The 57,671-nt window shown below is 64.6% G+C and carries 48 protein-coding genes, 1 pseudogene and 1 riboswitch (2 of these 50 running past the window's edge); of the genes and pseudogenes, 17 read left to right on the top strand and 32 right to left on the bottom strand.

The window, feature by feature from the left end; genetic code table 11:
• The 4 genes from BBG20_RS19160 to BBG20_RS19145 all read left to right on the top strand — a co-directional run.
• Window positions 1-298 carry the end of a diiron oxygenase gene (locus BBG20_RS19160; RefSeq protein WP_065905981.1) on the top strand. The gene continues 662 nt to the left of window position 1, outside the view, so only the last 298 of its 960 coding nucleotides appear in the window; its start codon lies off the left edge, out of view; the stop codon is at window positions 296-298.
• A gap of 46 nt (window positions 299-344) precedes the next feature.
• Window positions 345-2,249, top strand: coding sequence for an asparagine synthase (glutamine-hydrolyzing) (asnB, locus tag BBG20_RS19155; protein WP_065905979.1), 1,905 nt, complete (start codon window positions 345-347; stop codon window positions 2,247-2,249).
• Window positions 2,250-2,302: 53 nt separating this feature from the next.
• The gene (locus BBG20_RS19150; RefSeq protein WP_065905977.1) at window positions 2,303-3,205 is read left to right on the top strand and encodes an EamA family transporter; all 903 of its coding nucleotides are present in this window, start codon (window positions 2,303-2,305) and stop codon (window positions 3,203-3,205) included.
• An 82-nt stretch (window positions 3,206-3,287) separates the two neighbouring features.
• Entirely contained in the window at window positions 3,288-3,689 is a 402-nt protein-coding gene (locus BBG20_RS19145; RefSeq protein ID WP_065905975.1) for a RidA family protein, read from the top strand.
• On the opposite strand, the gene BBG20_RS19140 is transcribed toward BBG20_RS19145, so the two are convergent.
• From BBG20_RS19140 to BBG20_RS19130, 3 genes and pseudogenes are all read right to left on the bottom strand, one after another.
• The gene (locus BBG20_RS19140; protein WP_226939967.1) at window positions 3,679-4,575 is read right to left on the bottom strand and encodes a LysR family transcriptional regulator; all 897 of its coding nucleotides are present in this window, start codon (window positions 4,573-4,575) and stop codon (window positions 3,679-3,681) included. The genes BBG20_RS19145 and BBG20_RS19140 overlap by 11 nt on opposite strands.
• Before the next feature lie 64 nt (window positions 4,576-4,639).
• A complete protein-coding gene (locus BBG20_RS19135) occupies window positions 4,640-4,945 on the bottom strand; it encodes an XRE family transcriptional regulator (protein ID WP_065905971.1) in 306 nt (101 codons plus the stop codon).
• Window positions 4,938-5,302 (bottom strand): annotated as a pseudogene (locus tag BBG20_RS19130) (type II toxin-antitoxin system RelE/ParE family toxin). The gene BBG20_RS19135 and the pseudogene BBG20_RS19130 overlap by 8 nt, the downstream one beginning before the upstream one ends.
• Window positions 5,303-5,548: 246 nt before the next feature.
• Between BBG20_RS19130 and BBG20_RS19125 the strand changes: the two are divergent.
• Together BBG20_RS19125 and BBG20_RS19120 are read left to right on the top strand one after the other, a co-directional pair.
• Window positions 5,549-7,357, top strand: coding sequence for a monovalent cation:proton antiporter-2 (CPA2) family protein (locus BBG20_RS19125; protein ID WP_065905969.1), 1,809 nt, complete (start codon window positions 5,549-5,551; stop codon window positions 7,355-7,357).
• Window positions 7,358-7,429: 72 nt separating this feature from the next.
• The gene (locus BBG20_RS19120; protein ID WP_065905967.1) at window positions 7,430-7,984 is read left to right on the top strand and encodes a DcrB/PsbP domain-containing protein; all 555 of its coding nucleotides are present in this window, start codon (window positions 7,430-7,432) and stop codon (window positions 7,982-7,984) included.
• A 66-nt stretch (window positions 7,985-8,050) separates the two neighbouring features.
• Here the strand turns inward: BBG20_RS19120 and BBG20_RS19115 are convergent, their stop codons facing one another.
• From BBG20_RS19115 to BBG20_RS19105, 3 genes are read right to left on the bottom strand one after another with little or no spacing between them, the layout of a single operon-like run.
• Entirely contained in the window at window positions 8,051-8,770 is a 720-nt protein-coding gene (locus BBG20_RS19115; protein WP_065905965.1) for an alpha/beta hydrolase, read from the bottom strand.
• Window positions 8,771-8,781: 11 nt separating this feature from the next.
• Window positions 8,782-9,537, bottom strand: coding sequence for a precorrin-6A synthase (deacetylating) (gene cobF / locus BBG20_RS19110; protein WP_065905963.1), 756 nt, complete (start codon window positions 9,535-9,537; stop codon window positions 8,782-8,784).
• Between the two features lie 9 nt (window positions 9,538-9,546).
• Window positions 9,547-10,137 (bottom strand): histidine phosphatase family protein, encoded by a 591-nt coding sequence (locus BBG20_RS19105; RefSeq protein ID WP_065905962.1) that lies wholly within the window; start codon window positions 10,135-10,137, stop codon window positions 9,547-9,549.
• A 36-nt stretch (window positions 10,138-10,173) separates the two neighbouring features.
• Window positions 10,174-10,303: riboswitch (cobalamin riboswitch) on the top strand.
• A 32-nt stretch (window positions 10,304-10,335) separates the two neighbouring features.
• Between BBG20_RS19105 and BBG20_RS19100 the strand changes: the two genes are divergently transcribed.
• Entirely contained in the window at window positions 10,336-10,548 is a 213-nt protein-coding gene (locus BBG20_RS19100; RefSeq protein WP_065905961.1) for a CbtB domain-containing protein, read from the top strand.
• A gap of 19 nt (window positions 10,549-10,567) precedes the next feature.
• Complete coding sequence (locus BBG20_RS19095; RefSeq protein ID WP_065905959.1) at window positions 10,568-11,296, top strand: CbtA family protein; 729 nt, start codon at window positions 10,568-10,570, stop codon at window positions 11,294-11,296.
• Window position 11,297: 1 nt separating this feature from the next.
• On the opposite strand, the gene BBG20_RS19090 is transcribed toward BBG20_RS19095, so the two are convergent.
• Window positions 11,298-11,837, bottom strand: a complete 540-nt coding sequence (locus BBG20_RS19090) for a DUF4865 family protein (RefSeq protein ID WP_065905957.1) — start codon at window positions 11,835-11,837, stop codon at window positions 11,298-11,300.
• Between the two features lie 93 nt (window positions 11,838-11,930).
• On the opposite strand from BBG20_RS19090, the gene BBG20_RS19085 reads away from it, so the two are divergent.
• A complete protein-coding gene (locus tag BBG20_RS19085; protein WP_065905956.1) occupies window positions 11,931-12,797 on the top strand; it encodes a LysR family transcriptional regulator in 867 nt (288 codons plus the stop codon).
• A 113-nt stretch (window positions 12,798-12,910) separates the two neighbouring features.
• Here BBG20_RS19085 and BBG20_RS19080 read toward each other — a convergent pair whose 3' ends face one another.
• From BBG20_RS19080 to BBG20_RS19030, 11 genes are all read right to left on the bottom strand, one after another.
• The gene (locus tag BBG20_RS19080; RefSeq protein WP_065905955.1) at window positions 12,911-13,888 is read right to left on the bottom strand and encodes a LysR family transcriptional regulator; all 978 of its coding nucleotides are present in this window, start codon (window positions 13,886-13,888) and stop codon (window positions 12,911-12,913) included.
• Window positions 13,889-13,938: 50 nt separating this feature from the next.
• The gene (locus BBG20_RS19075; protein WP_065905954.1) at window positions 13,939-14,880 is read right to left on the bottom strand and encodes a peptidylprolyl isomerase; all 942 of its coding nucleotides are present in this window, start codon (window positions 14,878-14,880) and stop codon (window positions 13,939-13,941) included.
• Window positions 14,877-15,344 (bottom strand): YbjN domain-containing protein, encoded by a 468-nt coding sequence (locus tag BBG20_RS19070; protein ID WP_065905952.1) that lies wholly within the window; start codon window positions 15,342-15,344, stop codon window positions 14,877-14,879. Before BBG20_RS19070 ends, BBG20_RS19075 begins: the two co-directional genes overlap by 4 nt.
• A gap of 19 nt (window positions 15,345-15,363) precedes the next feature.
• Window positions 15,364-15,990, bottom strand: a complete 627-nt coding sequence (locus BBG20_RS19065) for a DNA repair protein (protein ID WP_065905950.1) — start codon at window positions 15,988-15,990, stop codon at window positions 15,364-15,366.
• An 18-nt stretch (window positions 15,991-16,008) separates the two neighbouring features.
• Entirely contained in the window at window positions 16,009-17,709 is a 1,701-nt protein-coding gene (locus tag BBG20_RS19060; RefSeq protein ID WP_065905948.1) for a putative porin, read from the bottom strand.
• Window positions 17,710-17,752: 43 nt separating this feature from the next.
• Window positions 17,753-18,454 carry an energy transducer TonB family protein gene (locus tag BBG20_RS19055; RefSeq protein ID WP_065905944.1) on the bottom strand — a complete coding sequence of 234 codons (702 nt, stop codon included), beginning with the start codon at window positions 18,452-18,454 and terminating at the stop codon, window positions 17,753-17,755.
• A gap of 3 nt (window positions 18,455-18,457) precedes the next feature.
• The gene (locus BBG20_RS19050; protein WP_065905942.1) at window positions 18,458-18,883 is read right to left on the bottom strand and encodes an ExbD/TolR family protein; all 426 of its coding nucleotides are present in this window, start codon (window positions 18,881-18,883) and stop codon (window positions 18,458-18,460) included.
• Window positions 18,884-18,894: 11 nt separating this feature from the next.
• Window positions 18,895-20,694, bottom strand: coding sequence for a DUF2341 domain-containing protein (locus BBG20_RS19045; protein ID WP_065905940.1), 1,800 nt, complete (start codon window positions 20,692-20,694; stop codon window positions 18,895-18,897).
• Window positions 20,695-20,718: 24 nt separating this feature from the next.
• On the bottom strand, window positions 20,719-22,308 hold the full coding sequence (locus BBG20_RS19040) for a ShlB/FhaC/HecB family hemolysin secretion/activation protein (RefSeq protein ID WP_107338971.1): 1,590 nt from the start codon (window positions 22,306-22,308) through the stop codon (window positions 20,719-20,721).
• Window positions 22,309-22,367: 59 nt separating this feature from the next.
• A complete protein-coding gene (locus tag BBG20_RS33535; RefSeq protein WP_065905936.1) occupies window positions 22,368-22,961 on the bottom strand; it encodes a transposase in 594 nt (197 codons plus the stop codon).
• Window positions 22,962-23,220: 259 nt separating this feature from the next.
• Complete coding sequence (locus tag BBG20_RS19030; protein WP_065905934.1) at window positions 23,221-23,694, bottom strand: Lrp/AsnC family transcriptional regulator; 474 nt, start codon at window positions 23,692-23,694, stop codon at window positions 23,221-23,223.
• A gap of 157 nt (window positions 23,695-23,851) precedes the next feature.
• Here BBG20_RS19030 and BBG20_RS19025 point away from each other — a divergent pair, with 157 nt between their 5' ends.
• The 3 genes from BBG20_RS19025 (at window position 23,852) to BBG20_RS19015 (ending at window position 29,020) form a co-directional block, all read left to right on the top strand.
• Entirely contained in the window at window positions 23,852-25,639 is a 1,788-nt protein-coding gene (locus BBG20_RS19025) for a tyrosinase family protein (RefSeq protein WP_065905932.1), read from the top strand.
• Complete coding sequence (locus BBG20_RS19020; RefSeq protein WP_065905930.1) at window positions 25,636-27,369, top strand: hypothetical protein; 1,734 nt, start codon at window positions 25,636-25,638, stop codon at window positions 27,367-27,369. The genes BBG20_RS19025 and BBG20_RS19020 overlap by 4 nt, the downstream gene beginning before the upstream one ends.
• Window positions 27,370-27,436: 67 nt before the next feature.
• Window positions 27,437-29,020: a hypothetical protein gene (locus BBG20_RS19015; RefSeq protein ID WP_083221435.1), complete on the top strand. Its 1,584-nt coding sequence runs from the start codon at window positions 27,437-27,439 to the stop codon at window positions 29,018-29,020.
• Window positions 29,021-29,201: 181 nt separating this feature from the next.
• Here the strand turns inward: BBG20_RS19015 and BBG20_RS19010 are convergent, their stop codons facing one another.
• The 9 genes from BBG20_RS19010 to gspG all read right to left on the bottom strand — a co-directional run bounded on the left by BBG20_RS19010 (window position 29,202) and on the right by gspG (window position 51,340).
• Window positions 29,202-41,252 carry a filamentous hemagglutinin family protein gene (locus tag BBG20_RS19010; RefSeq protein WP_065905928.1) on the bottom strand — a complete coding sequence of 4,017 codons (12,051 nt, stop codon included), beginning with the start codon at window positions 41,250-41,252 and terminating at the stop codon, window positions 29,202-29,204.
• A 185-nt stretch (window positions 41,253-41,437) separates the two neighbouring features.
• On the bottom strand, window positions 41,438-42,634 hold the full coding sequence (locus BBG20_RS19005; protein WP_065905927.1) for a substrate-binding domain-containing protein: 1,197 nt from the start codon (window positions 42,632-42,634) through the stop codon (window positions 41,438-41,440).
• A gap of 383 nt (window positions 42,635-43,017) precedes the next feature.
• Window positions 43,018-44,229 carry a type II secretion system inner membrane protein GspF gene (gene gspF, locus BBG20_RS19000; protein ID WP_065905925.1) on the bottom strand — a complete coding sequence of 404 codons (1,212 nt, stop codon included), beginning with the start codon at window positions 44,227-44,229 and terminating at the stop codon, window positions 43,018-43,020.
• Window positions 44,229-45,647, bottom strand: a complete 1,419-nt coding sequence (gene gspE, locus BBG20_RS18995; RefSeq protein ID WP_065905923.1) for a type II secretion system ATPase GspE — start codon at window positions 45,645-45,647, stop codon at window positions 44,229-44,231. The genes gspF and gspE overlap by 1 nt, the downstream gene beginning before the upstream one ends.
• A 457-nt stretch (window positions 45,648-46,104) precedes the next feature.
• Window positions 46,105-48,435 (bottom strand): type II secretion system secretin GspD, encoded by a 2,331-nt coding sequence (gene gspD / locus BBG20_RS18990; protein WP_065905922.1) that lies wholly within the window; start codon window positions 48,433-48,435, stop codon window positions 46,105-46,107.
• Complete coding sequence (gspM, locus tag BBG20_RS18985; protein WP_065905921.1) at window positions 48,432-48,944, bottom strand: type II secretion system protein GspM; 513 nt, start codon at window positions 48,942-48,944, stop codon at window positions 48,432-48,434. The genes gspD and gspM overlap by 4 nt, the downstream gene beginning before the upstream one ends.
• Window positions 48,937-50,007: a type II secretion system protein GspL gene (gene gspL / locus BBG20_RS18980; RefSeq protein ID WP_065905920.1), complete on the bottom strand. Its 1,071-nt coding sequence runs from the start codon at window positions 50,005-50,007 to the stop codon at window positions 48,937-48,939. The genes gspM and gspL overlap by 8 nt, the downstream gene beginning before the upstream one ends.
• Window positions 50,004-50,882, bottom strand: a complete 879-nt coding sequence (gspK, locus tag BBG20_RS18975; RefSeq protein WP_157955089.1) for a type II secretion system minor pseudopilin GspK — start codon at window positions 50,880-50,882, stop codon at window positions 50,004-50,006. The genes gspL and gspK overlap by 4 nt, the downstream gene beginning before the upstream one ends.
• 8 nt (window positions 50,883-50,890) lie before the next feature.
• Entirely contained in the window at window positions 50,891-51,340 is a 450-nt protein-coding gene (gene gspG, locus BBG20_RS18970; RefSeq protein ID WP_065905919.1) for a type II secretion system major pseudopilin GspG, read from the bottom strand.
• 149 nt (window positions 51,341-51,489) lie between these two features.
• Here gspG and gspI point away from each other — a divergent pair, with 149 nt between their 5' ends.
• Entirely contained in the window at window positions 51,490-51,855 is a 366-nt protein-coding gene (gspI, locus tag BBG20_RS18965; protein WP_065905918.1) for a type II secretion system minor pseudopilin GspI, read from the top strand.
• On the opposite strand, the gene BBG20_RS18960 is transcribed toward gspI, so the two are convergent.
• Window positions 51,842-52,273 carry a type II secretion system protein N gene (locus BBG20_RS18960; RefSeq protein ID WP_065905916.1) on the bottom strand — a complete coding sequence of 144 codons (432 nt, stop codon included), beginning with the start codon at window positions 52,271-52,273 and terminating at the stop codon, window positions 51,842-51,844. The genes gspI and BBG20_RS18960 overlap by 14 nt on opposite strands.
• 93 nt (window positions 52,274-52,366) lie before the next feature.
• Between BBG20_RS18960 and BBG20_RS18955 the strand changes: the two genes are divergently transcribed.
• Complete coding sequence (locus tag BBG20_RS18955) at window positions 52,367-52,819, top strand: GspH/FimT family pseudopilin (protein WP_065905915.1); 453 nt, start codon at window positions 52,367-52,369, stop codon at window positions 52,817-52,819.
• Window positions 52,816-53,427, top strand: coding sequence for a type II secretion system protein GspJ (locus BBG20_RS18950; protein WP_065905913.1), 612 nt, complete (start codon window positions 52,816-52,818; stop codon window positions 53,425-53,427). Before BBG20_RS18955 ends, BBG20_RS18950 begins: the two co-directional genes overlap by 4 nt.
• Here BBG20_RS18950 and BBG20_RS18945 read toward each other — a convergent pair whose 3' ends face one another.
• The 3 genes from BBG20_RS18945 to BBG20_RS18935 are packed head-to-tail and all read right to left on the bottom strand — an operon-like array spanning window position 53,428 to window position 55,578.
• Window positions 53,428-54,354, bottom strand: coding sequence for a FecR family protein (locus tag BBG20_RS18945; RefSeq protein WP_065905911.1), 927 nt, complete (start codon window positions 54,352-54,354; stop codon window positions 53,428-53,430).
• A 37-nt stretch (window positions 54,355-54,391) separates the two neighbouring features.
• Window positions 54,392-54,937, bottom strand: coding sequence for an RNA polymerase sigma factor (locus tag BBG20_RS18940; RefSeq protein WP_016980117.1), 546 nt, complete (start codon window positions 54,935-54,937; stop codon window positions 54,392-54,394).
• Complete coding sequence (locus BBG20_RS18935) at window positions 54,934-55,578, bottom strand: secretin and TonB N-terminal domain-containing protein (RefSeq protein ID WP_065905909.1); 645 nt, start codon at window positions 55,576-55,578, stop codon at window positions 54,934-54,936. Before BBG20_RS18935 ends, BBG20_RS18940 begins: the two co-directional genes overlap by 4 nt.
• 215 nt (window positions 55,579-55,793) lie before the next feature.
• On the opposite strand from BBG20_RS18935, the gene BBG20_RS18930 reads away from it, so the two are divergent.
• Window positions 55,794-56,105 carry a hypothetical protein gene (locus BBG20_RS18930; protein WP_065905907.1) on the top strand — a complete coding sequence of 104 codons (312 nt, stop codon included), beginning with the start codon at window positions 55,794-55,796 and terminating at the stop codon, window positions 56,103-56,105.
• Between the two features lie 4 nt (window positions 56,106-56,109).
• Here the strand turns inward: BBG20_RS18930 and BBG20_RS18925 are convergent, their stop codons facing one another.
• Window positions 56,110-56,610: a hypothetical protein gene (locus tag BBG20_RS18925; protein WP_065905905.1), complete on the bottom strand. Its 501-nt coding sequence runs from the start codon at window positions 56,608-56,610 to the stop codon at window positions 56,110-56,112.
• A gap of 178 nt (window positions 56,611-56,788) precedes the next feature.
• Between BBG20_RS18925 and BBG20_RS18920 the strand changes: the two genes are divergently transcribed.
• Window positions 56,789-57,671, top strand: the 5' portion of a protein-coding gene (locus BBG20_RS18920; RefSeq protein ID WP_065905903.1) for an SMEK domain-containing protein. Its footprint extends 722 nt past the window's final position; only the first 883 of its 1,605 coding nucleotides appear in the window; its start codon is at window positions 56,789-56,791; the stop codon falls past the right edge of the window.

Below are 57,671 nucleotides of genomic sequence, written 5' to 3'. Positions count from 1 at the left end.
GCTGTTCGTGCAGCAGGTGGTCGGCGACTTCACCGCGCAACAAACCACCTTGTTTACCCGGGGCATCGCCAACTCGATCCGGATTTTCCCGATGCGCGAGATTTCCGCGTGGCGAATCATCCTGCCGCAACTGCTTGAAGTGTTCGGCGATCGCTCGCTGCTGCTGCCCACCCAATTCATCGAGACCGGTGAAGCGGACTACTCGGCCATGCCCGAGATCCTCAACTCGATTGGCATACACCCAGCCTCGGTGCTGCCTGAGTTGCAGTTGATGCCGGAACCGGCAACCACCGTTTGAACACCAGCGTGCCGCTGACCAATACAAATTCAATAGAGTAAATCTTATGTGTGGATACATTGGCGTCTTTGCCAAACACCCTCGTGCGTTCAACCCGAACATGTTCGATGCAGCCCTGCGCGCCATCCATCATCGTGGCCCGGACAGCTCCAGCCAATGGTTCGACCCCAAGGGCCAGGCCGCTTTCGGGTATGTACGCCTGGGCCTGGTCGGGCTGGGCAATGGCACCCAGCCGATCGTCGCCGATGAAGGCGACCTGGTGATGATGGTCAACGGCGAGTTCTATGACTATCAGCGCATTCGTGCAGAACTGGAGGGCTACGGTTGCCGCTTCAAGACCTCCTCCGACAGCGAAATCGCCATGCACCTGTACCGCCGCCACGGCGTGCGCGGGCTCAAGCAACTGCGCGGCGAGTTCACCATCCTGATCTTCGATCGCCTGCGCAGAAAACTGTTTGCCGTGCGTGACCGGGTCGGCGTCAAGCCGCTGTACTATACCGAGCATGAAGGCGCCTGGTACTTCGCCTCCGAAATCAAGGCGCTGCTGGCAGCCGGTGTGCCGGCGCAGTGGGACCACGAAGCCTACGCCAGCCGTGGCTTTATCCTGCGCGACCGTACGCTGTTCAACAATATTCGCAGCGTCAAGCCGGGTTGCTGGATCATCGCCGACGAAAGCGGCCTGCAGACCGAGCAGTACTGGGACTGGGACTTCCCCGACGCGCAGGCCACCGAGCAGCGCAGTGAAGCCGAGATCATCGACACGCTGCGCAGCACCATCGAGGAGTCCGTACGCCTGCGCCTGCATGCCGACGTACCGGTCGGCGTCTGCCTGAGCGGCGGGCTGGACTCCTCGGCAATGCTGGGCATCGCCACCGAGCTGACCGGCCAGCCCCTGCAGGCCTTCCACTTGTCCTTCGAGGGCGAGCAGGCCTACGACGAACGCCAGTACGCCGAAGTGGCCGCCCGGCATAACCGCGCCCACCTCAACGTGTTGTCCGTGAACTCCTCCGACATGGCGGACAACTTCGAAAACGCGCTGTGGCACGCCGAGATGCCGTTCGCCAACGCCCACAGCGTGGCCAAGTACCTGCTGTGCAAGTTCGTGCAGGGCCAGGGTATGCGCGCGGTGCTGACCGGCGAAGGCGCCGACGAAGTCTTCGGCGGCTATCCGCACTACCGCCGCGACATGCTGCTGTACAACCACGAACACCAGGACCCGGCGGTGATCGCCGAACTCACCCGACGCCTGCATAGCAGCGAAGATCGCTACCTGCCCGGCGGCAAGAATGACGTGAAGTGGGTGCAGGACGAACTCGGCCACGGCGTGTCGTGGCTGCAGACCCAGTCCGCGTTGTTCGGCCCGCTGGCACAGCTGTACACCGATGAGTTCCGCGAGCGCTTCTGCGACGTGGATGTCTATCGCCAGTTCTACGACCGCCTGAGCCCCCGCACGCTCGAAGGCTGGGAGCCGGTCAACCGCTCGCTGTACATGGTCGCCAAATCCAGCCTGCCAAACGTGGTTCTTACCTCGCTGGGCGACCGCATGGAAATGGCCGGCAGCCTCGAAGGCCGCCCGCCGCTGCTGGACCACCAGGTGATCGAAGCCGCCTGCCGCCTGCCGGTGAACATGAAAGTGCGCGGCGCCACCGAGAAATACGCGCTGCGCGAAGCCATGCGCCCGTATGTGCCGCAGGCGGTGCTGGATCGCAAGAAACAGTACTTCCGCGCGCCGCCGGCGTCCGAAAGCCCGCAGTCGAAGCTGTTCGAAATGATCCACGACGTACTGAGCGGCCCGGCCTTGAGCAACGTACCGTTCTTCGATCCGCGTAAAGTGCGCGCCTTGCTGGCTACACTGCCCAGCCTGTCGCCGGCCCAACGTGCTTCGGCCGACAACCTGCTGATGGAAATGGCCGGGCTGTGCCTGATGCAACAACGCTTCGCCCTGAACTGATTTGCACGCGGCGCACCGCGATTGCGGTGCGTCGCCTGACCCAAGGAGGGTCCATGCTGAAAAAACATTTGTCACTCGCCGTTCTCGTCACCCTGGTCTGGGGGGTGAACTTCCCTATCACTAAACTGGGCCTGCGCTCGATCGATCCGTTTGTGCTCACGGGTATCCGCTTCGCCCTCGCCGCCTTGCCGCTGGTGTTCTTCATCAAGCGCCCGGCCGTGAAGTTCAGCTATGTCGCCGCCTACGGCTTTATCTTCGGGCTGGGCATGTGGGGCGTGATCAACTACGGGATCCAAGTGGGCGTGAGCCCCGGCATTGCCTCATTGATCATTCAGCTCAGCGTGTTTTTCACCATGGGTTGGGGCTTTGTGTTGTTCAAGGAAAAAATCCGTGGCGCGCAGATGCTCGGTGCACTCCTGGCCCTGATCGGCCTGGCGGGGATCATCTCCACCCAGGAAGGCAACCACGCGGTACTCGGGGTCATGCTGATCGTGCTCAGCGCGGTGGCCTGGAGCGTGGGCAACGTGATCATCAAGAAATCCGGGGTCAAGGAGATCTTCTCGTTCATGGTGTGGGCCAGCCTGATCCCACCGATCCCGCTGTTTCTCACGGCCTGGCTGATGCACGGCAGTGCGCCGTTCGAAAGCCTGCAGGCGAGCCTCGACCTGACGGCGATCCTGTCCATCCTGTTCCAGGTGTACCTGGCCACGCACTTCGCCTATTGGGGCTGGAACTCGCTGCTCAAGCTGTACCCGGTGTCCACCGTGGCGCCGCTGTCGTTGCTGATTCCGGTGTTCGGGATCACCAGTTCGATGCTGATCATCGGCGAGCGTATTTCCACGCCGAACCTGATTTCGATCGGCATCATCATCGCCGGGCTGGCCGTGGGGCTGTATCGCAAGCCGGCGAACCTGGCACCTGTAGAGCCGCAGCCGATTGTGCATATGGATAGATAGTCATGGCATGAATTCGGGATTTTGTTCGCCCATCCAGTGCTCTAGCCTGGGTCCGGTCTTGTACTGAACCCAAGGAAACACCATGAGCACGCCCGAATTCTTTGTCACCCCAGGCTATGGCGACTACCTGCGCGAGCACCTGCACTACTCGCAAGCGGTAAAGGTCGGCAATCGCGTGGAAACCTCCGGCCAGGGCGGCTGGGACGATGAATTGCAGATCCCCGCCGACCTGGGCGAGGAAATCGCCCAGGCGTTTCATAACCTGGAGCGCACCCTGGCCACCGCCGGCGCCAGTTGGGAGCACGTGATCCACGTCAACTCCTACCACGTCGGCGGTTTCCCGCCCGAAGTCAACGAGGCTATGGTCAAGCACTACCGCCAGTACATGCCCAACCATGCGCCGATCTGGACGCAACTGGGCGTCGAAGCGCTGGGCTTGCCGACCATGCGCGTGGAAATCCGCGTGACCGCGATCATTCCCTGACCCCGAACGTACCCATCACCCAATCGGCGAATACCTTGAGCCGCGCGCTCTGGTGCCGGTTGGGCGGGTAAAGAATATGCAGCGGTGTGGCCGGGCGTGACCAGTGTGGCAACACGCTGACCAGTTGGCCGGTTTCTACGTAGTGCTGCACGATTGCCTTGAAATGCTGCCCGACGCCCAGGCCGGCGAGCAGCATTTCCTTGAGGCCGTTGCCCTCGTTGGTGGAAAACGCGCAGTTTTCCACCTCGATGCGCGTGTCGCCCTGCTCGAAAATCAACGGCTCCGGCTTGCCCGAGCCGGCGAAGAAATAGCCGACGTTATGGTGATGTTGCACCAGGTCCTGCGGGGACACCGGTACACCTCGGCGCTCCAGATAAGCCGGCGCAGCGCAGGTGAGGTACTCAAGGTCCGTGACCTTGCGACCGATCATCGCCATGTCCTCCAGCTTGCCGGCGCGGATCACGCAATCAACCCCCTCCCCCACGATATTCACTGAGCGATCACTGATGCCCAGGGCGACCGTGATATCGGGATACTCGCGGTGAAAATCCACCAGCGCCGGAATCAACAGGCAATTGGCGAACGACGCCGGTGCGTCTACCCGTAAATGGCCGCTGGGCTTGAGGGTTTGCCCGCGCACGGCGCTGTCGACTTCATCCAGCTCTGCCACCAGGCGCCGGGCATGGCGGTAATACTCCAGCCCTTCGGACGTCGGCGCCAGCGCGCGCGTGGTGCGGTGCATCAACTTGATGCCCAGGTGCATTTCCAGGTCGTTGATCAACTTGCTGGCGGTAGAGCGCGGCAATCCCAACTGGTCGGACGCACGGCTGAATGAGCCGGTTTCGACCACACGGACGAAGGCGCGCATGGCGAGAAGCTGATTCACGAGAGCGGCCCTTTAACGACTACCCGGCGCATGGCCTGGCGATTGCCAAACACCCTGCTGGACTTCAGCACGCGAAGTTTTCGATCTTGACCTGGCCGTCGGGAAACGTCGCGATAATTTCCAACTCGCCGCCCATCGCGCGGATGTAGTCACGCAACGTACTGATGTACATGTCGGTACGCCTTTCCATTTTGGAGACGGCGGCCTGGTTGATATTCAATATTTTCGCCAGGCTTTCCTGGCTCAACTGCTGAGCCTTGCGCAATTCGTGCAGCGGCATTTCCTTGAGGTGTTGCTCAAGCAACTGCTCGGCTTCGGCACGCGCCTGCGGCGTCATGCGAGCTTGGAGTTCGGCGAATTTCTTAGCCACGGTTACGGCCCTCTTTACGCAATATTTCTACATGCACGTCGTACAGCTTTTCTGCCACGGCGACGTGCGTTTCATACCATCGATGTTGCCCGGTCTTATCACCGCCCATCAGTAACAACGCACATCGTCGCGGATCAAACGCGTACAACACCCTATAAGCCGCCCCGCGTGCTGGATGCGCAGTTCTCGCAAGTTGCCGTGCCGAGAGCCCCTGATGTCGCTGCTGTGGGGAAAACTCAAACCCGGCCCGAAGAGGCCCAGCAGATCAACGCTGGCCGACACCGAAACCTGCTCTTTTTCACCCAGATGTTCCCACCAGGCTCCGAATTCATCCGTGTATTCAATTTCCCAGCTCATGCAAATATGCCATCCAAGGAATATAAACTCAAGAGCCTGAAAACTAGTAGATAAACCGGATGAGCTGCCACCCGCCAACCTCGGGAAATTGTTTGTACATCCTTCCTGCGTGGCGGCGGAATAGTGCTTACGCAATAGAAATGGCGCCCCATGCACGGTAGCTCGCTGCAAAAACACAATTATCGAAATGTAAAAAGCGCTCTAATACCCGCCTGTTGACTGGTTTTGAAGATCCTGGAGTTCGCAATGCCCCATGAAGGCAACCTGTTACAAGCAGCCGTGGTGTTCCTGCTCGCCGCCGTGCTGACCGTGCCCCTGGCCAAACGCCTGCAACTGGGTGCGGTCCTGGGCTATCTGTTTGCCGGTGTGATCATCGGCCCCTCCGTGCTGGGTTTGGTCGGCAATCCGCAAAGCGTGGCGCAGTTCTCGGAGCTGGGCGTGGTACTGCTGCTGTTTATCATTGGCCTGGAATTGTCGCCCAAGCGTTTGTGGGTGATGCGCAAGGCGGTGTTCGGGGTTGGCCTGGCCCAGGTGCTGTTGACCGGCCTGGTGATGGGGGCCGTGGCGTTGTGGCTGTTTGGCCAGCCCTGGAACAGCGCGATCGTGCTGGGCCTGGGCCTCGCGCTGTCGTCCACCGCGTTTGGCCTGCAGAGCCTGGCCGAGCGCAAGGAGCTGAACCAGCCCCACGGGCGCCTGGCGTTTGCCATCCTGTTGTTCCAGGACATTGCCGCAATCCCGCTGATCGCCATGGTGCCGCTGCTGGCCGGCAGCGATCATCCGACCACCGAGGCCCAGGGCCTGCAACATGTGCTGCAGATCCTCGGCAGCATCGCCGTGGTCATCATCGGCGGCCGCTACCTGTTGCGGCCGGTGTTTCGCATCGTCGCCAAGACCGGCCTGCGTGAAGTCTCCACCGCCACCGCGTTGCTGGTGGTGATCGGCACCGCCTGGTTGATGGAACTGGTGGGCGTGTCCATGGCCCTCGGCGCCTTCCTCGCCGGCCTGCTGCTGGCGGACTCGGAGTACCGTCACGAACTCGAATCGCAGATCGAGCCGTTCAAGGGCCTGCTGCTCGGGCTGTTTTTCATCAGCGTGGGCATGGGCGCCAACCTCAGCCTGTTGCTCAGCTCGCCGCTGGTGGTGATCGGCCTGACGCTGCTGCTGATCGGTCTGAAGCTGCCGCTGCTCTACGCCGTGGGCCGCATGGTCGGTGATCTCAACCGCGAAAGCGCGCTGCGCCTGGGCGTGGTGCTGGCGGCAGGCGGGGAATTCGCCTTCGTGGTGTTCAAGATCGGTCGCGACCAGGGCCTGTTCGAACCGCACCTGTACGACATCCTGGTGCTGACCATTACCCTGTCCATGGCCGTGACGCCGCTGCTGCTGTTGGTGTGCCCGAAGCTGTTCAAGCCCAAGGTCAAGCCGGTGGAAGTGCCCGAGGAATACCGCACCATCGAAAGCGATGCACCGCGCGTGGTGATCGCCGGCATGGGCCGCATGGGGCAGATCGTGGCGCGGATCCTGCGTGCGCAGAACATCTCGTTCATCGCCCTCGACACTTCGGTGGAAACCATCGAGCTGACCCGCAGTTTCGGCGGCATGCCGGTGTTCTATGGCGACCCGCAACGCCCGGAAATCCTGCATGCCGCCAAGGTCGACCAGGCGGAATTCTTCGTGATCGCCATGGACGACCCGGAGATCAACATCAAGACCGCCGAGCTGGTGCGCAGCCTCTACCCGCACATGAAGATCATCGCCCGCGCGCGTAACCGCCAGCACGTGCACCGCCTGGTGGACCTGGATGCCTCACCGGTGCGCGAGACCTTCTACTCCAGCCTGGAAATGAGCCGCCGTACCCTGGTGGGCCTGGGCTTGAGCCAGGCCCAGGCCGATGCGCGCATCACCCGTTTCAAAAACCACGACTTGCAAGTCCTCGCCGCCCAACACGCGGTGTACGACGATGCGGCCAAGGTCATGCAGACCGCCCAGGAAGCCCGTGCAGAACTGGCGCGACTGTTTGAGATGGATCGGCTCGAGGAGGAGTCCGACAAGGTGTAAGGCTTCGGATGAACGATATTGCGAAATTTCTGACAGAATATGCCGCAATTTCGTTCATCCCTGGAGCGCTTCATGGCCACTTTCACCAAGACCGCCGTCCTGCTGGCCCTTGCGCTAACCGCCGGCAGCGCCTTCGCTGCTGCCAAGCCTGCCACGCAAACCCTCTCCACCCTGGGCGGTAAGTTCACTTTCAGCCTGCCCAAGGCCTACGTCGCCGACACCCTGCCGGCCGGCAAGGCCGAAGATGGCACCGCCGACACCCAAGGCACGATGTACGCCAACCAGACCACGAAAAGCGTGGTGATCGTCGCCGAAACCGTGCGTAACGACGGGGTTACCATCCAGGACAACGACACGCAGTTCCTCGACGGCGCCGTGGCCGGCTTCGTCAAGGACCAGACCGCTGCACTGCCCGACTTCAAGAAACTCAGCGAGAAGAAACTCACGTTCAAGGGCCTGGGGTTGCGCCAGGTGGACAGCACCGCCACCCAGGGCGGCGGCAAGACCTTGAACTCCACTTTCCTCGGCGGTTCGGGCAACCATTTGCTGGTGATCCAGGCCATCTCGCGGGCCGATGATGTGAAGGGGCATGCGGAGTTGGTGAAGCAGATCACCGGCGGCAAGTGAACCGATCTTCCTGACGCCACCAACAAATGTGCGAGCTGGCCAGCCAGCTCCCACACTTAGCCAACGTCAGTTCAGGCTTTTTTCCAGCCAAACCTTCAGGTCCTGCACCTCCGCCTCGCTGATGGTATGCGGCATGCCCGGATAGCCATGAAACTCCGGCGTCAGCCCCAACCCCGTCAGCACCTCATTCGCGCGCGTCGCCGACGTATACGGCAGCGCCTGGTCCAGGGTGCCGTGGCCGATAAAGATCGCCAGCTGTTTCAGGCGCTCATCCGGCTTCAGCTCGGCCTTGAGCACCGGCAACACGCTGCCACTCAACGCCGCAATCCCACGCACCAACGCAGGCTTACGCAAGCCCACCTCGTAGGACATGATCGCACCCTGGCTGAAACCGACCAGGAACACCCGGTCACTCTGGGTGTGGTATTTGGCGGTGGCCTGGGTCACGAAGTCTTCGAGCAGTGTGGCGCTGCGCTGCAAATCAGCCGTTTCGCCGTTGTACTCGCCGTCGCCCGGGGTCTTGGTAAACCAGCGAAAACCATGCGGGTCGACCGGCATCGGCGCACGGGCCGACAGGTAGGTCCAAGTGGAGGGCAGCGCGTCCTTGATGCCAAACAGGTCCTCCTCGTTGCTGCCGAACCCGTGCAGGAAAATCACCAGTGGCTGGTTGCGCGCATCGCCCTGGGTCTGTTCCAGGTATGAAAGCGGCAAATCGGTGTGCAGGCTGGTATCGGCCTGGGCGGCACCGGCCACCAGGGCCAGCGCCAGGGCAAACAGTTTGAGCATGGGACGTTACCTCAGGGTTTGCGCAACAAATAAGTGTCCATGATCCAGCCATTCTCCAGGCGCGCCGCCTTGCGCACCCGTTCAATTTCTCCAGCCACTTCGCTGACCTTGCCGCTGATCAGGATTTCATCCGGCGTGCCCAGGTAGGCGCCCCAATAAATATCCAGGCCTTGATCCGCCACGCTGCGGTAGGAATCTTCGGCGTCGAGCATTACCACCAGGGTATCGGCATCACTCGCCTGCCCTGCGGCCAAACGGCGCCCGGTGGTGATTTCGACGGACTTGCCGATGCGGTTCAGCGCCACCTTGTGCTGGGCCGCCAGGGCTTGCACGCTGGTGATGCCGGGGATGACTTCAAACTCAAAGTGGCAACGGCCACTGGCCAGGATCGCCTGCAGGATACGAATGGTGCTGTCGTACAGCGCCGGGTCTCCCCAGGCCAGGAAAGCGCCGACTTCACCGTCAGCCATTTCCTCATTGATCATGCGTTCGAACGTCGCCTGCTTGTCGCGGTTGAGGTCCTGCACGGCCGTGGTGTAGTCGATATCCCCGCGCACACGCTCGGGGCAGTCGGCCTCGACGAAGCGGTAACCAGGCTCGTTGATGTAGGTCTCGCAGATCTCGCGGCGCAGGTCGATCAGCTTGTCCTTGCTCTGGCCCTTGTCCATCAGGAAAAACACGTCGGTGCGGTTCAGCGCTTTCACGGCCTGCATCGTGATGTAGTCAGGGTTGCCGGCGCCAATGCCGATGATCAGGATGCGTTTCATGGGTTGCTCTCAGTGCGGGGCGTGGATTTTGCCATGTTCATGCGGCCAGGCGTGAGTTTCCAGGCGCAGGCGCCAGACAGTGTTGAAGCGCAGTTCGGTGGCGCAGAGTGGCTCGACGTCGATCCGGTAGAACATCGCGACGGGCAACTGCAACACGTACAGCATCGCGGCGCGGATGACAAAGGGATGGGTGATAGCCACTACGTGCCCGGGCTGTGTTTCGAGGGTTTTCATCCACTGTGCCACGCGTGCGCAAATCTGCTCGACCGACTCGCCACCGTGGGGCGCACTGGCACTGTTGGTCATCCAGTCCTGCAACTGGCCATGATCCAACTGGCTGATGGCCTGGCCCTTCCAATCGCCGAAGTTGCCATCGCGCAGGGCTTCTTCAATCACCGGCGCGCTGCCGAACAAACCCGCCGTCTGCCGGGCGCGAGCCTCGGGTGCGCAGAGCAGGCGCAGGTTTTTCGGGTAGCGCCCGGCCAGCGATGACGCGGCAGCTTGCCAGTCCATCGCCACCGATTCGTCATCGGGAAAGCGCCCCTGCTTTTGCAGGGGCGTGATGGCATGGCAGATAAGGGTCAGACGGGTGGCCTGCATCACAATTTCACTCTGTTTCAGCGCGCAGTCAGCGTAGACTGGCGAAGTTGTTTCAACATGTTACAACGAACATGAAAGAGGAAGCCGGTTCGATTCCGGCGCGGTCGCGCCACTGTATTCGGCCCAATAGCCGTAAGCCAGACCCTGTTTCAGCCCCTTCGCTATCCATTTCGGGACGCGTCATCCCTGGAGGTTCTCATGGCTAACACTGCTGCAACCCATCCTGATGTTTATGTGCCGACGATCCCGCTGGGCGAAATCCTGCCCTGGGCGATCTTCGGCGGCCTGCTGCTGATGCTGGCGATTTACTTCGTCGGTGCCGAGCAAGGCGCCACTGCGGTGTTCAAGGGCATGTACGTGCACGAGTTTGTGCACGACGGTCGCCACCTGCTGGGTTTCCCCTGCCATTAATTCATAAGGGAGACACACCATGACAGGGCAATTACTCGTACGCGGGATGCTGGTGGGCCTGCTCGCCGGCGTGTTGGCCTTCGGTTTCGCCAAGACCTTCGGCGAGCCGCAGATCGACAAGGCCATCGCCTTTGAAGACCAGATGGCACAGATGCACGGCGATGCGCCGGAAGAAGAACTGGTGAGCCGCGAGGTGCAAAGTACCTTCGGCCTGTTCACCGGCGTGGTGGTCTACAGCGTGTCCCTGGGTGGCCTCTTCGCCCTGGTGTTCGCCTACGCCCTGGGCCGCATCGGCAAGGTCGGCCCGCGCGGCCTGGCGGCGCTGCTGGCATTGGCGGCCTTTGTGACGCTGATCCTGGTGCCCGGGCTCAAATACCCGGCCAACCCGCCTTCGGTGGGGGACCCGCAGACCATTGCACAGCGCACCAGGCTGTTCTTCCTGATGCTGCTGGTGTCGGTGGCGGCGGCGGTGATCGCGATCAACGCCGCGCGCAAGCTGATTGCCCGCCGTGGCGTGTGGAGCGGCGCGATCCTCGGCGTGGCGCTGTACATCGTGATCGTCGCAGTGGCCGGCAGCCTGTTCCCGGTGATCAACGAAGTGCCGGAGCAATTCTCGGCCGTGCTGCTGTGGAAATTTCGCGTGGCCTCGTTGGGCATCCAGTTGGTGCTGTGGACCACCCTGGGCCTGGTGTTCGGGGCGGTGGCCGAGCGCAAGCTCAGCCAGCCAAAAGCCCGATTCAACTCCTGAGTCAAATCCCGGGATGGGCCAGGTAAAACACCTGGTAGCCCGTCCCGGGATGGTCCGCCTGCAACGCCTTGGCCGACAAGGTGATCCGTACCAGCCGCCAGGCCTGCACATCCAGCGCGAGGAACACCGCAAAGGTGTCGCCGCTATCCGCCAACTGCTGGTTGCGACTTTTCTCCTCGGCCAGGATCGCCGCCCTGTCCGCCCCCGGCTCCAACGCCCATTCCTCGCGGTACAGACTCAGCGCGGTCTGCGCCGGCCCACGTTGCACATCCAGCGGCAACCAGCTCTCGATATACGGACGGCCGAAGCTGTCGAGCACCTTCTGAAAGCGCTCTCCGAGCAGAAAATCGGCGGCCTGCAGCGGGTCGGACCATAGATACACCGAGGCATACACTTTGCCTGCGTGCTCCTGGGCGATAAACGCCTTGAACAGCAACCCTTCGGCGTGATCCCACAACGGCCCCAATTGCGCGGCGCGGCGGCGGATCACGGCCATGTCGTAGTCGGCAGGCAAGCGGTGTGAATACTGTTTGGCAAACATGAAGAAGCTCCCGTGCAAGTTGAGGGTTCAGCTTGCGCAGCGCCGATGATTTCAACAAGATATCAGCCGATATATGTGCGATAAGGATTGGATATGACTGACACGCCCAAACCGCTGGATATCGACACCGTGCAGGCCTTTGTGCTGGTCGCCGACTTCGCCAGTTTCACCCGCGCCGCCGCAGCCCTCGACACCTCCCAGGCCGCCATCAGCCTCAAGCTCAAGCGCCTGGAGGAACGCCTGGGCTATCGCTTGCTGGAGCGCACGCCGCGCCATGTGCGGCTGTCACCCCAGGGCGAGCACTTTATCGTCGCCGCGCGCGCCCTGCTCAATGCCCACGAACGCGCACTGGGCGATATGGGCAACCAAGCGCCCCGGCGCCTGGTGATCGGCATCAGCGACCATGTGGCCGGCCCCGACCTGCCAACCTGGCTCAGCCGCCTGGCTGCCTATGACCCTTTGGTGATCCTTGAAGTACGTATCGCGTCCTCCCGCGACCTGGTGGCCGCCTTCGACCGCAATGAGCTGGACGCGGTGATCGTGCGCAATGAGGGCGAGCGCCAGGACGGCGAAGTACTGGCGGTGGAACGCTTTGGCTGGTTCGCCGCGCCCACCTGGCAACACCGCCCCGGCACGCCGCTGCGCATGGCAACCATGGCCGCGCCCTGCGGCGTGCGGCACGTGGCGACGCGCGCACTGGATGCGGCGTGTATCGACTGGACCGAGGTATTTGTCGGTGGCGGGGTGATGGCCGTGGGTGCGGCAGTCACCGCCGGATTGGGCGTCGCTGCCCTCGCCCACCGCGTGGCCCCGGCCGGAGCGGTAGAGGTGAGCGAGCAATACGGCTTGCCGGCCTTGGCCGTGAGTGAGGTGGTGCTCCATAGCCGCATCAGCGACACGCGTTCGCGGGAAACCTTGCGGGCCCTGAGTGCGACCTTTCGTGGCGTGTTGCAACGCTGATCAGCCTTTCTGTGGGCGCTGGCTTGCCTGCGATGCAGGCACCTCGATCCATCAGGCACACCCGCTCTGAGCGCGCGACCGCCAGCAGCCGCTACCTGGACACGGATAGGCACTCAGCCAAACCACTCCCGCCGCCCCTCAAACGTGCTGACGATCAACTCGACAATCATCTGCACCGCCTGCGCATGCTGCACCTGCGCATTCACCGCCAGCCACACCTGGCGTTGCATGCTGTCGGCCAGCAACCCCGGCAGTGCCACCAGCCCACGGTCGAAACTGCTCATGTAGTGCGGCAGCAAACCGATGCAGGCGCCGCAGCGGATCATCTCCAGCATCAGCGAATAGGCCTGCACCTGCACCACCGCCGCCAGGCGTTGCTCCACCACTTGGTTCCACGGCTGCAGGGCGTCGACCTGTGCATCGGGTTGCCATTGCACCAGCATGTAGTCATTCAGGTCGTCGACGCTGTCCGGGCGCGTGGTCTGGCGCGAATAGCGCTTGGCGATATGCGGCAAATATTCCAGGCGGGCCAGGGCCCGTGGCGCTTCGGTGGCGAAGCTCGGGCCGGGCACCGGGCCGTCGGTGTCGGAGAGCCACACCACCACATCGACGTCCACCGCTTGCAGGGACAATTGGCTGTCGAGGGAGATGATCTCCAGGCGCACGCTGGCGTTGCGGCGCAGCAAGGCAATCAGGTCACGGCCGAGGATGTCGTGCAGGATCGGCTCGGCCACCGCCAGGCGAATCAGCGGCTGTTCCAGCACCGGCAGGCGCCGCTCGTGGGCCAGGGCTACCAACTGGGCCTGCAACTGCAAGCCGTCGCGGCTGAGCACCAGGCCGTTGCCCTGATAACTGAACAACGCATGGCGCAGGTGCTCCTCCAGCTGCGCCAGGCGCTTGCGCAGCAGCGTCGCCTTGATATTCAAGCTGCGCGCGGCCTGCATGAAACAGCCGCAGCGCGCACTGACCAGGAAGTAGCGCGCCACCTCCGGGTCGATCTCGGCGGCCAGGGCCAGCCAGGCGCCACGTGACTCGGATGGCGCGCGATAGGTTGAAGGCCCTTGTTGGCCGGACGGTTCCAGTAATGCCATGTGAGACTCCCTGTCTGTCGGTCGGTGCATCCAATGCGGGTGGTCGCGGGTTACTCCAGCACTTTGTTCAACTCGGCACCGTCGATACTCAAGGTCGCGGTGTTGAGCATGCCTTCCAGGTAGGCCTTGGCGATCTGTTCCTGACGTTGGGCACGCAGGGCCTGGGTCAGGCGTTCGCGCAGTTCGTCGAGGCTGGCGGTGCGCGCCGGCTGTTGGCCGGTGAGCTTGAGCACATGAAAGCCCGCCGCACTCTGCACCGCGTCCGATACCGCGCCGACCTTGAGCCGCGACACCGCGCCGCGCACCTCGGGCACCAGTTGCTGCAGCGGCTGCAGGCCCGAATCACCGCCGCGCGCAGCGGTCTCCGGGTCCTGGGAAAACTGGTTGGCCAGGGTGGCGAAATCCCCCGGTGCGGCCTGTGCCCGGCGGCTCAGTTCCTGGGCCTGGCGGCGCACCGTGTCGAGGTTTTGCGGGTCATTCACCGCGAGGAAAATCTGGCTCACCCGGTACAGCGGCGGCGTCACCCATTGCGCCTTGCCGCTGTCGTAGGCCTGCTGCAATTCAGCCGCGCTGGGGTAGTCCGCCGGCACCTGGCTGACCGAGAGCATGTAGTCGCGGAACACGATCTGCTCGGTGGCGGCGCGGGTCTGCTGCTCCACCTGCGGGCGCTGGCGCCAGCCTTGGGCGTCGGCCTGTTCGAGCACGGCCTTTTGCGCCAGCCGTGAGCGAATCCAGGTTTCCAACGCGCCACGGTTGCCACGCAGTTGCTCGCGAGACTCGGCTGGCAGGCTCGCCAGCACGCTCTTGAGTTCGACCAGGTCGATCTGCTGATTGCCCAGGCGCGCCACCGCGGGCCCGGCCGGCGCCGGATCGAGCAGCGGTGCCGGTTGCTGGGCAGCCACCGGGTCGCTGCCCGGACGCAGGCACAGCGCCACGGCCACCACCAGCACCGCCAGCGCGCCGGCGCCGACCATCAGGGTTGGCTTCTTCACAGGACGGGCGCCTCTTCGCCGACCGCCGCAGCCTGGGCCTGCAACTGCGCGGCCTGCTGGCTGTATTCACGCAGGTAGACGATGAATTCCTGCAGCAAGCGGTCCCACAATTCCAGCTGGCTGCGCAGGTGCGTGGCGCCGACGCCGGCCACCACCACGTCCATTTCCATCAGCAAGAACTCGCCCTGCAGCGACAACCGCGCAAAGCGCCGCGAGGCGTTCCACACCTGGGCCAGGCCTTCGGGCAACTCGCCCTGCACGCGCAGTGCGCAGCTGTAGGTGAAGTCCACGTAGCCGCCCTGCTCCGCCGCCGGGTTGCCGAAGCGCACGGCAAAGCCGATGCCCTGGCTGGCGCTGAGCAATTGCACGATGCCGTTCTGTTCGCTCTGGTTGACCCGGTAGCCGGCTTCCTGCAGCAACTCGGTGAGGCTCTGGGGGGTGACGCTGGTGATCAATTCGTTCATGTGCGGTTCTTCCTTGTGATCAATGGTTGACGCCCGCCTGGGGCGCATCGAAACGGCTCTTGTAGAGATCGTCGCCAAAGCCCTGGGCCAGTTCCTCGAACTTGACCCGCGCGCTGCTGGCGAAGGGCTGGCGAATACTCATCACCTCAGCCACGTCAATCTTTTCGTAGGCCGTGAGCAGTTGCTGCGCCACGCCGTACATCTGTTGATTCTTGACTGAACATTGCTGCACTTGTGTGTCACGTTCGCTCAACTGTGCCTGCAAGCGGGCGCGCTCGGCTTCCTTGCCTTTGGCCAGGACCAGCAGTTCCTCATACGCCTTCTTGAACTTGCCGATCTGCTCATGGCTGGCCGCGACCTGGGCTTGCGCCTGGCTGTGCAGGTTCTGTTGCTGGCCGGCCAGTTGCTCGGCCGTGCCACGGGCCTTTTCCAGCTCGGCCGTCAGTTGCTTGATTTGCGCCTGGGCCTGCTTGGCCTGGGCCTCAGCGGCGACACGCGCCGCACTGGCCTGGGCCTGCTCGCTTTGCAGCGCCTGTAATTGCTGGGTGGTGCTGCGCAGTTGCGTACGCAGGCGTTCCTCCATGCCTTCGGCGCAGGCGCCGCTGGCCACCAGCAGCAACAACAGCCCGCAGATTCGCGTGTTCATGTGGCATCTCCCTGCGCATCAAAAGCGCGTGTTGAGTTCCAGTTGCATCACATCGACTTCGAACGGCGCGCCATACACTTCGGACGCGCTCAACCAACGCGCACTGGCGTAGATGTTCTTGTCGATGCCGTAGTTGCCGCCGATGAAATAGCCCTTGGCATTGGTGCCGCCCAAGTGGAACGAGGAATCGTTGAAACCGTCAGGCAAGGCGTCGGGCTGGATGTACTTGTAGCCAGCCAGCACGTTCCAGTCGCCGCGCTTGCGCATCTCCAGCGCGCTGCCGAGGGTCATCTGCACCATCAGCGCGTTGCCACCGCTTTCGAACTGGCCCTTGCTGTTGATGTTGTTGACGATCTCGCCTTCGCTGCGCTTGAGCATCTCGCCCTTGTCGTAGGCCAGGTTGTGGATGAAGTTGCCCTGGGTGCGCAGCTTGAAGTCGCTGGGCAACTCGGCATCCCACGCCAGGTTGAGGTCGAGCACGTCGAACTTGGACGCCAGGCCGACAAACTGCGGTTGCGGGGTCAGGCCGGGCGTGGCCGGGTTGGGGGTGATATCGCGCAGCAGGAACACGCTGTTGCCCTTTTGCATGAAGGCCAGGCGCGAGCCGTCGCTGTCACACGCCGGCTGCCCGGCCCAGGGTTCGCAGGCGCCGGAGCGTTTACCTTCGATGTCGTCGAAGTGGTAGTACGCCACCGCGCCCTTGAGGCTGTTGCCGCGGTTGAGCTTCCAGTTGGCGCCGATCTGCCCGCCAAACAGCCATTTGGTTTCGCTGTCCTCCTTGTCGAAGCCGTTGCTGCTGGCCGAGTCGGAGGTGTACTCCACCGGGAACGCGCCGAGGGTGCCGAACAGCCCCCATTCGCTGTTCAGGGCATGGTTGAAATTGGCGGCGATACCATCGAAGTTGAGGTCGCCCGAATACATCATGTCGGTGGAATAGAACGGGTTGGCGAAGCGCCCGGCCGTGAGGGTCACGTCTTGGGTGGCCTTCCAGCTCAGGTAGCCCTGGTCGAGCCAGATATCCTTCTTGCCGAAGCCACCGCCGAGGGTCTGCGTGGTGGACACCGGGTTATTGTCGGAGCCGGTGCCGATGCGGATACCGGCAGTCCATTCCGGCGAAATCACCGCCTTCATGCCCAGGCGGGCGCGCAGGCGGAACAGGTTTTCGCGGTCCTTGGTGGTGTTGAGCAGCGGCGGCAACTTGGTGTTGGTGTCTTTGTTGGTGTCGTACGGGCCGCTGTCGTTGAGCTTGGCGTAGTCGACGATTTCATTGCTGTTGTTGCCCGAGAAATACCGCGATTCATCGCGCAGGCGTATGTCGCCGTCAAAGGTGATACGCGAGACCCAGTCCGGGAACGTATTGGGCTGGGCCCAGTTTTCCTGCTTGGCAGTGGCCATGACCTCGGCCTTGACCTGATCACGAATCTGATCTTTTACCGCCTGCGGCACGTACTGCACCCGCACATCACCCGGTGCTGCCGTGGGGCCGGCGGCCACCACCGGCGCGGCATTCGCCTGACGGGCCTGCTGGGCTTCCTTTTCGGCCTGGGCGATCAGCCCATTGGCGGTGTCCTGGGTCAGCACGCCTTGCTGCACCAGCAGGCGGATCAGGTTGATGGTGACGTTTTCCGAGGGGGCGACCGGGGCTGCCGCCGCCTGGCCGACCAGGGTCGCGATGACCATGCCGACCGCCAGGGTCAGTCGATTCACGGGGGAAATCATGTGTACGCTACTCCTGTAAAAATCCGTAGATAAAAGGTGTCGATCAATCCGGACGCCGGCCCTTGAGGGACAGGCGCAGGGGCAGCGTCAACGACGCCGGCGGTTTCTGGGTGGCACGCGGTGCCTGGATCAAGGCGAGCATCTGCGCGTCGGTCTCGGCATCGCCGCTGGACTTGGCCACCAGCGCTTTGGTGACCTGTCCATCGGCGCCCAGCCACAGGTTTATCTGTATCGAGAAGGCCTTCTTGCGCAGCGCCGGGTCTTCGCGCATCAAGCGCTGGTAGGTGCCGGCCAGATACTGTTTGTAAGTGCCGGTCCCCAGCCCGCCGCCACCGCTGCCGGCCATGCCGCCGCCCTTGCCGGCACCGATGTTGAAACCATCAGTGCCGGACTGCGCGTCGCCATCGATCTGCATCGGGTTGGCCAGGTCTTCGTTGGGTGACGGCGGCGCTTCCTCGGCCGGCTTGACCTCTTCGGGTTCCGGGCTGGGCACCGGCTCCGGGACTTTTTCCTCGACCTTGGGCTCGGGCTCCTTGGGCTTTTCCGGTGGCGGCGGCGGTGGTGGCGGCAGCGGGATAATCGTCGGCACCTTCGGTGCTTCGCGGCGTACGCCACTCATGTCATTGGCCCACTGCCACAGGAACCAGGCAGCCACGGCGCCCAGCAACAACCCGGCGCCCCACTTCAACGGGCGCAGGGGCGACTTCTTCACCGGCAACGGCGCAATCGGGATCTGTGCAGTCATGGCTCAGCCCTGGCTCGGTTTGCCGGTGACCAGCCCGACCTGGGACAGCTCCAGCCGGCGCAACAGGTCGAGCACTTCGATAACCTTCTGGTACTGCACCAGCGCATCGCCGCGCACGATCACCGGGAAGTCCGGATTCAGTGCTTTTTCGATGCGCAGGCGCTCTTCCAACTCACCGAGGGTCACCGGGTAGGCGTCGAGGAACACCTGGCCGCCGTCATTCACGGAAATCGCCTTGGTCTTGGCCTCCGACAGCGACACCGAGGCGCTGGCCTTGGGCAGGTGGATCTGGATGCCCGAGACCTGGGCGGTGGCGGTGAGGATAAACATCACCAGCACCACCATCAGCACGTCCACCAGGGGCGTGATGTTGATGCTGTCGACGGCGGCATCATCGTCATCGTCGTGGGAGGCATTTACGGAAGCCATGGCGATTCTCCTCAGGCCGGAACCGATGCGTGGTGTTCGCGACGGTGCGCCGCTTCACTGTGCTGGCTCTCGCCGTGCATCTCGGCCAGGCGCGTGATGAACTCGTCGACAAACACGCGCATGTCGGCGCTGACTTCCTTGTTGCGCGTGATCAGGCGGTTGTAGCCAAACAGCGCAGGGATCGCGACGAACAGCCCCAGGGCCGTGGCCAGCAAGGCCGCCGCCATGCCTGGGGCGATAGCGTTGATGTTCACGTCACCGGCCATGGCCGTGCCGAGGAACACCACCATGATCCCCAGCACCGTGCCGAGCAGGCCGATATACGGCCCGCCGGCGATGGCGTTGGAGAGGGTCGAGAGCTTGGCACTCAGTTGCTGGTTTTCGCGGGTGCGCACGCCGTCCATGGAGCAGCGAATCGCCTCGATCGTCGCCGCCGAGACCGACGAGGTGTCGGCCCCCTGCGCGCGGCGGGTGCGGATCTCCTTGACCGCCACCAGGTACAGGCGCCACAGCGAGGAATGGCTGAGGCGCTCACCCAATTGCGCGTCGTCGGCGTACATCTCCAGGCGCGTGCCGATCTGTGCGAAGTGCTCGCGGAAAATTTCGTTGGCACTGCTGACCCGGCTGACCTGGCGGTTCTTGCGCAGCATGATCACCCACGACTGCACCATCATCGCCACCAGCACCAGGATGATCACCCAGGCGTCCACCGGCACGGCGTTGAGCAGGAAACCCAGGCTGCCGAAACCGAAGCCGGACTGTTCTTCATCCACCCCGTAGGCCACCAGTTTCGACTCGGCGCCCTGGGCACTCGCATCGGCCAGCAACAGCGCAGCCGGACGCGCCACTTTGGACAGGCGCAACTCATCGATGGCGCCGGCGAATGGCAGGTGCGTGCTGGCCGCTTCCGGCACGTCGGCACCGATCGCCAGTTGCGAGTTGAAGGCCGGCATCGCCACGGCCAGGGTCGCGGTTTCGCGGCCGTTCACATATAAGCTGAGCTTGTCGCCCTCGGCGGTGAATGCCAGGTGTTGCCATTGGCCAGGGTTCAGCGGCTGGGTCGACACGGCGCGCTGGCCGTCGATGTCCACGAACGGCATGCCCTGGTTCAGCCCCAGCAGCAAGCTGTGCGGGCCGTCACGGCGGGCCAGCACCACTTGCTCGCCACTGGCCTGGTCCAGGCGCAGCCAGGCGCTGAAGGTGAACGCGGCGCCGGCGGCGTGTTGCAGCGACGGGCTGGCCGGCAGCAGCAATGGCTGGCCACTGAACTGCAGGGCGCGGCCGATCACACCGTCGATGCTCGCGCCGGTGGCGTTTACCGACGTGTTGGCATAAGCGGTGGTGTCGCGGGCCGGTGTGCCGTTGGCACCGTCAAAGTGGTAGAGCGCGGTGTAATTGGGGTCGAACGTCAGCTGCCCATTGGCGGTGGCCGGGGCTTTCTGGTTGCCGTAGTACATCCACAGGTCCTGGCGTTGACCCCCTTCGACCTTGGGCACGTCGACCCAGATCAGCGCCATGCCCATCAGCGGGTCGAAGCTTTCGACCTGGTGATTGAACACGGTCTTGTCGTCGGCACTCACAAAGCGCAGGTCGGCGCCGTCGTCCTTGACCCCGTCAAAGGTGAAGTTGCCGGTGTGCAGGCGCACCAGCAGCGCGGTGCGGCCCAGGGCCTGGCTGATGGCGGCGCCCTGGGCGGTGGTGTCCACCGAGATCTGCTTGCGGTAGTGCCAGTCGTCCTGCCACCAGGCATGGGCGGTGGCCGGGAGCGCGAAGCCCAGGCAGATCAACAGGCTCAGAAATAGGCGTTGCATGGGTGAAGTCTCCGGAAGAAAAAGTCAGAAAGTCGCCTGCACACTGAAGTGCAGTCGCGCGTCCTGTTTCTGGGTGTTCGGTCCATCGAGCAGCGGGTAGCCCCAATCCAGGCTGCCGGACAACCACTTGCTCAAACTGGCGCGGGTGCCGAGGCCGACACTGGCCAGGCTGTATTCGTCTTCCTGCTCGGGCAGCGGGTCGTGCAGGCGCATGCGCGCGCCTTCGGCGAACGCATAGAAGCGCCACTCCTGCACGTAACTGCCAAGGAACTTGGCCAGGGATGGGGTGCGCAATTCCTGGGAGAGCAGATAGCCCTCATCCCCGGTGCGCTCGGCCGCCAGGTAGCCGCGCACCGAGGTGGCGCCGCCGGCGGAATATTGCTCGTTGGACACCAGCGGCCCCGAGGCCAGCTGGAAGCCGCCCTTGGTCGCCGACTGCCAGTCGTTGGCGAAGGTGTAGGTGTAATTCAGGTCGCCCTTGAGCACCGCGAAACTCGCGCTGGCCTTGTAGCGCTTGTACTCGAACTCCTCGGCGTCGCTGCCGTAGCCGAAAAATGCGCGCGTGCCCACCACCAGGCTCAGGCCGAGGCCCAATTGGGATTGCTCGGTGTAGCGATAGCCGTTGTAGCCAAAGGTCATCGGTGCGTATTTGAGGGGTACCTGGTCGCTGCTGGCGCCGAATTTCATCTGCTCATCGAAGTCCTTGAAGTCGACCCCGAACGAGAACGAGTTGGCCCAGTTGCCCATGGCCGGCAGGCTGTAGATCGCCGACACGCCATAGGAATGCCCCTTGCCCAGCACGTTGCTGCCGCCGATGGTGGCGATGTTGCTGTCGGACTGGTAACCGGAGAACTGCAAGGCCCAGCGCTCATCCAGCGGCGCGGTGTAGGAGCCCGACCAGACCTTGGCGTTGTCGGTGTCCTGGGGCGCAGTGAAGTAGGTCAGGGAAATGCTGTGGCCCAGTTGCCACAGGTTGTCGTAGCCGACGGTCGCCACCGAGCGCAGCTTCTCGGTGTCGGCGCTGTAGTCGTTGTTCAGGCCAATACTGGCGTGCCAGGGGTTCTGGTCTTCGACCTGCAAATCCACGTCCATGGTGCCCGGGCGCTGGCCTTCGCGCACCAGCGGCGTGACCTGGCGCCCGGCGCCACGATTGAGCCCGGCCAACTGGGTTTGCACGGTGGCGAAGTCCGGCACCGCGCCCTCTTCCAGGGCCGGCACCTGCTCGCGGATTTCCACCGGCGAGTAATGTTTGGCGCCGACCACACGGACCCGGCCGACCTTGGTTTCGCTGACCTGCAGGTAGACGATGCCGTCATCGACCTTCTGCCCCGGCAACTCGACGAATACCGATTGATAGCCGCGCGCCTGGTAGATTTTCTGCAACGCGTCACGGGCGCCTTCGATATCGTCCAGGGTCTTTTGCGGGCCGAGAAACGGGTACACCGCCTCCTCGATCGTCGCCGCGTCGAGCACGGTATTGCCGCGCACGAAGTACTCGTTGACGTCGACCTTGCGCGCCGGGGCTTGCTCCCCCTCCTCGGCCCACGCCGGCTGCGCCAAGGTGCCCAGCGCCATGCAGCACAGCGCCAGCGTTGATTTGAACAGATGCTCCACACCGCCCCCTGACATTCTGATTATGTGCGCCGCCGCCGATGGCGCGACGTATGGCCAGCTCAATTACTGGCGATCGAGGTACTGCCGTGGCGTGCCAGCCAGGTGTGCAACAGCGCGAAGTTCAAGGAGAACTCCGGCGTGTGCAGCAAGGCGCCACAAAACACGTCACCGATGATTTTCTGGATGAGTTGCACCGCCCGCGGGTTGTTCAGCAGCGTGGCGATGTCGCGGGTCAGCGCGTGGATGCTCCAGACCTTCTGGTTCAGGTCCAGGCCGACGAACCAGCGGAACAGCAGGTTGTAGTTGAGCTGTTCATGCAATTGCTGCTCGCTGGGTACCGAATACAACAGTTGCAGCAGGAGGATCTGCAGCACCGTGTGCGGGGCGATCGACATCGGGGCTTCGGCCACCAGCCAGTCGCGATGCTGGTCGAGGATTTCATCGATCTGCGGGCGCAGCAACACCAGGGAATGGCCCGCCGGGATGAAGCTCGCGACTTCCTTCAAGGCGCCCTGCCAATCGTCCTGAGAGACGATCCACACCCATGGCGCGCCGTAGCGATACACCGAAACCGGCTTCTTGCGCGCCGCTTCGACGATCTTCGACAGGCGCTGGTCGAGCTCCTGCATGCCCACTTTCGAGTAACGTTCCATAGTTCCCATCGCCCCACTCCTGGCATCCTGCTTGCGGCTGAAAAGAACGCCTGTCTGGCGTCCTCAAGCGCGTTACACAGGAGAGACGGGAGTGGCCAAGGGCTACCGAACTTTTGTCATGAAAGCTTCATTTTTGCTTGAGTGGGTTACTGGGAAGGCTCGATCACTGACGCGCTTTTCTGTAGCAGCCGGCTTGTCGGCGATCCCATCGCTGGCAAGCCGGCTCCTGCACACGGTAGATCAGTTGTCTTCAAGGCCGCTAACCCGCGGGGAAGCCCACCCCTTGCAGGGGCAGTTCGTAGGATTTTTTAACCGTGCGTACCACCAACGTCGACGAATAAGTCCGAATCGGAATATCCCGGTAAGTCTCCAGAAACCGATAGATATACTCGGTGTATTCCGTCGCATCGCGAAACTTGGCAACCATCACAAAATCAAACTCGCCGGTCAGCAGGTAACAATCCTGAATCTCCGGGTGGCGGGTGAGGATGTGCTGCATCTTGCGGTCGATATCGTGGCTGTCCTTGTCCAATTTGATCAGGAAAAACGCGGTCACCTGGATGCCCAGCTTGCGCTCGTCGAGCACCGCGACTTTTGCCTTGATAATCCCCACGCTTTCCATGCGGCGAATCCGCCGGTAACAACTGGTGGACGACAGCCCCACGCTGTCGCTCAACAACTCCAGGCTCTGGTCGCAATCCTTTTGCAACTTGCCCAGGATCTTCAAATCCATGGCGTCTGTCATCGGTTGTAAATCGTCCTTGAAAATTGCAATGAATCCGTCGCGAAGACGGGCCAATTTGCACAAATCCTGCGCAGCGGCTCGTTAACATCAATCCAGCTTAGCAGCCCAGCCAACACCTGGCCCGGGGCGGCATGAGAGGGATCTTATGATAGTCGCGAAACCGACATGGACCGCTGATATCCACGGCCTTTTCAGCGCCCCCTACTGGATACCGTCCGCCTCGCGCGCCGCCGTCGCCGCCACCTGGGCGGGCTGCATGAACGCCTACGACGTGTTCCTGGAAGACCCGGACTCGGTCAAGGCCTGGTCGCAGACCATTTACCAGCACCTCGCCTCGCGCAACATGCCGCTGACCACCGACCCCCAGCAATTCTGGCCGATCGATGCGCTGGAAACCTTCCGCCTGTGGGTCAACCAGGGCTGGCGACTGGACGCCAGCTCGGCCTTTGACCCCGCCGAGCGCATCCCCCCACCGGCCCTGCCGCAGCCGGTCAAGCGCGTACGCCAGGACATCCGCGCCCTGAGCCCGGAGCAGTTGAACCTGTACCGCGCCCGCCTGGATGACGTGATGCACATCGGCGACCCGGACAGCGGCTCGCCCTGGCAGCGCTACGCCTACATCCACACCAACTGGTGCCTGCATTACCAGGAAGCGTTTGCCCTGTGGCATCGCGCCTACCTGCTGCACCTGGAAGCGCTGATCGACTGCGCGATTCCCTATTGGGACTGGATGGCCGCCGACGCCAGTGTCGATGGCAGCCCGCAGGCCGGGCTGCCCCAGGCCTTCCTCGACGAGACCTACGTGCACCCGCACACCGGCGAAGTGCGGCGCAACCCTTTGCGCTATGCGGCGGCCAAGGACGGCTGCTCAAAAGTCTGCGCCAGCGCCAGCGTCGAGGGCGTGGACTGCCGCTATGTGCAGCGCAACCCGATGTTCTACACCCAGGGCGAGGCGTTTCGTGTCGAGCGCACGCGCCTGTATGGCATGAGCCGGATCTTCCAGCAGCAAGTGCTGGATGCGCTCACCTTCACCACCTTCAGCCAGCCCCAGGGCGTGCCGGGCTATCCCTGGGCCAACATCACCACGTTTGACCCGCCACAGCCGGACAACCTGTACCCCAATCGCGCGTTGAATTTTGACGGGCTCTACGAACAGCCCCACGACAACTATCACGGCTGGATCGGCGGCGACATGGCCGACAACGCCTACACCGCCTTCGACCCGGTGTTCTGTTCCTACCACGCCAATATCGACCGCATGCTCGAAGTGTGGATTCGCGCCAATCCGGCCGCGCAGTACACCACCCAGTGCCTGTTGCAGCCATTCGCCGGGCACCAGGCCGACGAGGTCAGCTTCACCAGCGCGGATGCCTGGCGCTACACCACCCTGGGCGACATGGCCCAGGACAGCCGCCACATCGGCTACGACTATGGCACCCCGGTGGCGCCGCAGTTCGGTGCATCCAAAGCCTGCTGCGAGGCACAGCCGGCAGGGACCGGCCCGTGGGTGGTGTTCGACCATGTGCGCTGCACCCACGACACCTTCCTGATCGACGTCTTTCTCAATCAGCCAGACGCCACCGCGCAGCACGTGAACGCAGACAACCCGCATTACGTCGGGCGTTTCAGCCGGATCGGCATGGGCCTGGTGGACGACAAGGGCCGCTGCATCACCCAGGGCGTGTCCCGCGCGCTGAATGCTGCGCGCAGCGTCAAGGCGCTGCACCTGGCGCCGACGGATGCCGCGCAGTTATCGCTGATCGTGACCCATCTCGAGAGTGGCCAGGTACTGACGCCCGATGCGTACGCGCCGCTGCCTGGCTTTATCGCGCAACTGGTGTGGGACGACCCACGCCAAACCACCGCCGGCCCCGCTACGGGCGCCGGTTGCTGCTCCACGTCCCACCACACACCTGCTGGAGAACCGACATGAGCACACCCTTCACCCAATTCACCTCCCCCGCCGAGCAGGCGCCCAAGGACTACAACAAGCTGGGCCTGGAAGACCAACTGTCGACCTTCGAGACCAACTGGAACAACAACGTCACCGGCTGGACCCAGATGTCGGTCATCGGCAACCCCTGGTCCAACCTCAACGACGCGCCGCGCTCGGGCTACTACAACCCGATCGAAAGCGGCTACGGCACGCAGACGCCGATCACCATTACCTGGCAGCCGTTCCCCAACCGCCTGTGGACCTTCTTCTACAACAACGGCGCCGCCGTGGTGCCGCAGTTGAACGGCAAGGCCATGACCCTGGACCAAGTGATGGAACTCACCGACCACGGCCAGATTACCCTCGACGGCACACTGTTTTCATTGTACCCGGACCCGACCGCCACCCAGCTGCAGATCCCCAGCGTGCTGTGCAAATCGATCAACTGGAACGGTCCCTACGCCGACTTTTCGCCTTCGGGCCCACGGGGCTGGCTCGATGAATACTGCGAGTGGTCGATCACCCGCGACCCCGACGGCAATATGCGCAGCATCATGTTCACCAGCGAAAACCCGGCTTACTTCCTGACCATGTGGAACATCGATCCGAATGCCGTGCTGGGGCTGTACCAGGCGTATGTCGACCCGCAGGTGAAACTCGAAGACCTGTACCTGCGCTACACCGCCAACGGTCCGACCGGCAACGCCGGCGACCCGGTGATCGATGAAACCACCGGCCGCCCCGCCTACGACACCGTGAACAAATGGAACAGCGGCACCGTGCGCATTCCCGGCGTGTCGGGCGGTGCGATGCACCTGACCTCCGGGCCCAACACCCTGAGTGCCGAGATCTACCTGGCAGCCGCGGCTACCATCCTGCGGCCGATCCGCAGCAGCGCCAACCAGCAGAGCCTGATCTGCTGCGCCCAGTACGGGCAGAACTACCGCAACTCCGACCCGCACATCGGTTTCTCGGCCAACCAGGCGGCGGTGAACAACCTCATCTCGTTGACCAATCCGATCGGCCTGTACCTGCAACAACCCAAGTCCTTCAGCGGCTGGAAAGGCCCTCAAGGCCAGGATGTGAGCAGCTACTGGCGCGTCACCCGTGGCACCGCCGGCACCGGCCCGAACAACTCCGACCAGATCCTGCAAGCGGTGTTCGAGGTGCCGCAAAGCGCCGGGTTCTCGATCAACGACATCACCATCAATGGCACGCCGATCAATTACGTGTGGGTTATCGCCGATCAACTGGATGTGGCCCTCAGCGTGACGCCGGCGCCCCTCACCGCCACGCCCGAAACCTGCGAATGTGTCGCGGCGAACAACACCGATACGCAACCCTGGCCCGTGCAGTTGCTGCCGCTGGACCTGTTCTACGGCCAGTCCCCCAGCGACTTGCCGGCCAGTTTTGCCCCCGGCACCTCGGCGCAGTTCGTGCTGGTGGTGCAAGGCGCCGACCCGCAGACCACGGTCGCCGACGCGCGGGTGCAGTTCTCCAACCCAGGGATCACCGCCCAGGTCACGCAGTTCCTGCCGGACGCCTCGGCTATCCCGGGGCAAACCGACAGCGGCGGCACCCAGGGCTACATCATGACCGTCACGGTCAGCAGCAGCGCCGCGCCGGGACTGGTCAGCGTGCGTGCGCTGAACCCGAGCGAAGCCGCCAACCCCAGTGCCACCCAGCACCCGTGGGAAAGCGGCCTGGCCCTGGTGCCCGGCGCCTGACTGCCTGCGGCCGCCGCTGCCTGGCAGGGGTGGCCGCCCCCCTGAGACTTGAGCAAGGAATGCGATCATGAACGGATGGCCTCGCCCGCTGCGCCGGGCACGCTTGAGTGTGTTCTGCTGGATAACCTGCGCCCTGCTGCTGGCCCCACCCGCGGCCAGTGCCGCAACAGACGCCCAGAGCTGCGTCAGCCAACTGGTGTTCGATCCCACCAGTGGCGGTTTCCTGCCGGTGAACAATTTCGGCACCGAGCAGGACTTTCTCAATTGTTTCGGCTGGCAGCTATTTATCGCCATGAACTGGTCGGTCAACCCCGGCTGGCCCGCCAACCCGAGCCTGGCCGGCGAGCCGGACACGCAAAGCAGCGCTGCCCAGTTCGGCGTGCCGCCCACGCCCGGCCAGCCAATGAGCAACGCCCCGGTGTGGGCCAGCTACAAGGATGCCAGCGATATCTTCCTGCCCGGCGCGGCCAAGCCGTCCGGCTGGGGTGTCGAAACCCTGGTGCCGTCCAATTGCAGCGCCTCCGGCAACCTCAAGGCGTTTGCCAGCGGCGCGCGCAAATTCATCACCGCCACCTCGGAAAGCGCCATTAACCGCAAGCATCGCTTTCACCTGTCCAGCGGCACCCAGGTGACCCTGCCGGATTCGATCATGGAAGCCTCCGGCGGCTGGCTGACGGACCAGGCGGGCAACCTGGTGTTTTTCGAGCGCAAGGTCGGCAAGGCCGAGTTCGACTACATCGTCAATAACGGCCTGTACGATGCAGCCAACCAGCTGATCGTGGCGCAGAACAGCGACAACCGGCACCCCGCCGGCCTGTCATTGCCGGCAGGCAAGCTGGTGCGCGAACTGCCGGCCAAGGCCCTGCCCCAGGAAGAACTCGGCGCCCTGGAACTCAAGGCCGCCTGGCGCGTGCTCACCAACAAGCCCGAGCTGTACGGGCGCTACCTCACCACCGTGGCCTGGCTGCAACGCCCCGACACCCTGCAGTGCACCCAGGAAGTGGTGGGGCTGGTGGGCCTGCATATCATCAACAAGACCCAGACCCAGCCGAACTTCATCTGGAGCACGTTCGAGCAGGTCGACAATGTGCCCGATGGCGGCGCCGCACCGCCGGATGGCTACAGCTTCAACAACCCGGCCTGCACCGGCGCGGCCTGCACACCCAATGTGGCGCGCGTGCAATGCGACGCCAGCCATACCCCGCCCAACTGCACGCCACTGGAGCAGCCGGTGCAGGCCACGCGGGTGAACGCCACGCCCCAGGATTTGCAGGCGCTGAACACGGCGGTGCAGCAGACCTTTGCCGAGAAAACCCAGGGCCAATCGGTGTTCCAGTACTACAAACTGGTGAATGTGCTGTGGTCGAAGACGCCCAATGCCCCCAACGACCCGGGGCCGGGGCCGAACGTGAAGACGCCGCTGTCCTACGGGCCGTATGTCAGCGATCAGAATGGGGTGGTGGCCAACACGACCCTGGAGACCTACGTGCAGAACGACAACTGCAATGCCTGTCACCAGTACGCGGCGATTGCCGGCACCTCGGGGCTGGCCTCGGATTTTTCGTTTCTGTTCGGCAATGCCGACTCGGCGAAGAACACCCGGCTGATCAAGCGCGTGGAGGCATTCAAGACCCTCAAGGACAATCCATAGGCGACGCAGGTGCCTCGGCAGGCGCCGGCTTGCCGGCGATGCAGGCACCTCGGTACATCAGGCACACCCAGGTGATGCCATCTCAGGCAAGCCAGCACCCTACACAGGTCCGGGCAGCAGCCAAAAAAACGGGGCGATCATTGATCGCCCCAAAGGTACATCGAGAGGTCCTTCTGTAAATCTACAAACTGATCTGCTTGCGCTCCTCGTCGGTCAAGCGGGCCCGCGCCTGGTCACTCAGCGGCCCCGCGCCCAGGACCTGCACCGGGCTATTGGGGTTGTAGCCCGAGGTCTTCTGCGCGGGCGCCGGTTCTTGCGGCAAGGGCTCGCTGCCCAGGCTCAACACTTCCACGGTCATGATCGACGGCCGGCCCTGCTTGGCCGCTGTCTGCTGGCTGCGCGCCGCGTCTTCCGCCGCCTGGGACGCCGCCGCCCCTGCCGCGCTGGCCGAACTCATGGCCCCGGTGTAGACGGTGGCCGACACCGGCACTCCGGACGACTTGCCCTGGGTCTGGATGTTGGCCGCGTTCACCACGTGCAAGGCAGCGATGTTGACGTTGCCCGACACCCGAATGCCCGCCTCGCCCGCATCGATGGTGCCCATCGGCGCAATCAGGTCGATATCCCCCGCCGGCACTTCCGGGATCGGGTTGAGCGTGGCGATCCCCGCACCGGTACTCGGCACCGATGGCGACAGGCCGACGTTGCCCCAGTTGTCATAGACACGCTTGGGCGGCGTGTACACCACGGTGGTCTTGGAGCCCCGACCGGCGTTGATGTCGCCTTCGCTGGTCCAGCCCATGATCGAGCCGCCGAAGGTGGTCATGATGCGGCTCTGGCCCAGCAGGATGCTGCCCAGGGAATACAGCTGGATATCGCCGGCCCCCTGGGTGATCACACCGGCGGTGGACGGCGGTGCGGCGCCTTCGATGCCGAAGGTCTGGCTGCCGCCCGGCGTGAGCATCTGGATCGAACCACCGAAGTTGGTGTGCACGCCCGCGCCGCCGAACAGGGTGATATCGCCCTTGTAGGTGAGCGGGTTGCCGGCCACGTCCTTGTCCGGGAACAGTGCCGCAATCGCCGCGCGGCCACGCAGGTAGCTGCCCTGGCGCACGCTGCCGTCCTGGTTGTACTCGCGGCCGGCGGCCTTGAGTTCGGCGAAGTACACGTCGCGGGCAAACACCCGTTGTTGCTCGGCCGGCAGGCTGGCGTAGTAGGCGCGGGCCTGCTCGCTGTTGCCGACAAACCCGAAGCGCTCGGCCAGCCAGCCGACCAGTTCGTTTTCGTAGGTCTTGGCCACCTTGGCGCCCTGCAACGACTCGCCCGGTTGCGCCAGGTTGGCGGGGTTCAGGTACGGTTCGACGAAGCGGCGGTAATCCGGGCCGTTGGCGCCGACGCCGGCTTGCATCACGATGCTCGCGCCGGGGCGTGTGTCGCCCGCCGCCACAGCGCCCAGGCTGGTGACACCGACCTTGTCGTCCATCAGGATATTGCGCCCGGCGCTCACTTCCAGATTGCCGGGGCCGGCGACGTTGAAGCTGCTGTAGAGGATGTCGCGACCGGCGCTGACGATGGAGATATCGGTGGGGCTGTTGTGCACGAACAGGTTGCCGGCAAAGGTGTAGCTACCGGTACTGTCGTCGCCACCGCTGGCCCCTGCCAGGCCGGTACCGCTGCTGACGATATCGCGCCCGGCCCGCATCCAGACCGGGCCTGCGCCTTCAAAATAGGTTTGCCCAAGACGCGGATCGTCGGCGGTGGTCATCGTCAGCGTACGCCCACTGTTGACCCCCAGCAGATCCCCCGTCATTGCATAGAAACGCGCGGGCTCCAGGGCATTCCCCCATTGGGTGCTGGCGGTATTTGGACCAAAGGCAAACAGTGGGAACGAAATGCCCAGCCTGGCAACGTTGGCGTCGGTGGAAACGTTGCCGCTGCCCGCGTCTGCTCGCCCGCCGATAAAGCCCTGGAAGGCCGGGTGCAGGATGCTCGCCAAGGTGTCCGGCGCCGCACTGGAACGGCTGATGGTCAGGTCGCCGCCATAGATCGAATCCCCCGCCAGCAGCTGCAATTGGCCGTTGGTCGACGGCGCCAATACCAGCGCCTTGAGCGGCGGCAATACGTTCGTGTTCAACGTCGAAGCGCGGCCGTAGTACAGGCTGCCGTTGGCCGCGACTGCACGCAGCGTCGCCGGATACACCGCCGCCAGATCCGACTCGGCGGTATCGGTCAACGGCGTGAGATTGCCCCCGGCGGAGAACAGGTCGATGGCCGTGCGGTCGGTCCACAGGCTGAACCAACTCTGCCCAACGCCACTGACGCCATTGTTCTCATACGCCAGGACATTCATCTGCGGCGCGCGCCCCGGATCGGCCACGTCCTGCAGCACCAGGTCCCCACGCGTAGACAAATTGAAGGTCGCATCCCCCGGCAGCAGGCTCCAGCCCCCGGTCGCGGCCGCAGACGTCGAACGGCTCGGATCGTAGGCGCGGATTTCGCTCGGGCTTTGATCCTTGGGTTGGCTGCCGTAGCGCAACGTCAGGCTACCCAGGGCGCCGCCCGTCATCTGTACATGCCCGCGCAGGTCGACCACTGCACCATTGAGATGCTCCAGCGCGATCTGGCTGCCGGGGTTGACCGCCCCGCCCACCCGCACGTTCAAGTCACCGCCCCCGGTGAGTTGCAGGCTGCCATCGGCCGCGACCCGCCCGGTGCTGCCTACCGCCAGCACCAGGCCCGTGCTGCGCGGGCTGACGTTGGCGGCCACGTAGCCCGTCAGCGGTTTGAGCATCCCCGCATCGCCACCGACCTCGACATTCAGGTTGCCGCCGCCCAGGGTGCCGAACCCGGTGAAGCCCACCATCCGGTCCGCGAGGCCCGCGACGGGCACCATCGCGCCAAAGTTGATCCACCACGCAGTGGATTGCGCCTGGCTGCCGCTCAAGCCGTTGCCCTGGCGCCACAGCCAATTGCCGACGTTGGCCGAATCCACCTCGCCATCGGTCGTCACCGGACGCCCGCCCGTGGAGCGCGCCTTGCTGGTTATGTTGCCGGTCAGGTTGCCGCCGACCTTCAACAACAGGTTGCCGCCCCCCTCCGGGAACCAGGCGCCCGCCGGGCTGCCGGCTGTGGCGGTCGTGGCACTGCCGGCGGTGTAGACGCCGAACAGCGATTCCATGCTCAAATCCCCGCCGGCCAGCAACTCCAGGTCCGCCGCACCGGTGCGGATCACGCTGAAACGCGTGCTGCCGCCGACGATCTTGCTCGGGCCAAACACGCCGTAATGGCTGTCGGCCAGGCGCAGGTTACCGGCCTGCGGCTGCGGTTGCAGCGCTCGGCTATCGGCTGCCTGGGTGTCGGCACCGGCCACCAGGCGCATCGACCAGGCCTCGGAGCTCGCGGGCAGCATCGGCGCCGCCGCCCACAACTTGCCTTGCCCATCCGCCCCTGGCACACGCAGTTGCACCGAGGTGGCATTGCCCGGCAACTTGACGTTGGTGCCCACCGGCAACAACGCGCCACGGGGCAGCGGCTTGGTGCCATTGAGGATCACCGTCGCGGTGCTGCCCAATACCCCCGGCAACGGCACTCCCGCAGGCCAGGTCATGATGCGCACACTGGTGAGGCTGACCAGCACGGTGCCGGCGTCCAGGATGCTGCCCGCCGGCAAGCTCACGCGCTGGGTCAATATCGTTCCCGCCGGGTACAGCACGGTCCCCGCGGCATTACGCACCGCGCCCGCCAACACGGTACCGGCCGGCAGTGCCAGGGTCGCATTGAGGGTTGCCGCCGCCGGCAAGCGGGTGCCGGCCGGCAGGCTGCGGGCCTTGATCGAGATGTCGAAGTTGAGGGCCACGCCGCCGGGGAACGTAGTGCCGTCCGCCAGCGTCACGCCGTTGCCAGGCACCACCACCGTGCCACCGGTGAAGTCGACACCAGCGCGCAGTACCCAGCCGTTGTCATCCGCAGTCGCGGCTGGCGCTGCAAAGCCATCGTTGATACTGCCGTAGATATTCAGGTCGCCACCGGCGCGCAGGGTCAGGCTGCCGGCCTCGGTTGGCTGGGTCGACTTGAGGCTGGCGTAGCGATAGCCGGACAGGTTCAGATCGCCCTGCACGACCAGGTCGCCGTCAGCGGTGTTGCTGACGATTTCCACACCGGGGCGCAAGTGGAAGGTATCGCCGTAGGTCGCGTTGTTCAGGCCGGCCAGCTTGGTCTGCGTCAGGTTGGTATTGCTCAGCGCCGCATTGATGTAGGTGGTGCTTAACGCATGCAGGTCATCCAGGTATTGCTGGGTGACGACTTGATACGGCCGGCCGGTGGCCGTGGTGTCGGTGCCGACCGGCGCATCGGTGTAGGTGGCCATGCCGTTGAGGGCAATCGAACGTGCCCCCTGGATCGTCAGGCGCCCACTGGCGTCGATGGCGATGTCATTGGCGCCCACGCGGGGCGCATTCAGTTCCAGGGTGCCCCGGTTGCGTCCGTCATTGCCGGTGGCGGTTTCGGTGCCATGGCGCAGGTCGATGCGCATCCCGTCGGCCAGGGTCAGCGGGCCAGTGCCCGACCCCAGGACCACGCTGGCGCGGTTCGGCGAATCGATGATCTTGCCGTAGCTGTCGACGCGCAATTGCTTGCCATGGGCGTCGAGCACCGCCGTGCCGGCCAGCGTCAGGCCGTTCTTGCCGGCCAGGTTGATGTTGCCGACGCGTTCGCCGCTGGCGTCCACTCGGCCGGTGACCAGCAGGCTGCCATTGTCCACCGAGACGTTGACGGTATTGGCCTTGAGACCATCGCCAATCGTCAGGTCGCCCTGCTTGAGCTGGAAGCTGCGCGCACCAAACACCTGGCCCTGGTTGAGGCGCTGGTTGAGGGCCGCGAACCGCTCGCTCAGGCTGCCGCTGCCGCCCAGGTGCTGGGCCTGGATCTCCACCGCGCCGGCCAGATACGGCACCAGCGTGCCGCCGGCATCGTAGTAGCCGCTGCTGCCGGCGAGGATCTTGCCCGCCAGGTCGACGGTGCCCGCCGCGTCGCTCACCGCCACGGCGCGCAGCTTGCCCGCCTGGTTGAAGGTGGCCGAGAGGTCGATGGTCGAGCCCGTGGCCTGCCGCACATTGCCCGCGCTGCTTTGCAGCACCACGTCGCCGCCCGCGCTGTATTTGGTCAGGTCGTCGAACACGATGGCGCGACCGGACACATCAATCGAGGCGTTGTCGGTCAGCACCACATCACCACGGGCGCCCAGGGTCACCTTGCCGCTGGGCAGTACCACCGCGCTGGCCAGGCGCAAGCTGTCGCCCTGCAGCGACAACTCGCCGCCAAGCCCCTCCACCTTGCCCATCGGCCCCGACGAGGCGCTGACATCAATGGCGCCACCGGCGGTGATCTTGTTCACCGAGCCGGCTTCGCCGGTCATCAGTGGCGTGAGGATATTGAGGTTACCGCCACTGTAGGCAAAGCCCTTGATCGCGTCGTAGGCGCCCTGGCTCTGGTACACCGAGAGGCTGCCCTTGTGGTTGGCGGTGATGCGCTCGCTGGCATTCAGGTTGACGTTGGCAAAGCCCAGCGCCAGGCGGTTCAAGGTGGCGGTGGTGCTGGCCTGGGCGAACTCGCCATAGCCGAACGTAATGCGCTCGGCGTTGATGTCCAGGCGCCCGCTGCCGGTGCCGGCACCGCCAGCCACCACAGTGCCGGGGGCTGCCTCGGCGCCCTGCCAGATCAGATTGGCGGTGTGGATGGTCGCCACATCATTCGCGCCTCCAGCGCCATAGATCGCCGGGGTGGAGAGCATCAGGTTGTTCAACAGGGACTTGCCCGTGACCGCGTCGTAGGTGTCGAGGGTGGTCGATCCGTAAAAGTTGAAGCTGTCGCGTGCCGACAGTTGCAGGGTCTCCAGGGCCGGGGCGCCGAACTGGGTGTCGCCGCGCAGCAAGCGGTCGAGCACTTGCTGGGTGAGGGTCAGGCCCGCCGGCAGGCGATTGGCCGCGGCAGCGTCAGCCAGGGCCTGCGGGCTGCCGACGTTGATGCTGGCGACGCCGAGGTTGAGGTGCCGGGTGCCGTAACGCACCTCGTCGCCCATCAGCAGGGTCTTGTCAGTCAAGGCGACGATGCTGCCCTCGGAGTAGAGAGCGGTTTGCCCGCTGCAAGGGGCGCTGGCACACGTGCCCAGCTTGATCCCGCCGCTGCTGCTGCCCGCGGGCGCACTGACCACATTGAGCAATCCATTGGAGACCGCGAGCATATTGCCCACGCTGTAGACAAAACCATCACGTGCGTCATAGCTGGCCTTGCCGCGCCCGATCGTATTGATCGACGCGCCCTGCTCCACCACGATTTCCCCGTCAGCACTCAAGAGGAATACTTCCGGCGCGGCCAACGTCGCCCCCGTACGCAGGGTGACCGAACCGCTGGGCATATTCGCCAGGTTGATGTAGCCACCGTTCTGGCCATACGAGACCTGGGTCATGCCGCCGATCATCAGGCGTGCGGCACCCAGGGCATTGAGGCTCGCCGCATCCACGGTGACACCAGCGAAATCCGCTGTGGCCGCATTGCCTGCCGCCACCACTTCGATTTCGCTGTTGTCCATGTTGAGCACCGCCACGGTACCGGCGTAACCGCCGGCAGCCGCATCGAAACGGCCGATCCCCTGGAACGAGAAGGCATCCGCACCGGCCCCCGGCCGCAAGGCCAGCTCCAGGGTCTTGGCGTCCCGCTCGAGCATCGCCCGAGGCACGCCGAGCCTGGCGGCGTCGGCCACCGCGAACTGCGCATAACTGGTTTCGTTGTACTGGGAATAACGGCGCAAGGTATCGGCCGACGTGAGGATCAACTGGCTGGCAATGCTGTTGCTGATCCCGGTATTGGCGATGAACAGCCGCCCCGCAGTCGACCACGAGCCGTTGCGCATCTGCTGGGTCGGCCCCACGCCTGCGGCCCCGGCCAAGCCGTTGATTTCGACTCGGAACGCACCCGGCATCAAGGCATACGTCGACGGCATCAGGGTATAGGTGCCCGCCGCGAGCCCCGGCACCCCTGCGCCGATCGTGATTTGCTGGCCGATCAACGGATCGACCGCGCCGCCCTCCGGCGCCACGGGTGCGTAGCCGGGCTGCACGCCGGGCACAATCGCGTAGACCGGGTTGGTGCCCAGGCCCGGCAGCACAAAACCGCCGTTGGCCCCGATCTGCATCAACGGGTTGTAGCGGGCGTCGGTAGAACCGCCGCGCCCGGAAATAAACCCGGCGCCGAGTAATTCGCCGCCGCCGGACAGGTCCACAGTGGCCTCAGGCAGCACCGCCACCGACTCACCGCCGAGGACCACGCCGACCTGCAGGCCACCGTTCAACGTCGGTATCCCGCCCTGCCCGAGGAACGTCACGGTCTTGCCGTTGTATTGATAGATCTGGCCGTCCACTGTACCGCCGTAAGGCAGCACCAGGCCCCTGCCGCTCACCGAGGTCAGGCTGCCCGGCAGCAGTTCAACTTTGCTGGAGCCCAGGCTGCCGATCTCAATCAGCCCCAGCGGCGCACGCACCACCCCGCCCTGCTTGATGGTCGGGCCACCCAGTTGCAGGCGACCGAACGCCGAGTACGGCACGGCAGCGGTGCTGTTGCCGGTACGGGCAATCGTGAGGGTGCGTGTCGGGTCGTAGTTGTATCCCGTGGTGTCATTGTTAGCGTCCAGATAGCCCGCCATCACCCTCGCGCCGACCTCAGTCGCCGGGTACAGCTGGGCCGCGCGCAAGGTCATATCTCCGCGCGTCATCAGTTGCGTGCTGATGCCGGTAGCGATCACATCCGCACCCGCCCCCACCAGAAACCGCAGGTCGCCCTGGCTGGTCAGTTGCACATCATCGAAGCCGCGACGGTCGATACTCACCTGACTGCTATCGCTCAGGGTCAGGTCACTCTTGTTGCTGAACAGCACATTGCCACGCACATCGACCAGGTTGCCGGAGGCATTGAACAGCGCCTGGCTGTCACGTTGAGACATGCCGCTGGTCAACACCGGATGCAGGTATTGTTGTTTGTTGGGGTCCAGCGGCGCGAGGATGCCCGCCAGCAGCAGGTAAGGCGCCGACAGGTTGATACGGGAATTGGCCGCCGCCGTTTCAGTCAGCCCCATGGCACCGCTGTACAGGCGCAGGCTTTGGCCCATGTTCAGCGACACATCACCGTCAAAACTCAGCAGGCCATTGCTGAGCAAGGCCAGGTTGTCAAAACCGCCGGCACGCACCTGGTCCACGCCCAGCGCGCCATGGCCGTACTCCAGGCTGGCGGCGGCCGCGTCGGCGCTGCCCGGCAATGCGCTGCCCTGGTGGGCTTGGCTGAGCACCAGTTCACGGACGTTAAGCACACGGTCGGTCACGGCGCTCATGGCGTAGTACGGAGTTTCCAGCGCCAGCGACAAGCTGCCGCCCGCCGCCCCTGCACCACCGGCACGCGCTACAAAGCTGCCATCCAGGTACAGACCGTTGTTGGACGCAAAGCTGATGCGGCCGCCATTGCTTGCCACCTGCACCCGGCCCTGGCCCGGGATATCCAGGGCCGCCTGCGTACCAGAGGCGTCCAGGCGGGCGCCGTCACGCACCACCACAAACAGGTCGCTGGCCTTGGCAATCCCGGTGGCCAGGTCGATGTCGCCGCCAATGCTGATTGTGCCGCCATTGCGGACCTGGCCGTAGACACTGCCGCGATTGCTCACTGCCGTGACGGCCCGCGAGGCGACGTCGATCAGCGCGTTTTCGCCGACCCAGATCGAACGACCGTGGCCGCCAGCATTGACCAGTTCGGAAGCCGGAACCGTCAAGCCGCCCAGGCTGACACTGCCGCCCCAGGCGTTCAGGGTGCCGTCGAGGGTCAACTGGCCGACGCTGCGCAGGTTGATGCCCTCGCCAGGGTCGACGTTGATCACCGCCCCCTTGCCCACATTCAGCGTGGTCGTCGCCAGTTCGGCCGCCGTGGATTCCTGATGCCCTGCCGTCAAGGTCAGGCTGGCGCCGCGCCGTTGCGTCAGCACGCCCTTGGTGGCGTCTTCCTGATACAGCGCCGGTGTCCAGCGCTCCAGGGCCGTGGCCGGGTCGCTGCCCGTGGGGCTGGCGGAGGTCTGCTCGCCCAGGCGATAGACCGGCGTGGTCACATCCACGCGCGTGCCGTCGGTGACCAGCAAACCTTCGTTGCCGGTGATGTCATAGGCCGAGAAGCCCTTGTTGAAGAAATCGCCCGCCAGTTTCAGTGTGTCGGCGGTCGGTGCGGTGGCGCTGTCGCCGATCTGCACCTTGCGTGCCTGCAACCCCAGGGTGCCGCCGCCGTTGACGCCATAGCTACGGAGTTCACCGTCCAGCGCCAGGTTGCCGAGGGCGCCTACGGTCACGTCACCGCCCTTGCCGCCGACGAGCTTGCCGTCGAGGCCAAGGCTGCCACCGGAGGATGCATCCACCACGCTGCCGGCCGCCAGGTGCACATTGCCGGTGCTGCGCAACGACACCTTGCCGCCGTTCACCGAGGCCACGCCGCCCACGTCGGCAGGGTCCAGCAGCAGGTTATTCCAGCGTCCACTGGTGTCGAGCCTGACGCCGGCGGCCACGTCGAGGCGGCCGTTGCCCGCCAGGATCGTATCGCCGACCGCCCCCGCCTTGAGCGGGTCGACCTGGCTGAGGATATTGCCTGCATTGAGACTGCCACCATGGGCCGTGAGGTTGGCATTGATGGCTACGCCCGGCCCGAACAGGGTGATGTCGCCCCCGTCCACCACCTTCAGCGCGCCATTCACGGTGATCTGCCGGGTGGCGCCAACCTTGACCGCGCCCAACTGGTAGCCATTGAGCTGGTCACTGTCGAGCACCAGCGTGCCTTGGCGATCCGCCGGCAAGGCGGTGCTGAGGTCGAGGCCATCGGCAATCTTCTGCGTATTGCTGTCGATCAGGACCTGGTCGGTGCTGCCGCTGAGGGCATAGCGCAAAGTGCCGGTGGTCTTGTTATAGATCGGGATGTATTGGCCAATGATCAGTTGCGCGCGCTGGGCCCGGGCCTTCTGCGATTGCTGGTAGCCATCGAGGTTGATGTTCGGCGCCTGGGTCTGGCGGTCGCCCTGGAACACGTCGCTGATCAACTGGCCTTCGAGCACCGCGCTGGTGGTGCCGACCACCAGCTTGCCGGCGTCGCGTCCCACGGTATAACCGGCCTCGTAGCGGCGCTGTGGCGCGATCAGCGGGTTGTAGTAGTACTCGGTCTGGCCCCAGCGTGCGCTGGTGTCTTCATAGCCTTTGTAGAAACCCGAATAAAGAATGTCGCCCGGCGCCCTGGAGACTTCATACAGGCGGCCATTAGGGCCCTTGAGCCAGGTCTGCTGGATATAACCGGCCTGCACATCCACGGTGCCGCCGGACAGGTTGATCTGCGCGCCCTGCTGGGTCACCACCTCCTTGCCGGTAAAGGTCACCGTGCCGCCCTGGGCCATCCACTCACCCACCGAGTGGCCCTGGGTGCCGAGGTAGCCGCCGACTTCCAGCAAGCCGCCAGCGGTATACCAGCGGTCTGTGGCATAGCCGTTGGTGCCCGCCGGCACAAACACCAGCTCACGCAGGTCGACCCACACATCGTTGTTGATCAACTGGCCGCCATCGCGGTTGACCGGCGCATCGCGCTGCTCGTTACCCTGCACGTTGATCTTAATGTTGTTGGATTCCATCGACACCTTGACGCCGACGGCACCCGACACATCGATCATCGCGCCGTCGCGCACCAGGCTGCGCCCAGCGGCGCTGACCGCGACCTGGCCGCCGGTGGCGAGGGTGATCGAGCCTTTCTGGAAGTCCACGGTGCCGCCACTGACGATCTCGATCCGTGACTGGTCGGTGCGGTCGGCCACCGCGCTGAGATTGTTGAACGCGCCGGTGACCAGGTTGGCGGGCGTGCCATCAAGGTTGACCAGGCCATTGCCTTTCTGGCTGTTGAGCGCGGTGCTGCCGCTGCTGTCCAGCAGGATCGCAGTGGTGCTGCCCTCGCCCAGGGTCACGCTGCCGGTGGTGTCGGTGGCGGCGTTGAGCAAATGGACCGTGCCGCGGGTGTCCACCGAGGTGCTGGCCAGGACCACGCCATTTTGCTGCACCTGGTGCCCGGTCAGCGTGATGTCGCCGGTGGAGGCCATGATCAATCCGCTGTTGGTGACCTTGCCGGCGCTGCTGCCGGCGTTGAGGCTGGTCGCCACTTCATTGCCACGGGTGGTCGAGCGGTCATTGCCGGTAGTGCCAACGCCCTTGCGGATGTAAAAACTGTCGCCGGCTGCCAGGGTCGCCTGGCCCTTGGCGGTGTTGATAGTGCCGGCGTTTTCCACTTCTGTGCCAAGCAGCAAGGCATAGCCGCCGGCATCGGTGGAGGTGGCCGGGCTGTGGGTCTGGATCAGCGCGCCGCGCTGGACCTCGACCTTGCCCGCCGCATCGGTGAAGGTCGGTTGGGTGCCGGTGGCGTCCACGTAAATGCCACGTTGAGTGAACTGCTCATCGGTGATGTTCGCGGCGGCGGCCACCAGGTTGCGCACGTTGACCTGGCTGGTACCGCTGAAGACCACGCCGTTGCGGTTCATGATCATCACCGTGCCGGCGCCGGTGATCTGGCCCTGGATCTCGCTGGGGCGCGCGTTGGGGTCGTTGACGCGGTTGAGCACGGCCCAACTGGCCTGCTGCTGGAAATCCACCGTGGTATTGCGCCCGACGTTGAAGGTCTCCCAGTTGAGGATCGCCTTGTCGGCGGTCTGCTCGATGGTCACCGTGGTCTTGCCGCCGGCCTGGTTCTGCACCGGGCCCTTGGCGTTGGTCCAGCCCTGGGTGAGGCTGTTGTCGACCTGCAGGCCGCCCTTGCCCAGGCCATCGGGAACGGTCGAGACCTGGCCGAAGGCAGCCTGGCGCCCTGCCGCCTGCGCCGCTTGTTGCGCCGCAATCGCCGCGACGCTGGTGTTGAGCGTGCTGATCGAGCGCGACAACTGCTGCTTGACCCGCGCCTGCTGGTTCAGCGATGGAATCCCCGGCACCTGGCCCGCCCCGGTGCGCGCCGCCGTCGCCGCCTGGGACGCGCCCTTGTCGGCGAACCAGCCGGAACTGAAGGCCGTGGCCGCCTGGGCGTTGCCCGCCACCATCAACAGGGCAATGGCCTGGGCCAACGGTTTGAGGCGCAGGATCGTCTGGGCGCTCTGGCCTTGGGCAGTGCGGTTTACCGGTGATTTGCAGCGGACCATCGGAGATCTTCCTTGTTTGTAATTCGCCAGGGGCAAGACACGCCCGCGTATGAGGGTTAGGCGGTTGGCGAGGGGCCGGACTGAACTTCTGTCATGGAAAGTTCACATGGGGCTGGTAACGCAAAAAAATCAGCAACGGCACAGGCCGTTGCTGATCGGGTGTTGCAGGTCGGTGAAGGCGTGGGTTACAGCGGACGACCGATGCCGTTGCAGACGTTGGTTTTACCGATGCTCAGACCGCTGGTTGCCGTCAGGAAAGTGTCGGTGATGGCAGCTTTCCAGTTAGCCGGCAGTGGCACGAAACGGTTGGCCGAAATCGCGGCGTCGTTGTTGGCAGTGGCGCCGAAGTGCTTGGTGAAGAAGCCACGTACCTGGGAGGTCTGATCAGCGTTGGCATAGCACTGGCTGAAGATCAGGTTGGTGAAGCCAAGGATCGGGTAGCCCGAATCAGGGTACGGTTGAACGCCGGCAGCGCCCACTGGACCGAACACTGGCACCCAGTTGTCAGGGTTGTTGATGTCCAGCGGAGCGCTTGGGTCGTTAGGTGGCAGCACCTGGGCGATGGCGTCGGAAACGTTGCCCGGTGCTGGCGACACACCTTCGACGCCGTTGGCTTCGTCTTTACCCACGCGAGCAACCTTGGTGGCGTCGTCCAGGCCTTCCAGGGTGGAGGCCGCGTAGTCAGGGCTCATGTAGGTGATGCGGCCTTGGGCGGCGCCCAGGGCAGTCATTACACCCTGGCTGCCGGTGGCAGCAACGGCGCCGGCAGGCAGGCCACCGGAGAAGCTGTTGGCGAACGTGGTGGTAACGGCGAAGGAGCCGGTTTCAGCGTTGCACTTGGCGTTGAGGAAACGGGTGAACAGCTCGGTGGTGCCGCTGCTCTCGCTGCGATACACGATCACGATCGGACCGGTACGCCCAGCACCGGAAATCCCGCTCCAGTTCTTGATGCGACCGGAGAACACACCGCACAGCTCTTGAACGCTCAGGTCAACATTCGCGCTGCCGGTTTTGTTGAACGGAATGGCCACCGACGTTGCAACCGACGGCACCTGGATCAGCTTGCCCCAGGCCGGTTGTTTGGTAGACGCGTAGGTCGACAATTCAGTCGCAGTCAGTTTGGAATCGCTACCAGCCCAGTGCACGTTCTTATTGGTAACGCCGGCCACGAACTTGGTGTAGTCGTTGGTCAGGAAGGCAGCCTTGCCATTGCCGCTGCCGACGCCGATGTAGGGGGCGAAGCCAGTGGTGAGTACGCCGGCAGTCTGGTACAGCGGCTGTGGCAAGGTCGCGCCGCCGCCGTTTACGTCAGCGAATGCAGCCTGTGCCGAGCACAGTGCAGCGAGGGTCATGGATACCGCGAGAACGTTGCGCTTAAACATGAAGAAGCTCCTTTCGTCGTGTTTGTACGTTTGGGGTAGATGGCTCTTGCATGACGCCATGGCTTCGGTCCCAAGCCGTGATGCGGGGGTGGCGAGGGGTGAGGCCATGGGTAGGAAATTTCGCAGTTTCCGATGACAGCAATAGGAAAAAACCTCGGGAGGAACACCTTGATTTTTAAAAGATTCTCGGGTGTTTTGGTCATCGTTCTGAACGCTTTGGGCGCAGGTGACAGCGAGGTTTCAGCCCGCAATAGGTGGAGGCGGTACGGGCTGTGGCAAGGGCGGTTGGATGTGACGGAATGAGGAACCCGAGGTTGGGCCTGGCGATGTCGGCCCGCGCCGAAATCAACTGAGCAGCCCCTTCCCGGCTTTCTTGATCGTATTCAGGTCACGAGTTGGTTGATCTCGATGATCGGCAACAGCACCGCCATCACGATCACCAGCACCACCGCGCCCATCACCACGATCATCAGGGGCTCGAGCAACGCGGTCATGCCCATGGCGCGCCGTTCGATATCCCGCGACAGCGTCTGCGCGGCACGCTCGAGCATCGGCGGCAGCGCGCCGGTTTTTTCGCCGCTGGCAATCAGGTGGATCAGCACCGGCGGGAAGACTTTTTCCACCGCCAGCGCCGGGGCCAGGTTGACGCCCTCGCGAACCTTGGCGGTAGCGTCGTTGACGCATTGGCTCAGGCGGTCGTTGGAGAGGGTCTGGCGCGCCGCCTCCAGCGCGCGTAGCAGCGGCACGCCGGCCCCGCCGAGGATCGCCAGGGTCGAGGCAAACCGCGCGGTGTTCAGGCCCAGCACAAAGCGCCCGATCAGCGGCAGGCGCAGCACGCGACTGTGCCAGTTCAGGCGCGCCACGGGATTGCGCAGGTACAGGCGCCAGCTCCAGAAACCGCCGACAAGCGCACCGAAACACAACCAGCCCCAGGCGCGAATGAAGTCGCTGGCGTTGAGCATTGCCAGGGTCAGGCCCGGCAGGTCCTGGCGCGCCTGGGAAAACGCGCTGACCACCTGCGGCACCACGTAGCTCAACAGGAAAATCACGATGCCGATGGACACCAGCCCAACCACGCCGGGGTAGATAAAGGCCGTGAGGATCTTGCCGCGCAGGTTGTTGCGCTCCTCGATGTAGTCGGCCAGGCGCTCCATCACTTGGGCGAGGTCGCCGGACTCCTCCCCCGCCGCGATCAACGCGCGATAGATCGACGGAAAATCCCGTGGCCGTGCCGCCAATGCATCAGCCAAGCGCATGCCGCCGCGCACATCGGCACGTACGGCGGCGAGGGTCTGGGCGATGTGCTTTTTCTCGGCCTGCTCCACTGTCGCACTCAGTGCGGCCTCCAGCGGCAGGCTGGCGCCGAGCAGGCTCGCCAGTTGTCGCGTGGCCCAGGCCAGGTCATTGTCCGACAGCTTGGCAGTGAACAGGCTGCTGCCGGCGGCATTCGACTGATTGCCTTCAACCTGTACCAACAGCGCGGTCAGGCCACGGCTGCGCAACGCGGCAAACGCGCCGCTCTGGCTGTCCGCCTCCAGGTGCCCGGCCTCGACTTTGCCGCTGGCGTCGGCGGCTTCATAGCGATAGCGATTCATCAGGCGTCCCGCGTCACGCGCAGGATTTCTTCGGGCGCAGTGGCGCCGCTGCGCACCCAGCGCTCGCCGTCTTCGCGCATGCTCAACATCCCGGCGCGGCGCGCGGCCACGCGCAGGTCCTGCTCGCCGGCGCCCTGGTGGATCAGGCTGCGCACGTCGTCGTCGACGCAGAACAATTCATGGATCCCGGTACGCCCGCTGTAGCCGACCTGGTTGCATTGCGCGCAGCCCACCGGGCGCCAGGTGCCGGGCGCGGCCGGGTCCTGTTGCTTGCAATGCGGGCACAGGCGCCGCACCAGGCGCTGGGCCAATACGCCCAACAGCGACGACGCCAGCAGGAACGGCTCGACCCCCATGTCGATCAGGCGGTTGACCGCCGACACCGCGTCGTTGGTGTGCAGGGTCGCCAGTACCAGGTGGCCGGTGAGCGAGGCTTGCACGGCGATTTGCGCGGTCTCCAGGTCACGGATTTCACCGATCATGATGATGTCCGGGTCCTGGCGCAGAATCGCGCGCAAGGCCAGGCCGAAGGTCATGTCGATCTTGGCGTTGACCTGGATCTGGCTGATGCCCGGCAAATCATATTCCACCGGGTCTTCCACGGTGAGGATATTGCTGGTGCTGGCATCCAGCCGCGCCAGGGCCGCGTACAGGCTGGTGGTCTTGCCGCTGCCCGTGGGCCCGGTGACCAGCACGATGCCGTGGGGCTGGCGGATCAGCGTATCGAGGCGCGCGAGCAACTGCGGCTCCATGCCCAGGGTTTCCAATTGCAGGCGCCCGGCCTGTTTGTCGAGCAAACGCATCACCACGCGCTCGCCATGCCCGGTCGGCACGGTCGATACGCGAATATCAATCGGCCGGCCGGCCACGCGCAGGGCGATACGGCCGTCCTGGGGCAGGCGCTTTTCGGCGATATCGAGCTGGGCCATGATCTTGATCCGCGACACCAGCGCGCCATGCAGCGCCTTGCGCGGCGACACCACGTCACGCAGGGTGCCGTCGACGCGGTAGCGCACCACCGAATGGGTTTCATAGGGTTCGATGTGAATGTCACTGGCCTCATCCCGCGCCGCCTGGGTGAGCAAGGCGTTGATCATGCGAATCACCGGCGCGCCGTCCTGGGTGTCCAGCAGGTCAGTGATTTCGGGCATGTCTTGCATCAGGCGGTCGAGGTCGACTTCGTTTTCGGCGGCGCCGACCACGGCGGCGGCGCTGCCGGTGTCGGCGTAGGCACTGGCGAGCAGGCCGTCGAGTTCGTCGTCGCGCACCTGTTCAAGGCGGCTGTGGCCGAACTGACGGTGTACCTCGCTGATGGACCAGCCGGGGGTCGAGGGGCATACGGTGAGTAGCCTGCCTTCCTCGCAGGGACGCAAGAGGATGCGTTGGGATTTGGCCCAGGCGTAGGGGAGCAGGCTCATGGTTTTGGCTCGCTTGCACTGGATTTAGAGGGACCGAGTACATATCCGTTGTTGGGGTAACGGCTACTTGGGGTTCCGCTCTTACAGCGGCTCACTTTTGAAGAGCGCAAAAGTAAGCAAAACGCTCTTGCCCCAACACTCGGCACCTCGCCCAGGCTCGGTGTGCCCGCCATTCGACAGGGATTTGGGCGGCCGCCGCCACGCGCCATCCATGGCGCGGGGCTGCTAAACCGGCATCCCTGCCGGTTTACCCCCCAAATCCCTGCCGAATGGCGGCCAGCGTGTTTGATGGGGCGCCTAGGATCAAGGTCAAGATCAAGATCAAAAACAATGCGAAAGCTGGTTAGCTTTTCTGTGGGAGCTGGCTTGCCTGCGATGGCATCCACTCGGTGTGCATGCCGTACCGAAGTATCTGCAGCGCAGGCAAGCCAGCGCCCACCAAGAGTGCAACCATAAGTCACGGCCGCGCCCCCCCCGAAACCGGTACCGCGCGGATCACTGCCCGCGGCCCCTGTTGTTGACCACCCGGGATCGCCTTCTCCACCGAAGGCAACTGCGGCGCCTGCACATCCGGCATCGCCCAGCTGTGCTCCGGTTGCAGCCCGCCCTGGGCGCGGCGCATGAACTCGTAGCGGTTCAGGGTGATGCTGCGCCCTGCCCCGCTGTCGCGGATGATGTAGGGGCGCAGGAACACCATCAGGTTGGTCTTGTTCACGCTGCGCTTCTCATTGCGAAACAATGCGCCCAGGCCGGGAATATCCGACAGCCACGGCACCGCATCATTGCTCTGGCTGTAGCCGTCCTGCAGCAGCCCGCCGAGCACCATGATCTGCCCGTCATCCAGCAGGATGCTGGTGTCGATCGCGCGCTTGTTGGTCACCGTGCCGGCCTCCACCGACGCCCGCGCATCCACGGTGCTGACCTCCTGGTAGATATCCAGCTTCACCGTGCCGCCTTCGGAAATCTGCGGGCGCACGTTGAGCTTGAGCCCCACCTCCTCACGCTGCACGGTCTGGAACGGATTGTTGCTGGTGCCCCCGCCGCCGGTCACGTAGCTGCCGGTGACAAACGGGATGGTCTGCCCGACGAAAATACTCGCCGCTTCGTTGTCCAGCGTCAGCAGGTTCGGCGTCGACAGCACGTTGGTGCCACCCTTGCTCTTCAGGGCGCGGGCCAGCACCTTGAGGTCGAGCACCTTGCCGATCCCGGGGATGTCTACGGTGCCGTTGACCAGGCCGACGTTGAGGCCCTTGGGCAGCACATCAATGCTGGTGGGGCTGGCGGGCTTGCCATTCACACCGCTGCCGCCCAGGTTGACGCCGCCGAAGCCGCCCTTGCCACCGAGGTTGCCGGCCTGCCATTGCACGCCAAACTCGGTGGCGTCGTCCTCGCCGACTTCCACGATCAGACTTTCGATCACCACCTGGGCGCGGCGCTGGTCGAGCATGTCGATCACTTCGCGCAGGTTGCGGTACAACGGGTCCGGGGCGGAAATCAGCAAGGTGTTGGTGGTGGCGTCGGCCTGGATGGTCACGCCGCCGGCGCTGAATGCGGTGTCCTGGTCGCTGGGAGTGCTGCCGGTGCCAGGGGTGGAGCCGCTGGCTTGCCCGTAACCCGACTGCACGCCGCTGCCGGTGGGCGTGCCGCTGCTGTTTTGCGCGGTGCCGGTGGCCGGGCTGTTCTTGCCATTGCCGCCCATGCTGCTGAGCTTGCCACGGGCATCGTCGCTCACCCCGGTATCGCTTTCGCCGGTAAGCAGCCCGCGCAGCGACTGCGCGAGCTTGCCGGCCTGGGCATTGCGCAGGTACACCACGTGCATATTGCTCGGGTTGCTCTGGGCATTGTCGAGCTTGTAGATCAGGTTGCGCGCCAGCTCCGTACGCTCCGGGCTGCCGGAGCGGATGATGATCGAATTGGAGCGCGGGTCGCCGATCACGTTGATCTTCTGGGTCTGGTCGGCGCCCTGGGTTTCCAGCAACTCGCCGACCATCGCGGCGATGTCCACGGCGATGCCGTTCTGCACCATCACCACGTCGGTGTCGATGGCGCTCGGGGTGTCGATACCATTGATGATCTGCGCGACGCGCGCGAGGTTTTCCGCATAGTCGGTGATGACGATGCTGTTGTTGCCGGGGTAGGCATTGATCGGGTTGTTCGGCGACACGATGGGGCGCAGCACCGGGATCAGGTTCACCGCGTTTTCATACTGCAGGCGGAAAGTGCGCGTCTGCATGCCGCTGCTGCCGGCGCTGTAGATCGGCCCGCCAAGCAACTTCGCATCGGCCTCCGGCACCACCTGGGCCACGCCGCCCACATCGACCACGCTGAAGCCCTGCATGCGCAGCGCCGCCAGCAGCATGTCGTAGGCCTGGTGCGCGGGCACCTGGCCCTCACTGACCAGCGTGAGGTTGCCCTTCACACGCGGGTCTACCAAAAATTGCTGGCCGGTGGCGCGGGACAAGGCGCGCACCACCGCCTGGATATCCGCGTCGACGAAATTGAGCTGCACCGGCTGGTCGCCCAGCGGGTTGCGCGCCTTGACCGGCGCCGGGGCCTGGCCGCGCGCACTGTGGGTGACCGGGTGTTGTACGCGGGGTTTGGGCGGGACTTCGCGCTGGCGATCGAGCGGGGTTTCGCCGCTGCGACGGATGTCGGCCAGAGGCTGGCCGAGTTCGCTGTCCACCAGCAAGGGCGTGTTTGGCTGCGGGCTGCTGCACGCGCTCAAGGCCAGCAACAGCAGCGGCGCGACCTTGCGAAAAGGCGCGTGATGGGGGACTGACCACTTCATGAAGCTTCCTTAGCGCCAAGCGCCTGATCCATGCGAACGGTCCCGGACACAGTGCCGGCCGAGTTATCGACAGCATCCGGCGCGCGCTGCAAGCGCGCCTCGGACACCTCCAGGGAAAACGAATGGGGATTGCCCAGCAACCAGCTCACCACGGCGTCTGCCGGGGCATTCTCCAGCGTGAGGCGCCAGCCGCCCGCGTCCAGTGCCTGCAACTGGTAATGCCCTTGCAGGCCGGCGCCATCGAGGGCCTGGCGCAACGCGGTTTCATCGCCGTGGCGCGGCGCCGCGACGTCCTGCAACAGCACCTGCAAGGCCGCCGCCTGGGCGCGCAGCTTGGGCGTCTCGGCCTGCCAGTACTCGATCTTCTTCAGCGCGGGTTGCACCAGCACCAGCCAGGTCAACAGACTCGCCAGGACCAGCGCAGCGCCGATCAGCAGGCGTTTCTCGCGCAACGCCAGGCCGCTCCAGAACACCTGCGCCTGGCTGCGCAGCTGCCGCCACTTATTCATCACCGGCCTCCGGTTTCTCGGCGGCCTGGGCCGGGCCGATGCTCCAGCCATGCTCATCGCGCTCGGCGACAAAGCCGGCCTGGGCCAGCGCGGCTTGCCAATCGCCCACGGCCGTGGGGCTGCGACTGTCGGCGAGCAGCGCCAGGTGCAAGCGGCCCTGTTCGAAGTCGAGGCTGTCGACGCTGCCGACCATGAAGGGCAGGTTGCTGCCCGCCAGCTGCAACAGGCGGGTAAAGCGCTGGCCCGGATCGGCAGCCGCACCGCTCTGGCGCGCAGCCAACTGTTGGCGGGCCTGCTGCAATGGGTTGAGCACCACCGGCAATTCAGGAAATGCCTGGCGGACCTGCTGGCTCATCAGCGCCTTGAGCCGTTGGCCCTCATCCACCTGGCGGGCGGCATACAGGTTGAGGCCGACTGTCCAGATCGCCGTCGCCAGCGCTACACCGGCGAGCGCCCTGCCCCATCCGCCACGGGGTGCCTGGCTGAGGCGCGCGTGCAAGCCCCAGGCCGGCACGGCACCGCTCCAACGCTGCTGCGCCTCCACCAGCGGCACATCGAGGGTCTGCAAGCCCAACGGGTGCACGGCGCCTTGTTGCAGGCTGTCACGGGTCAACAGATAGCCGTCGTCCAACGCTGCCGCGCCGACCGGCAAGGCATACGGCGCCGGGTAGAGCCCGCGCAGCTTGAGCGGGGTCTGTGCGACGACCGCGGCGAGCCGCTCCAGGCCGGCCTTCGACACCCAGCCGACCTGCACGCGCCCATCGCTTTCACGCGGGCCGTGGGCCACCTGCATCTGCTCCACCGGACCGAGGATCAGCGCCTGGGCGGCACAAGCCACCGCCGCAGCGGTTTTCGCCGCGGGCAACGGCGGCAACTCAAGGCTGGTCAGCAGGCTGTCGCGCGGATGCAGGAAGCAATCCAGCGCCTGGCGGGTCTTGCCCAATTGCGCCAGGCTGGCGTGCCCTTCATCCACCACCACGCCGCGCTCCAGCCAGGCAAACGTCACCTGGCTGTCCACGCTTAACTCATCGAGCGGCGGCAGGCCAATACGCAAGCGTTTCATACCCCCACCCGCGACCAGATCACCCGTGGCGGGCGGTCTTCGGGGCGATGCAGCAGCGCGTCGAGGGTCACCCGACGCTGCTCGCGCCGTGCCTGGCCCTGCAGGCGAAACCACTCGCTGGTAATGCCCACCTGCACCGAATCCACCGCCACCTGGGGCAAGTGCAGGCGGTTGACGAAATCCCCGCGGTTGATAAACCAACGGCCGCTGTCACGTTCGGCCAGCAACCCCCGGGCCTGGGCCAGGCTGAGCTGCGGCACCACCGCGCTGAGCACTTCGGCGCTGGCGGTGTTGCCGTTGACCCAGGTATTGCTGGGAAGCACGCTGATATAGGTGCGCAGCCGCCGCAACAGCGCCGGGTCCAGGCCGTCAATGCCGCTCAAGTCGTCGAGGTTGCGCAGCATCGGGTATTTGGCCGGCACACCGTTCTGCTCGTAGGAGGCGATGACCCGCTGGCTGATGCGCCGACTCACGGCCGGGTCGACCCCGATCAGGCGGCACAGGCGCTCGAAGGACTGCAATTGCTCGGCATCCGGCTGCTGGCGGTTGACCAGGTTGCGCAGGTTGAACTTGCCCTGCTCGTCCTCGATCTGCCCCTCGAACGCGCCGCCCTGGGCCTGCGCCCACGGCTGGTCGAGGCGCGTCAGCACCTCCTTCTGGCGCGCCTCCCAGAGCATCTGCCGGCTGCGCTCCAGGCCGCCTTGCAACAGCCACTGGCCCTGTACGCGCAATTGCTCGGCTTCCAGACTGCGAGTGAACACACTCTGACGCGTGAGCATCGCCCCGGCGAGCACGGCCACCACCGCCGCGATCAGCAAGGCGCTGATAATCGCCATGCCGCGCTGCTTCGCCGCTGTGGGCGAATACCGTTTCATGGCGCGCCTTACAACTGCCAGGAGCCGATATCGGCATTCACGCCGTCGCCATCCGGTTGGCCGTCGGCCCCCAGCGAGAACACATCGACCTCACCATTGGCGCCCGGGTTGAGGTAGTGATAAGGGTTGCCCCACGGGTCGTTGGGCAGGCGCTCGAGGTAGGCGCGCCAGTTGCTGTTCTTCGCATCCGCCGGGCGCTCCACCAGCACCTTCAGGCCCTGGTTCATGCTCGGGTAGGTGCCGTGGTCCAGCCGATACAACTTGAGGGCTTGCATCAAGCCGCCGATGTCCTGTTTCGCCGCCGTGGCCCGCGCCTGGTCCGGGCGATCCAGGACCTTGGGTACCACCATCGCCGCCAGGATCCCGAGGATGACCACCACCACCATGATCTCGATCAAGGTGAAGCCACGCTGGCCGCGAGGCCCTGGCAATGGGGATGTTAGGCGCGCGATATCCATCTCGACATTCCTTGGCTTGAGTGCATTTCGTGGCGCAGTGTTGCAAGAACACATGTCAGTCGTATTGAAAATCCTCGGGAGTTTCGGTCGCCAATCGGTCAACTCCCGGCGCTAGTCTGCGGGCCTGTTTCCAGGCTTTCGAGACCCCCATGGACAGCCGTCGCAAGGCGCAAGGCTTTACCCTGATCGAGGTGCTGGTGGCGCTGGCGATCATCGCCGTGGCCATGGCCGCAGCCGTGCGCGTGGCCGGGTTGATGACCCAGAGCAATGGCCTGCTGCGCGACAAGTCCATCGCCTTGCTGGCAGCGCAGAGCCGCCTGGCCGAGTTGCGCCTGGAAGGCCATTTGCGCAGCGGCAAAAAGACCTTCGACTGCGACCAGGGCCGCTTGCAGCTGCGCTGCGAACAAACCATCAGCGCCGATGGTGCGCTGTTTCAAGTGCATGTGCAGGTGCTCGACGCCCGCCGCGAAGCGCCACCGCTGGCGCGCCTGGACACACAGGTCAGGGTCGAGTGAGCAGCGGCAGCGCAGGCCCGTCCGGCAACTTGTCGAGCTTCACGCGCAGCTTCTCGCCGCCGCGCTCGATCTCCACGCCGTCGCCTTCAATGGCCGTCAGGCGCACGCCGGGGCTGAGGCGTTCACCCAACAAAAAGCTGCGGGGCGGGCCGTCGTTGAGGCTGAGGATCGCCACGGCACCGCGTGCCCCGGCCAGCACACCAGAGACCTTGACCTGCACTGCCGACGGCGCAGTCGAGAACCATTGCAGCGCCGGGTTATCACTGCGCGCCGCAAGGGCCTGGGGCGTGACCGCCGGTGTGTGGGATTCGGCCGACGTGAGCAGCAGCGGCGTCCAGACCGCCACACCGGCCAACGCCGCCAGCACCGCCAGTGCCTGCACCCCGTGGGCCGGTGAAAAACCAAGGGCAAATGCCATGAGTGGGACCTCCTGTTTGTCCGTGGCACCAGCCTACAGCTCAATTCGCACGTTTTTATTTCAGCTCCTCTCCAGTTCTCCAGGTGCCCTGCGATGAAACAACACGGCTTCACCCTGATCGAGTTGATGGTGGTATTGGTGATCATCGGCATTGCCAGCGCCGCCATTAGCCTGACCATCAAGCCCGACCCACTGCACCTGCTGCGCAAGGACGCCGAGCGCCTCAGCCAACTGCTGCAAATCGCCCAGGCCGAAGCCCGCACGGACGGCCGCCCGATCACCTGGCGCGGGGATGCCGAGGGCTTTCGCTTCAACCGCCGCAGCGACGACGGCAGCGGCATCGAAACCTTCCAGGGCGACGACCCACTGCGCCCGCGCCTATGGGAAAGCACACCGATGCAAATCACCGTCGAACCGCGACAGCGCCTGGTACTCGATGCCGAATGGATCAGCCCAGCGCTGCGCGTGGTGCTGTCCGACGGTCAACACCGCCTCAGCCTGCAACGCGACGCCCAAGGCTTGATGCGCGTGGTGAGCCAGCCATGAACACCTCCCAACAGGGCTTCACCCTGATCGAAGTAATGGTCGCGATCATGCTCATGGCGCTGGTCAGCGTCATCGCCTGGCGCGGGCTGGACAGCGTCACCCGCGCCGACCAGCACCTGCAGGCCAGCAGCGAACAGACCGAAGTGCTGCTGCGCGCACTGAACCAGATGCAACGCGACATCAGCCTGCGCGCCAGCGTCGAACTGAACACCCTGGATCCCTCCAGGAACAACGAAGAAAAGGTTGATGGACTGGCGGCCGTGACAGTGCGCAGTTCCGACAGCAAAGGCTTTCGGCTGGACATCATTCGCAGCGCCCCCGTCGCCGGGGATGGCCTGCAACGGGTACGTTGGTGGCTCAAGGGCGACCGTTTGTATCGCGCTGCGGCGCCTGCACGGGACCGCTATCCGTTGCCGGCGGCGAAGGACGCGGTGGTGGTGCTGACAGGGGTCAGTGATCTGCAGGTGCGCGTGTGGGAGGCGGATAAGGGCTGGCGGCAGCTGAGCGGGAATCGGCGTGAGGATCCGTTGGGGCTGGAGATCAGTCTGGTCCGGGAGACGCCCCAAGGTGCGGAGCGCTATCGGCAGGTGGTGGGGCCGTTGAAGTGATTAACTCAACAACACCACCCCACCCGGCAACTCCGTGCACTTGGCCCCATACGCATCCCGAATCAACAACGCCACCCCCGCCAACTGCTGCAGGCTGAACCGTGCCTGCACGCGGCGTTGGCCGAGTTGCTTGTTGAGCAGCACCAGCATGCCGGGGCGGTAGCGGTTGATCTCGTCCACCACCGTCGCCAGTGTGGCGTTGTTGAACACCAGCACCTGTTCGCGCCAGGCCACCACCGCCTGGGTATCCACCACCACGGGTTCGCCCATGCCGGCGGCGCTGTAGGTGAGTTGCCGTCCACCTTCCAGGCGCACGCTGCGGCCGGCGACGTCCACCGAGAGCCAGCCTTCGATACAGGTCACGCAGACGGTCTGATCGGTGTTGCGCAGGTTGAAGCGTGCCTGTGCCGCACTCACCGCGCCTGCGCCGGCCAGGACCTGGAGCGGCTGCGCGGCATGGGCGAGCACTTCGACTTCGCCTTCGAGCAGTTCGATGCCCTGCCCCACTCGGCTGATGCGCGTCTGGGTGTTGAGTTCCAGGCTGATGCCGTCGCTCAACAGCACTTGTCGCTGCTCGCCGACCTCGGTGCGGTAGTCCGCCGTCAGGCCAGCGAAGCCGCCGGGCGAGCCGACATGCACCATGACCACGGCTGCCGATGCGGCTATCGCGCCGCCGAGGAAAGCGCGCCGGCCGAAATGACGCGGCTGCGCCACTTGCGCGGCGGCCGGGGCCAGTTGCTGCCATACCACCTTGGCCTGCTCGAACGCCTGGGCGTGCTCGGGGCTTTGCGCGCACCACGCCTTGAGCGCCTTGGCGTCGGCCACGGTGGCACGGCCCGAGGTCAGCAGGACCAGCCAGTCGCGGGCTTCATCGTGCAGGGGGCTGGCGGCGGTTTCCCGGGCGGTGGAGAGGCTAAAAATATTCAAGCGCGCACATACTCACGGATTTATCAGGGACTCGACACTAAGACGGTTTTCCGGCCCCGGGACCGAACCGCTGGATCACTTTTCTTTCCAGGCGCTTGGCGCAGTGGCCGAGGGCGGCCTTGATTTCCTTCTCGACCATGCGCGTAGAAATGCCGAAACGCTGGGAGATTTCCAGGTGCGGCGCCTCTTCCAGGCGCGCGGCGATGAGGATCTTGCGGCGGCGCGCCGGCAGCTCGTAGAGCGCCTTGACCAGGGACTGGATTTCTTTCTGGCCGCCGACCACGCGCGAGGGGTCCTGGGCTTCGTCGGCGCTTTGCAGCAGCTCTTCCACTTCACTGCCGGTGAGCAGGCGCGCATCGGCCTGGCGGCGGTCGGCGGCGATGTTCAAGGCCATGCGGTAGAGGTAGGCGTTGGGTTGTTGCAGGTTCGGCGGCACGTCCATGCGGTCGACCCGCAGATAGGTTTCGTGCAGCACGTCATTGGCCAGGTCCTCCGACCCCAGGCGCTTGCGCAAACGCACCTTGAAGTCTTCGTAGGAGGCCAGGAACAAGCTGACCATCGTGCTGTGCCCGGTATTTTTCATCCGCCCGAGGCTCCTTTGACTGCTGTGCATTCCATGCGCATTCCTGTTGTGTCGGGCATCAAAAGTAAAGTCACCGGCTGGCGCAGCGAGCTTGGCGCCGGGCGTTCCACCCGCGCCGTGCCCAGGCTGCGGACCAGTGCTTCATCGCGTTGTTCATCGCCGGTGGAGCTGACCAGCCGGCTGTGTTCGATGACCCCGTCAGGATTGACCCAGACCTGCACCAGCGCGCGAAAACTGCCGGGACGGGTCACCGGCGACCGGCACAGGCTGGCTTCGATGGCCTGCTGCACGGCGGTGGCATAACTGCTGTTGATGCGCGCCGCCTGACGGGCCGCCGCGCCACGCGCTGCCGGCGGCTGGCTGACCTGCGGCACCTGCAAGGTAAACGCATCGCTGCGTGCGTAACGCGCCATCAGCCCGCTCCCTGTCAGCAACATCGCCAGCGCCTCAGGCGCCGTGAAGCGCCCGCGCACGCCGATGGAACGCCGGCCTCGGGTCAACTCGCGGTCGACCAGCACCGCCATGCCCGTGGCGCGGCTGTAGGCTTGCAGGGCGTGCTCGAGGTCTTGTGCCGGCAGGTTCAGCGCCAGCGGCGGTGTCTCGGCCCGCGCCGCGCCGCCTCCCGCCAGCAGCAACAGCAAGACCAGGACGCATCCGGCGCGCCTCCAGGCTCCCTGTTCACCCCCTGCTCTGCATCGCTGCACGGCCGACGCGCCCTAGAAAACCGTCATCCTGAGGCCAGTTTATGAACCTGATGTTACGGTGATAGCAAAAAAAACATCACGGTGACGAGAGGCCCGCTGCACTAGACTTGCCAGGTACAACGGCCCACACCCCGGGCCCGCCAGGAGGCCTGATGAAGCATTTACCGACCCTCGCCAGCCTGTTGCTGTGCGCCGCCCTGCCCTTGCTCGCCCAGGCCGACAATGCCCTGGGTGGCTGCGCCGAAGTCGCGGTGGATGGCTACAAGGCGCCGGACTACGGGTGCCTGAGCCAGCAGATGGGCAGCGAGACGAATGCAACCAAGGCCGCGCAGAAGAATCGCGAGGCGCAGAACATCCCGGTAGAGCGGCGCCAGCCGAACAAGGTCGGCCTGGCCACTCCGGCGGCGACCAGCGTGCGCATGGGCAACACCTTCGGTACGTCGGTGAAGCCGCAGCGACCGTGAGGGATCACCTTCGATAGAACACGCCGCAGGAAACTTCCTTGTACAGGTGGTCGGTCCACCCTGAGTTGTGCACGTAGATCTGCCGGCCTGGTCGACAGTTGTTGATGCCGGAATCATTAACCATGTCCTCGTGCCAATTCGCATAGATCAGCAAGCTTTCGATATCTCGGATGGTGCCCGGGTCATCCCGGCCCACCTGAAAAGTCGGCACACCCAGGCACAGGCTGAACGTGACGCCTGGATGGTTGGCGCGCAGCCTGGCCAGGCGCTGCACGTGGTCGGCCTGCCGATGACGCACGGCGGCAGTTTGCTTGTAGGTCATCCCGATGTAGTAAGGCCACCACTCTCGGTCGACCCTCGCGACGATGGCATAGAAATAGGCGTAGTCATTTTCCGGGATGCCGTTGGAAAACAGCAGGTCGTGGGGCGCGGGAGGTGTCCAGGCAATGTCGACATTGACGTCGAAATAATCCGGCCAGGAAGCTGTAAACGTCTCGCCAATCATCTGATCTCCTATCGGGCCGTCCTCTCCGGGCACCGGCCAATACCGTCCATCTCTTTCCTGGCGCACCCCGCGCAGTGCCCGTGGCCGCCAGACGAAGGCGGGACAATAACCGAGATCATGGCCCTGAGCCACCACTGCTGGCACACTCCACGTTCCACTTGCAGCAGCACGGCCCGCCATGAACGACACACTGGTTTCTCGCAATGCACAACTTGATCAACTGGCCCTGATGCTGGTGGTGTTCAAGCACTACGTCGAGATGAAAAAAAATGCCCACCTCCTGGACACCGTCCGGCTGGCCGAATCGGTGATCGCTGAGCTGATGTCGCACTTGTGCGGCATGGGCGGCTTCATCGATCTGAACAAGGACTACCCCAACCACCCTGGCATAGACCTGTTGTCCGACGATGGCACTGTGGGGGTGCAAGTCACCGTGACGCGCACTCCGCGCAAAGTCAAAGAAACCCTCGACCACGTCCCGTCCCTGCCCGCCACGCTTCAAAAGCTCTACCTCGTGATGGTCTGTGGCCGGCAGAAAAACTACCGGGCGGCTTCGATCGCTCAACACGCTCATGCTGCCGGCATCTGCTTCGACCCCAAGACCGACATTCTCGATCTGGGGGGGTTGTTTGACATGGCCAGGCACAACAGTCAGGCGCACATAGACAAAGCCATACAGCGACTCGAAAAAGAAATGGGCCACCGCGCGCTGAGCCTGCTGGGCAGTTTCAACAAAAATGCCGACCGTGTCCTGCAGGTGCTCCTGGCTCACGGGGTGCGAGGACCGGCGTTCAATGAGCTGCTCGACATTGCCCCCTGGGTCGCGCCGCCCCGCCTGACCACTCCCGATGCCCTGCAACCCTGGCTGACACCGGCCAATTGCGCGACCATCGCCGAGCAATTCAATGTGCCGCCGAGCTGGCTGGACGGCGCCGACGAGCGCACGGGCGATTATTACGACAGCTCACCCTGGCGCACCTCGGGCGATGTCATGGGGCTGCTGGCAACGATCGCCGAACGCTACCGCAGCGCGCACTTCCATATCGTGATTGCCGACGACA

The sequence above is a fragment of the Pseudomonas aylmerensis genome (assembly GCF_001702265.1).
In the GTDB taxonomy this organism is placed as follows: domain Bacteria; phylum Pseudomonadota; class Gammaproteobacteria; order Pseudomonadales; family Pseudomonadaceae; genus Aquipseudomonas; species Aquipseudomonas aylmerensis.
Note: the sequence above shows the minus strand (reverse complement) of the source record. Positions and strands in the feature narration are given on the sequence as shown.

Bases quoted from the DNA above. Each gene is read 5' to 3' on its own strand.
- asnB (WP_065905979.1), top strand. From the start codon at position 345: ATGTGTGGATACATTGGCGTCTTTGCCAAACACCCTCGTGCGTTCAAC.
- BBG20_RS19150 (WP_065905977.1), top strand. From the start codon at position 2,303: ATGCTGAAAAAACATTTGTCACTCGCCGTTCTCGTCACCCTGGTCTGG.
- BBG20_RS19145 (WP_065905975.1), top strand. From the start codon at position 3,288: ATGAGCACGCCCGAATTCTTTGTCACCCCAGGCTATGGCGACTACCTG.
- BBG20_RS19125 (WP_065905969.1), top strand. From the start codon at position 5,549: ATGCCCCATGAAGGCAACCTGTTACAAGCAGCCGTGGTGTTCCTGCTC.
- BBG20_RS19120 (WP_065905967.1), top strand. From the start codon at position 7,430: ATGGCCACTTTCACCAAGACCGCCGTCCTGCTGGCCCTTGCGCTAACC.
- BBG20_RS19115 (WP_065905965.1), bottom strand. From the start codon at position 8,770: ATGCTCAAACTGTTTGCCCTGGCGCTGGCCCTGGTGGCCGGTGCCGCC.
- cobF (WP_065905963.1), bottom strand. From the start codon at position 9,537: ATGAAACGCATCCTGATCATCGGCATTGGCGCCGGCAACCCTGACTAC.
- BBG20_RS19105 (WP_065905962.1), bottom strand. From the start codon at position 10,137: ATGCAGGCCACCCGTCTGACCCTTATCTGCCATGCCATCACGCCCCTG.
- BBG20_RS19100 (WP_065905961.1), top strand. From the start codon at position 10,336: ATGGCTAACACTGCTGCAACCCATCCTGATGTTTATGTGCCGACGATC.
- BBG20_RS19095 (WP_065905959.1), top strand. From the start codon at position 10,568: ATGACAGGGCAATTACTCGTACGCGGGATGCTGGTGGGCCTGCTCGCC.
- BBG20_RS19090 (WP_065905957.1), bottom strand. From the start codon at position 11,837: ATGTTTGCCAAACAGTATTCACACCGCTTGCCTGCCGACTACGACATG.
- BBG20_RS19085 (WP_065905956.1), top strand. From the start codon at position 11,931: ATGACTGACACGCCCAAACCGCTGGATATCGACACCGTGCAGGCCTTT.
- BBG20_RS19080 (WP_065905955.1), bottom strand. From the start codon at position 13,888: ATGGCATTACTGGAACCGTCCGGCCAACAAGGGCCTTCAACCTATCGC.
- BBG20_RS19070 (WP_065905952.1), bottom strand. From the start codon at position 15,344: ATGAACGAATTGATCACCAGCGTCACCCCCCAGAGCCTCACCGAGTTG.
- BBG20_RS19065 (WP_065905950.1), bottom strand. From the start codon at position 15,990: ATGAACACGCGAATCTGCGGGCTGTTGTTGCTGCTGGTGGCCAGCGGC.
- BBG20_RS19060 (WP_065905948.1), bottom strand. From the start codon at position 17,709: ATGATTTCCCCCGTGAATCGACTGACCCTGGCGGTCGGCATGGTCATC.
- BBG20_RS19055 (WP_065905944.1), bottom strand. From the start codon at position 18,454: ATGACTGCACAGATCCCGATTGCGCCGTTGCCGGTGAAGAAGTCGCCC.
- BBG20_RS19050 (WP_065905942.1), bottom strand. From the start codon at position 18,883: ATGGCTTCCGTAAATGCCTCCCACGACGATGACGATGATGCCGCCGTC.
- BBG20_RS19045 (WP_065905940.1), bottom strand. From the start codon at position 20,694: ATGCAACGCCTATTTCTGAGCCTGTTGATCTGCCTGGGCTTCGCGCTC.
- BBG20_RS33535 (WP_065905936.1), bottom strand. From the start codon at position 22,961: ATGGAACGTTACTCGAAAGTGGGCATGCAGGAGCTCGACCAGCGCCTG.
- BBG20_RS19030 (WP_065905934.1), bottom strand. From the start codon at position 23,694: ATGGATTTGAAGATCCTGGGCAAGTTGCAAAAGGATTGCGACCAGAGC.
- BBG20_RS19025 (WP_065905932.1), top strand. From the start codon at position 23,852: ATGATAGTCGCGAAACCGACATGGACCGCTGATATCCACGGCCTTTTC.
- BBG20_RS19020 (WP_065905930.1), top strand. From the start codon at position 25,636: ATGAGCACACCCTTCACCCAATTCACCTCCCCCGCCGAGCAGGCGCCC.
- BBG20_RS19015 (WP_083221435.1), top strand. From the start codon at position 27,437: ATGAACGGATGGCCTCGCCCGCTGCGCCGGGCACGCTTGAGTGTGTTC.
- BBG20_RS19010 (WP_065905928.1), bottom strand. From the start codon at position 41,252: ATGGTCCGCTGCAAATCACCGGTAAACCGCACTGCCCAAGGCCAGAGC.
- BBG20_RS19005 (WP_065905927.1), bottom strand. From the start codon at position 42,634: ATGTTTAAGCGCAACGTTCTCGCGGTATCCATGACCCTCGCTGCACTG.
- gspF (WP_065905925.1), bottom strand. From the start codon at position 44,229: ATGAATCGCTATCGCTATGAAGCCGCCGACGCCAGCGGCAAAGTCGAG.
- gspE (WP_065905923.1), bottom strand. From the start codon at position 45,647: ATGAGCCTGCTCCCCTACGCCTGGGCCAAATCCCAACGCATCCTCTTG.
- gspD (WP_065905922.1), bottom strand. From the start codon at position 48,435: ATGAAGTGGTCAGTCCCCCATCACGCGCCTTTTCGCAAGGTCGCGCCG.
- gspM (WP_065905921.1), bottom strand. From the start codon at position 48,944: ATGAATAAGTGGCGGCAGCTGCGCAGCCAGGCGCAGGTGTTCTGGAGC.
- gspL (WP_065905920.1), bottom strand. From the start codon at position 50,007: ATGAAACGCTTGCGTATTGGCCTGCCGCCGCTCGATGAGTTAAGCGTG.
- gspK (WP_157955089.1), bottom strand. From the start codon at position 50,882: ATGAAACGGTATTCGCCCACAGCGGCGAAGCAGCGCGGCATGGCGATT.
- gspG (WP_065905919.1), bottom strand. From the start codon at position 51,340: ATGGATATCGCGCGCCTAACATCCCCATTGCCAGGGCCTCGCGGCCAG.
- gspI (WP_065905918.1), top strand. From the start codon at position 51,490: ATGGACAGCCGTCGCAAGGCGCAAGGCTTTACCCTGATCGAGGTGCTG.
- BBG20_RS18960 (WP_065905916.1), bottom strand. From the start codon at position 52,273: ATGGCATTTGCCCTTGGTTTTTCACCGGCCCACGGGGTGCAGGCACTG.
- BBG20_RS18955 (WP_065905915.1), top strand. From the start codon at position 52,367: ATGAAACAACACGGCTTCACCCTGATCGAGTTGATGGTGGTATTGGTG.
- BBG20_RS18950 (WP_065905913.1), top strand. From the start codon at position 52,816: ATGAACACCTCCCAACAGGGCTTCACCCTGATCGAAGTAATGGTCGCG.
- BBG20_RS18940 (WP_016980117.1), bottom strand. From the start codon at position 54,937: ATGAAAAATACCGGGCACAGCACGATGGTCAGCTTGTTCCTGGCCTCC.
- BBG20_RS18930 (WP_065905907.1), top strand. From the start codon at position 55,794: ATGAAGCATTTACCGACCCTCGCCAGCCTGTTGCTGTGCGCCGCCCTG.
- BBG20_RS18925 (WP_065905905.1), bottom strand. From the start codon at position 56,610: ATGATTGGCGAGACGTTTACAGCTTCCTGGCCGGATTATTTCGACGTC.